General features: G+C 70.2%; 38 protein-coding genes and 1 riboswitch (1 of these 39 only partly in view). Of the genes, 32 read left to right on the top strand and 6 right to left on the bottom strand.

The features are described 5' to 3' along the window. Positions 1–290 precede the first annotated feature (290 nt). The 11 genes from ACZ58V_RS09920 (at position 291) to ACZ58V_RS09870 (ending at position 12,163) form a co-directional block, all read left to right on the top strand. A complete protein-coding gene (locus tag ACZ58V_RS09920; protein WP_471289938.1) occupies positions 291–452 on the top strand; it encodes a DUF6380 family protein in 162 nt (53 codons plus the stop codon). Beyond that, positions 449–1,861, top strand: a complete 1,413-nt coding sequence (gene hpnE, locus ACZ58V_RS09915) for a hydroxysqualene dehydroxylase HpnE (RefSeq protein WP_471289370.1) — start codon at positions 449–451, stop codon at positions 1,859–1,861. The genes ACZ58V_RS09920 and hpnE overlap by 4 nt, the downstream gene beginning before the upstream one ends. 77 nt (positions 1,862–1,938) lie before the next feature. Then, positions 1,939–3,003 (top strand): polyprenyl synthetase family protein, encoded by a 1,065-nt coding sequence (locus ACZ58V_RS09910; protein ID WP_382826629.1) that lies wholly within the window; start codon positions 1,939–1,941, stop codon positions 3,001–3,003. A 122-nt stretch (positions 3,004–3,125) separates the two neighbouring features. Further along, on the top strand, positions 3,126–5,159 hold the full coding sequence (gene shc, locus ACZ58V_RS09905; protein ID WP_471289368.1) for a squalene--hopene cyclase: 2,034 nt from the start codon (positions 3,126–3,128) through the stop codon (positions 5,157–5,159). Continuing rightward, the gene (locus ACZ58V_RS09900) at positions 5,159–5,800 is read left to right on the top strand and encodes a phosphorylase family protein (RefSeq protein WP_471289367.1); all 642 of its coding nucleotides are present in this window, start codon (positions 5,159–5,161) and stop codon (positions 5,798–5,800) included. Before shc ends, ACZ58V_RS09900 begins: the two co-directional genes overlap by 1 nt. Before the next feature lie 5 nt (positions 5,801–5,805). Then, complete coding sequence (hpnH, locus tag ACZ58V_RS09895; RefSeq protein ID WP_471289366.1) at positions 5,806–6,828, top strand: adenosyl-hopene transferase HpnH; 1,023 nt, start codon at positions 5,806–5,808, stop codon at positions 6,826–6,828. Positions 6,829–6,833: 5 nt separating this feature from the next. Next, positions 6,834–7,991 carry a flavodoxin-dependent (E)-4-hydroxy-3-methylbut-2-enyl-diphosphate synthase gene (gene ispG, locus ACZ58V_RS09890; RefSeq protein WP_471289363.1) on the top strand — a complete coding sequence of 386 codons (1,158 nt, stop codon included), beginning with the start codon at positions 6,834–6,836 and terminating at the stop codon, positions 7,989–7,991. Between the two features lie 28 nt (positions 7,992–8,019). Then, positions 8,020–9,915, top strand: a complete 1,896-nt coding sequence (gene dxs, locus ACZ58V_RS09885) for a 1-deoxy-D-xylulose-5-phosphate synthase (RefSeq protein ID WP_468184465.1) — start codon at positions 8,020–8,022, stop codon at positions 9,913–9,915. Then, positions 9,912–11,327, top strand: a complete 1,416-nt coding sequence (locus ACZ58V_RS09880; RefSeq protein WP_471289361.1) for an aspartate aminotransferase family protein — start codon at positions 9,912–9,914, stop codon at positions 11,325–11,327. Before dxs ends, ACZ58V_RS09880 begins: the two co-directional genes overlap by 4 nt. Positions 11,328–11,399: 72 nt before the next feature. Further along, positions 11,400–12,047, top strand: coding sequence for a helix-turn-helix domain-containing protein (locus tag ACZ58V_RS09875; protein ID WP_468184470.1), 648 nt, complete (start codon positions 11,400–11,402; stop codon positions 12,045–12,047). Continuing rightward, a complete protein-coding gene (locus tag ACZ58V_RS09870; protein ID WP_468184472.1) occupies positions 12,044–12,163 on the top strand; it encodes a DUF6126 family protein in 120 nt (39 codons plus the stop codon). The genes ACZ58V_RS09875 and ACZ58V_RS09870 overlap by 4 nt, the downstream gene beginning before the upstream one ends. Positions 12,164–12,182: 19 nt before the next feature. Here the strand turns inward: ACZ58V_RS09870 and ACZ58V_RS09865 are convergent, their stop codons facing one another. Beyond that, a complete protein-coding gene (locus tag ACZ58V_RS09865) occupies positions 12,183–12,980 on the bottom strand; it encodes a tyrosine-protein phosphatase (protein ID WP_468184475.1) in 798 nt (265 codons plus the stop codon). A 179-nt stretch (positions 12,981–13,159) separates the two neighbouring features. Here ACZ58V_RS09865 and ACZ58V_RS09860 point away from each other — a divergent pair, with 179 nt between their 5' ends. The 4 genes from ACZ58V_RS09860 (at position 13,160) to ACZ58V_RS09845 (ending at position 18,472) form a co-directional block, all read left to right on the top strand. After that, positions 13,160–15,235: an alpha-galactosidase gene (locus tag ACZ58V_RS09860; RefSeq protein ID WP_468184478.1), complete on the top strand. Its 2,076-nt coding sequence runs from the start codon at positions 13,160–13,162 to the stop codon at positions 15,233–15,235. Between the two features lie 331 nt (positions 15,236–15,566). Further along, a riboswitch (cyclic di-AMP (ydaO/yuaA leader) is annotated at positions 15,567–15,723 on the top strand. Positions 15,724–15,727: 4 nt separating this feature from the next. Then, complete coding sequence (locus ACZ58V_RS09855; protein ID WP_471289359.1) at positions 15,728–16,651, top strand: M23 family metallopeptidase; 924 nt, start codon at positions 15,728–15,730, stop codon at positions 16,649–16,651. A gap of 173 nt (positions 16,652–16,824) precedes the next feature. Beyond that, a complete protein-coding gene (locus ACZ58V_RS09850; protein ID WP_471289357.1) occupies positions 16,825–17,541 on the top strand; it encodes a DUF6250 domain-containing protein in 717 nt (238 codons plus the stop codon). Positions 17,542–17,686: 145 nt separating this feature from the next. Then, the gene (locus ACZ58V_RS09845; RefSeq protein WP_468186119.1) at positions 17,687–18,472 is read left to right on the top strand and encodes an SGNH/GDSL hydrolase family protein; all 786 of its coding nucleotides are present in this window, start codon (positions 17,687–17,689) and stop codon (positions 18,470–18,472) included. Positions 18,473–18,870: 398 nt separating this feature from the next. Here the strand turns inward: ACZ58V_RS09845 and ACZ58V_RS09840 are convergent, their stop codons facing one another. Continuing rightward, on the bottom strand, positions 18,871–19,473 hold the full coding sequence (locus tag ACZ58V_RS09840; protein WP_468184486.1) for a TetR/AcrR family transcriptional regulator: 603 nt from the start codon (positions 19,471–19,473) through the stop codon (positions 18,871–18,873). An 86-nt stretch (positions 19,474–19,559) separates the two neighbouring features. Beyond that, positions 19,560–20,738 carry a glutamate dehydrogenase gene (locus ACZ58V_RS09835; RefSeq protein WP_468184488.1) on the bottom strand — a complete coding sequence of 393 codons (1,179 nt, stop codon included), beginning with the start codon at positions 20,736–20,738 and terminating at the stop codon, positions 19,560–19,562. A 125-nt stretch (positions 20,739–20,863) separates the two neighbouring features. Here ACZ58V_RS09835 and ACZ58V_RS09830 point away from each other — a divergent pair, with 125 nt between their 5' ends. Next, the gene (locus tag ACZ58V_RS09830) at positions 20,864–22,084 is read left to right on the top strand and encodes an MBL fold metallo-hydrolase (protein WP_468184491.1); all 1,221 of its coding nucleotides are present in this window, start codon (positions 20,864–20,866) and stop codon (positions 22,082–22,084) included. Between the two features lie 45 nt (positions 22,085–22,129). Here the strand turns inward: ACZ58V_RS09830 and ACZ58V_RS09825 are convergent, their stop codons facing one another. Further along, positions 22,130–23,242: an ABC transporter substrate-binding protein gene (locus ACZ58V_RS09825; RefSeq protein ID WP_468184493.1), complete on the bottom strand. Its 1,113-nt coding sequence runs from the start codon at positions 23,240–23,242 to the stop codon at positions 22,130–22,132. Positions 23,243–23,256: 14 nt separating this feature from the next. Continuing rightward, the gene (locus ACZ58V_RS09820) at positions 23,257–24,039 is read right to left on the bottom strand and encodes an MBL fold metallo-hydrolase (RefSeq protein WP_471289354.1); all 783 of its coding nucleotides are present in this window, start codon (positions 24,037–24,039) and stop codon (positions 23,257–23,259) included. A gap of 528 nt (positions 24,040–24,567) precedes the next feature. Here ACZ58V_RS09820 and ACZ58V_RS09815 point away from each other — a divergent pair. The 12 genes from ACZ58V_RS09815 to ACZ58V_RS09760 all read left to right on the top strand — a co-directional run bounded on the left by ACZ58V_RS09815 (position 24,568) and on the right by ACZ58V_RS09760 (position 35,916). Then, entirely contained in the window at positions 24,568–25,560 is a 993-nt protein-coding gene (locus ACZ58V_RS09815; RefSeq protein WP_471289352.1) for a sulfotransferase family protein, read from the top strand. Between the two features lie 69 nt (positions 25,561–25,629). Next, a complete protein-coding gene (locus ACZ58V_RS09810) occupies positions 25,630–26,946 on the top strand; it encodes an ATP-grasp domain-containing protein (protein WP_471289349.1) in 1,317 nt (438 codons plus the stop codon). After that, complete coding sequence (locus ACZ58V_RS09805) at positions 26,943–27,785, top strand: ABC transporter substrate-binding protein (RefSeq protein ID WP_471289347.1); 843 nt, start codon at positions 26,943–26,945, stop codon at positions 27,783–27,785. Before ACZ58V_RS09810 ends, ACZ58V_RS09805 begins: the two co-directional genes overlap by 4 nt. A gap of 7 nt (positions 27,786–27,792) precedes the next feature. Further along, positions 27,793–28,647 carry an amino acid ABC transporter permease gene (locus ACZ58V_RS09800; RefSeq protein WP_468184505.1) on the top strand — a complete coding sequence of 285 codons (855 nt, stop codon included), beginning with the start codon at positions 27,793–27,795 and terminating at the stop codon, positions 28,645–28,647. A gap of 3 nt (positions 28,648–28,650) precedes the next feature. Further along, entirely contained in the window at positions 28,651–29,457 is an 807-nt protein-coding gene (locus ACZ58V_RS09795) for an amino acid ABC transporter ATP-binding protein (RefSeq protein ID WP_468184508.1), read from the top strand. After that, on the top strand, positions 29,444–30,262 hold the full coding sequence (locus tag ACZ58V_RS09790) for a 3'(2'),5'-bisphosphate nucleotidase CysQ (RefSeq protein ID WP_471289342.1): 819 nt from the start codon (positions 29,444–29,446) through the stop codon (positions 30,260–30,262). Before ACZ58V_RS09795 ends, ACZ58V_RS09790 begins: the two co-directional genes overlap by 14 nt. Further along, complete coding sequence (gene cysC / locus ACZ58V_RS09785; protein ID WP_468184513.1) at positions 30,259–30,807, top strand: adenylyl-sulfate kinase; 549 nt, start codon at positions 30,259–30,261, stop codon at positions 30,805–30,807. Before ACZ58V_RS09790 ends, cysC begins: the two co-directional genes overlap by 4 nt. After that, positions 30,804–31,739 (top strand): sulfate adenylyltransferase subunit CysD, encoded by a 936-nt coding sequence (gene cysD, locus ACZ58V_RS09780; RefSeq protein WP_468184515.1) that lies wholly within the window; start codon positions 30,804–30,806, stop codon positions 31,737–31,739. Before cysC ends, cysD begins: the two co-directional genes overlap by 4 nt. Positions 31,740–31,741: 2 nt before the next feature. After that, the gene (locus ACZ58V_RS09775) at positions 31,742–33,064 is read left to right on the top strand and encodes a sulfate adenylyltransferase subunit 1 (RefSeq protein WP_468184518.1); all 1,323 of its coding nucleotides are present in this window, start codon (positions 31,742–31,744) and stop codon (positions 33,062–33,064) included. Positions 33,065–33,144: 80 nt separating this feature from the next. Beyond that, entirely contained in the window at positions 33,145–33,933 is a 789-nt protein-coding gene (locus ACZ58V_RS09770) for an ABC transporter ATP-binding protein (RefSeq protein ID WP_468186121.1), read from the top strand. Next, positions 33,920–34,858 carry an ABC transporter permease gene (locus tag ACZ58V_RS09765; protein WP_468184521.1) on the top strand — a complete coding sequence of 313 codons (939 nt, stop codon included), beginning with the start codon at positions 33,920–33,922 and terminating at the stop codon, positions 34,856–34,858. Before ACZ58V_RS09770 ends, ACZ58V_RS09765 begins: the two co-directional genes overlap by 14 nt. Beyond that, entirely contained in the window at positions 34,855–35,916 is a 1,062-nt protein-coding gene (locus ACZ58V_RS09760; protein ID WP_471289341.1) for a LysR family transcriptional regulator, read from the top strand. The genes ACZ58V_RS09765 and ACZ58V_RS09760 overlap by 4 nt, the downstream gene beginning before the upstream one ends. Here ACZ58V_RS09760 and ddaH read toward each other — a convergent pair. Then, positions 35,879–36,739 carry a dimethylargininase gene (ddaH, locus tag ACZ58V_RS09755; protein WP_471289340.1) on the bottom strand — a complete coding sequence of 287 codons (861 nt, stop codon included), beginning with the start codon at positions 36,737–36,739 and terminating at the stop codon, positions 35,879–35,881. The genes ACZ58V_RS09760 and ddaH overlap by 38 nt on opposite strands. 285 nt (positions 36,740–37,024) lie before the next feature. Between ddaH and ACZ58V_RS09750 the strand changes: the two genes are divergently transcribed. The 4 genes in view from ACZ58V_RS09750 to ACZ58V_RS09735 are tightly spaced (at most 58 nt apart) and all read left to right on the top strand, a layout consistent with a single transcriptional unit that may run on beyond the window. Further along, positions 37,025–37,813 carry a class I SAM-dependent methyltransferase gene (locus tag ACZ58V_RS09750; RefSeq protein WP_471289337.1) on the top strand — a complete coding sequence of 263 codons (789 nt, stop codon included), beginning with the start codon at positions 37,025–37,027 and terminating at the stop codon, positions 37,811–37,813. Position 37,814: 1 nt separating this feature from the next. Beyond that, a complete protein-coding gene (locus ACZ58V_RS09745; protein WP_468186124.1) occupies positions 37,815–39,113 on the top strand; it encodes an MFS transporter in 1,299 nt (432 codons plus the stop codon). An 11-nt stretch (positions 39,114–39,124) separates the two neighbouring features. Beyond that, positions 39,125–40,480 (top strand): lysine N(6)-hydroxylase/L-ornithine N(5)-oxygenase family protein, encoded by a 1,356-nt coding sequence (locus tag ACZ58V_RS09740; RefSeq protein WP_471289336.1) that lies wholly within the window; start codon positions 39,125–39,127, stop codon positions 40,478–40,480. Between the two features lie 58 nt (positions 40,481–40,538). Then, positions 40,539–40,892 carry the 5' portion of a cupin domain-containing protein gene (locus ACZ58V_RS09735; protein WP_471289335.1) on the top strand. The gene runs 15 nt beyond the window's last position, so 354 of the gene's 369 nt are visible here — the first part of the coding sequence; the start codon lies at positions 40,539–40,541; the stop codon falls past the right edge of the window.

The raw sequence follows: 40,892 nt of genomic DNA, 5'->3' as shown, positions 1-40,892 counted from the left end.
GCGTCACGGCGTGCGGCCCGTTTGTCTGCCGGGAGGCCGGCTTCGGGTTGGACAGCATTCGCGTCACGGCGTGCGGCCCGTTTGTCTGCCGGGAGGCCGGCTTCGGGTTGGACAGCATTCGCGTCACGGCGTGCGGCCCGTTTGTCTGCCGGGAGGGCCGCTTCGGGTTGGGCAGCTTCGGCGTCACGGCGCGCGGCCCGCGCGCCTGCCGGGAGGCCCGGCCGGGGTCTTCCCCGCGTCGCCGGGGATGGGTCGCGGCAGTCGGCGACGGGCCGGGCGGCGCCGCCGGTGTGGGCGCCGCGGCCCGGCGTGGCTACAACGGCTCTCTCCGCCACACCGTCGGAGACAAGCGGTGGGCAACCCTCCGTCGCGTCGTCGCGTCCCAGACGGAGACGGCCGGTCCCGCACCGTTCCCGGCGCACGGCCGCCGCGCAGGGGAGGGTGCGCGATGACCCACGGCACACGGTCCCAGGGACCGGTCGCGGACGGGCGGCACACCGTCGTGGTGGGCGGCGGGCTCGCCGGTATCACCACCGCGCTCGCGCTCGCCGACGCCGGAGTGCGCGTCACCCTGCTGGAGGGCAGGCCGAGACTCGGCGGACTGGCCTTCTCCTTCCAGCGCGGCGAGCTGACCGTCGACAACGGACAGCATGTGTACCTGCGCTGCTGCACCGCCTACCGCTGGTTCCTCGACCGCATCGAGGGCGCGGCCCTGGCACCGCTGCAGGACCGGCTCGACGTACCCGTCCTGGACGTCGCGCGGCCCGAGGGACGTCGGCTCGGCAGGCTGCGGCGCGACGCGCTGCCCGTGCCCCTGCATCTGGGACGCAGCCTCGCCACCTACCCGCACCTCTCGCTCGCCGACCGCGCCAAGGTGGGCCGGGCCGCGCTCGCGCTCAAGGGCCTCGACCTCGCCGATCCGGCGCTGGACGCACAGGACTTCGGCAGCTGGCTGGCCGCTCACGGCCAGTCGGCCCGTGCCGTCGAGGCCTTGTGGGACCTGGTCGGGGTCGCCACCCTCAACGCGGTCGCGGGCGACGCCTCCCTGGGGCTCGCCGCGATGGTGTTCAAGACCGGTCTGCTGTCCGACCCGGGCGCGGCCGACATCGGCTGGGCGCACGTCCCGCTCGGCGAGCTGCACGACCGGCTGGCCCGCAAGGCCCTCGACTCCGCGGGCGTCCGCACGGAGGCCCGGACACGAGTCACCTCCGTCGTCGAGAACACGAACGGCGGGTGGAGCGTTCAGGTTCCCGGCGAGACGCTGGAGGCGGACGCGGTGGTGTTCGCCGTACCGCAGCGCGAGGCCTACGACCTGCTGCCCGAGGGGGCCCTGGACGCCCCCGAGCGGCTTCTGGAGATCGGTACCGCGCCGATCCTCAACGTCCATGTGGTGTACGACCGGAAGGTGCTCGCCCGGCCGTTCCTCACCGCCCTCGGTTCCCCGGTGCAGTGGGTCTTCGACCGGACCGAGGCGTCCGGGCTGCGCGAGGGGCAGTATCTCGCCCTGTCCCAGTCGGCGGCCCAGGACGAGATCGACGAGCCCGTGGCCGTGCTGCGCGAGCGGTACCTGCCCGAGCTGGAGCGGCTGCTGCCTCTGACCCGCGGCGCCGAGGTGAAGGACTTCTTCGTCACCCGGGAGCGCACCGCGACCTTCGCTCCCACCCCCGGCGTCGGGCGCCTCAGGCCCGGTGCCCGCACCAAGGCATCCGGCCTCTACCTGGCCGGAGCGTGGACCGCCACCGGGTGGCCCGCGACCATGGAGAGTGCGGTCCGCAGTGGCGTCGGCGCGGCGGACGCCGTGCTGGACGCCCTGGGCCGGCCCCGCCCACGCCACCTCTTCGAGTTCGAGGAGGCGGCGTGATGCTCGATCACCAGCACCACACGGCAGGCGGCCCCCGCACCTCCGGTACCGCGACAAGAGGAGAGACTGTGCCCACTGTGCCCCCGGCCTCGAAGGCCGCTCGAGAGACCGCGGTGGACGTGGCCGCGCTCCTGGAGCGCGGTCGGACCCTGGCCATGCCGGTACTGCGGGCGGCCATCGACCGCCTGGCACCTCCCATGGACACTGTTGCCGCCTACCACTTCGGATGGATCGACGCCCAGGGCAGGCCCACGGCGGGGGACGGCGGCAAGGCCGTACGCCCCGCCCTCGCGGTGCTGTCCGCCGAGGTCATGTCCGCCGCCCCCGAGACCGGCATCCCCGGCGCCGTCGCCGTGGAACTCGTCCACAACTTCTCCCTCCTCCACGACGACCTGATGGACGGCGACGAGCAGCGCCGTCACCGCGACACGGTCTGGAAGGTGCACGGCCCCGCCCAGGCCATCCTGGTCGGCGACGCCCTGTTCGCCCTCGCCAACGAGGTGCTCCTCGAACTCGGCACCGTCGAGGCCGGCCGCGCCACCCGCCGTCTGACCACCGCCACCCGCGCCCTGATCGACGGTCAGGCCCAGGACATCTCCTACGAGCACCGCGACCGCGTCACCGTCGAGGAGTGCCTGGAGATGGAGGGCAACAAGACCGGCGCCCTGCTCGCCTCCGCCAGCTCCATCGGCGCGGTGCTCGGCGGCGCCGACGACCGCACCGCCGACACGCTGGAGAAGTACGGCTACCACCTGGGCCTCGCCTTCCAGGCCGTCGACGACCTCCTCGGCATCTGGGGCGACCCGGTCTCCACCGGCAAGCGGACCTGGAGCGACCTGCGCCAGCGCAAGAAGTCGCTGCCGGTCGTGGCCGCCCTCGCGGCGGGCGGCTCCGCCTCCGAGCGGCTCGGCGAGATCCTCGCCGCCGACGCCAAGAGCAGCGATTTCGAGAACTTCTCCGAGGAGGAGTTCGCGGCCCGCGCCGCCCTCATCGAGGAGGCGGGCGGCCGCGAGTGGACCGCCGACGAGGCCCGCCGTCAGCACACCATCGCCATCGAAGCCCTCGACGCCGTCGACATGCCCGACCGGGTGCGGGACCAGTTCGCGGCGCTCGCCGACTTCGTCGTCGTACGAAAGAGATGATCACTATCGGCCGAATAGCCCTCGCGTAGTCGCCGGCCGGTGCCGCGAGGCACCACGGAGCACCGGCCGACGGCGGACCCACAGCAGCTGCACACCTTGCACCACTGCACGAAGGGGAAGCCATGACAGCGACGACCGACGGAAGCACCGGGGCCCTGCCACCCCGCGCCGCCGCGGCCAGCGAACTCGACACCGACATCCCCGCGGCGGCCGGGGTACCAGAAGCCGCCGCACGCGCCGCCCGGCGTGCCACCGACTTCCTGCTCTCCCGCCAGGACGCCGAGGGCTGGTGGAAGGGCGACCTCGAGACCAACGTCACGATGGACGCCGAGGACCTGCTGCTCCGTCAGTTCCTGGGTATCCGCGACGAGAAGACCACCCAGGCCGCGGCCCTCTTCATCCGCGGGGAGCAGCGCGACGACGGCGCCTGGGCGACTTTCTACGGCGGCCCCGGTGAGCTCTCCGCCAGCACCGAGGCCTACGTAGCCCTCCGCCTGGCCGGTGACGCGCCCGACGCGCCCCACATGGCCAAGGCCTCCGCCTGGATCCGCGAGCGGGGCGGCATCGCCGCCGCCCGGGTCTTCACCCGGATCTGGCTCGCGCTGTTCGGCTGGTGGAAGTGGGAGGACCTGCCCGAACTCCCGCCGGAAATCATCTGGTTCCCGAAGTGGCTGCCGCTCAACATCTACGACTTCGGCTGCTGGGCCCGGCAGACCATCGTGCCGCTGACGATCGTCTCCGCGAAGCGGCCGGTACGCCCCGCGCCCTTCCCGCTCGACGAGCTGCACACCGACCCGGCCACCCCGAACCCCGCCAAGCCTCATGCTCCGATGGCCAGTTGGGACGGCGCCTTCCAGCGGATGGACAAGGGCCTGCACGCCCTGCGGAAGGTAGCCCCGCGCCGGCTGCGCAGAGCCGCCATGAACAGCGCCGCCCGCTGGATCGTCGAACGGCAGGAGAACGACGGCTGCTGGGGCGGTATCCAGCCGCCCGCCGTGTACTCGATCATCGCCCTGCACCTGCTCGGCTACGACCTCCAGCACCCGGTGATGCGGGAGGGGCTGGCGTCCCTGGACCGGTTCGCAGTGTGGCGCGAGGACGGGGCCCGGATGATCGAGGCCTGCCAGTCACCGGTCTGGGACACCTGCCTCGCCGCGATCGCGCTCGCCGACGCCGGACTGCCCGCCGACCACCCCCAGTTGGTGAAGGCCGCGGACTGGATGCTGGGCGAGGAGATCGTCAGACCCGGCGACTGGTCCGTCAAGCGGCCCCAACTTCCGCCCGGCGGCTGGGCGTTCGAGTTCCACAACGACAACTACCCAGACATCGACGACACCGCCGAGGTGATCCTCGCGCTGCGCCGGATCAGCCACCACGACCCGGAACGGCTGGAGAAGGCCATCGGGCGCGGTATGCGCTGGACCCTCGGCATGCAGTCGAGGAACGGCGCGTGGGCCGCCTTCGACGTCGACAACACCAGCCCCTTCCCGAACCGGCTGCCGTTCTGCGACTTCGGCGAGGTCATCGACCCCCCCTCCGCCGACGTCACCGCGCACGTCGTCGAGATGCTCGCGGTGGAAGGACTCGCCCACCACCCGCGCACCCGGCGCGGCATCGAGTGGCTGCTGGCCGAACAGGAGCCGGACGGCTCGTGGTTCGGGCGCTGGGGCGTCAACTACCTCTACGGCACCGGATCCGTCGTACCCGCCCTGGTGGCCGCGGGCCTCCCCGCCGCGCACCCGGCGATCCGGCGGGCCGTGACCTGGCTGGAGTCGGTCCAGAACGACGACGGCGGCTGGGGCGAGGACCTGCGCTCCTACCACGACGTCAAGGAGTGGAGCGGCAAGGGCGCCTCGACCGCCTCCCAGACGGGGTGGGCCCTGATGGCCCTGCTCGCTGCGGGGGAGCGGGACTCCAAGGCCGTCGAACGCGGCGTCGAGTGGCTCGCCGCCACCCAGCGGGAGGACGGCTCCTGGGACGAGCCGTACTTCACGGGGACGGGCTTCCCTTGGGACTTCTCGATCAACTACCACCTCTACCGGCAGGTGTTCCCGCTCACCGCGCTCGGCCGGTACGTCCACGGGGAGCCCTTCGCCCACCGGCACCACGGGAGCGGTGCGGCCGGGAGGCCGCTCACCGAGGCCAAGGGGAGCTGATGAGCACCCAGCCCGCCCCGGTCCCGCTGCTGATCGCCTGCGCGCTCGGCATCGAGCAGCTCGCCCTGCGCGCGGGCGACCGAGGCGGTGCCGACGGGCCGGTCACCGTGCTGCGCACGGGCATGGGTCCGGCGGCGGCCGAGCGGTCCGTCACCCGGATGCTCGTCGAGCCTGCCCTGCGCGACGCCGCCGTCCTGGCCACCGGCTTCTGCGCGGGCCTCGCGCCCGGCATGCACCCCGGTGACCTGGTCGTCGCCGAGGAGACCCGCGACCCGCGGGGCACGACCGCCTGTGTCGGGACCGAGCTGCTGGTCAAGGAGCTGGCCCGGGCCGTACCCGGGCGGACCGTGCACACCGGGCCGCTCACCGGCTCCGACCACGTCGTACGCGGTCCCGAACGGTCCGATCTGCTCGCCACCGGCGCGATCGCGGTCGACATGGAGTCCGCCGTCACGCTCCTGAGCGCCGTGCGCGCGGGCGAGCGCCCGGTTGCGGCCGTCCGGGTGGTCGTGGACGCTCCAGAACATGAACTCGTCCGGATCGGCACGGTGCGCGGTGGAATATCGGCTTTCCGTGTCCTTCGTTCCGTCCTTCCCGCTTTCTTCGAATGGCACCGTTCCTTGCTGCTCCCCAGGAGGTGAGCCAGATGGCCATGCCGCTTCGACAGTCCATCAAGGTCGCTACATATTTGGCTGAACAGAAGCTCCGCCGGCGGGACAAGTTCCCGCTGATCGTCGAGCTGGAGCCGCTGTTCGCCTGCAACCTCAAGTGTGAGGGGTGCGGCAAGATCCAGCACCCGGCCGGGGTGCTCAAGCAGCGGATGCCGGTCGCGCAGGCGGTCGGAGCGGTGCTGGAGTCCGGTGCCCCCATGGTGTCCATCGCCGGTGGCGAGCCGCTGATGCACCCGCAGATCGACGAGATCGTGCGGCAGCTGGTGGCCAGGCGGAAGTACGTCTTCCTGTGCACCAACGCGCTGCTCATGCGCAAGAAGATGGACAAGTTCAAGCCCTCCCCCTACTTCGCCTTCGCGGTGCACATCGACGGGCTGCGCGAGCGACACGACGAGTCGGTGGCGAAGGAGGGCGTCTTCGACGAGGCCGTGGAGGCCATCAAGGAGGCCAAGCGGCGCGGCTTCCGGGTGACCACCAACTCGACCTTCTTCAACACCGACACCCCGCAGACCATCATCGAGGTGCTGAACTTCCTCAACGACGACCTCAAGGTCGACGAGATGATGATCTCGCCCGCCTATGCCTACGAGAAGGCCCCCGACCAGGAGCACTTCCTCGGCGTGGAGCAGACCCGCGAGCTGTTCAAGAAGGCCTTCGCGGGCGGCAACCGGCGGCGCTGGCGGCTCAACCACTCCCCGCTCTTCCTGGACTTCCTGGAGGGCAAGGTCGACTTCCCGTGCACGGCGTGGGCCATCCCGAACTACTCGCTGTTCGGCTGGCAGCGCCCCTGCTATCTGATGAGCGACGGGTACGTGCCGACGTACCGGGAGCTGGTCGAGGACACCGACTGGGACAAGTACGGACGCGGCAAGGACCCGCGCTGCGCCAACTGCATGGCGCACTGCGGCTACGAGCCCACCGCCGTGCTCGCCACCATGGGATCGCTGAAGGAGTCCCTGCGCGCCCTGCGCGAGACGGTCTCCGGGAACCGGGAGTAGATGCCATGACCGCCATTTCGCTGGGTGTCCCCGAGGTGCCGGCCCGGCCGATCGCCGAGCGGCGCGTGTCGCGCCGGATCCAGGTCGGCCCGGTGGCGGTCGGGGGCGGGGCCCCGGTGTCGGTGCAGTCGATGACGACGACCCGTACGTCGGACATCGGCTCCACCCTGCAGCAGATCGCCGAACTCACCGCGTCGGGCTGCCAGATCGTCCGGGTCGCCTGCCCGACCCAGGACGACGCGGACGCGCTCGCCACCATCGCGCGCAAGTCGCAGATCCCGGTGATCGCGGACATCCACTTCCAGCCGAAGTACGTGTTCGCGGCCATCGAGGCGGGCTGCGCGGCCGTCCGCGTCAATCCCGGCAACATCAAGCAGTTCGACGACCGGATCAAGGAGATCGCGCAGGCCGCCAAGGATCACGGCACGCCGATCCGGATCGGCGTCAACGCCGGGTCGCTGGACCGGCGGCTGCTCCAGAAGTACGGCAAGGCGACCCCGGAGGCGCTGGTGGAGAGCGCGCTGTGGGAGGCATCGCTGTTCGAGGAGCACGGCTTCCGGGACATCAAGATCTCCGTCAAGCACAACGACCCGGTCGTGATGATCGAGGCGTACCAGCAGCTCGCCGAGCAGTGCGACTACCCGCTGCACCTGGGGGTGACGGAGGCGGGCCCGGCGTTCCAGGGCACGATCAAGTCCGCGGTGGCGTTCGGCGCACTGCTGTCACGGGGCATCGGCGACACGATCCGGGTGTCGCTGTCGGCCCCGCCGGCCGAGGAGGTCAAGGTCGGCATCCAGATCCTGCAGTCCCTCGGGCTCAAGGAGCGCCGGCTGGAGATCGTGTCGTGCCCCTCCTGCGGACGCGCCCAGGTCGACGTCTACAAGCTGGCCGAGGAGGTCACGGCCGGGCTCGACGGCATGGAGGTGCCGCTGCGGGTCGCCGTCATGGGGTGTGTGGTCAACGGACCCGGCGAGGCGCGGGAGGCCGATCTGGGGGTGGCCTCCGGCAACGGCAAGGGGCAGATCTTCGTGAAGGGCGAGGTCATCAAGACCGTCCCCGAGTCGAAGATCGTCGAGACGCTGATCGAAGAGGCGATGAAGATCGCCGAGCAGATGGAGCAGGACGGCGCGGGGCCGGGGGAGCCCGCCGTCACCGTGAGCTGAACAGCACGGAATTCGAAGGGGGCCCGACGTGACGATTCTGGAGAGCATCCGGGGACCACGCGATCTGAAGGCGCTGTCCGAGGCGGAACTCGGTGAACTGTCCGACGAGATCAGGGAGTTCCTGGTGCACGCGGTGGCCAGGACCGGCGGCCATCTGGGACCCAATCTGGGCGTGGTGGAACTCACCGTGGCCCTGCACCGGGTCTTCGAGTCACCGGTCGACCGCATCCTGTGGGACACCGGCCACCAGAGCTATGTCCACAAGCTTCTGACGGGACGGCAGGACTTCTCCAAACTGCGCGGCAAGGGCGGTCTGTCCGGCTACCCCTCACGTGAGGAGTCCGAGCACGACGTCATCGAGAACAGCCACGCCTCCACGGCGCTCGGCTGGGCCGACGGGCTGGCCAAGGCCCGCCAGGTGCGGGGGGAGAAGGGCCATGTCGTCGCGGTCATCGGCGACGGCGCCCTGACCGGCGGCATGGCCTGGGAGGCCCTGAACAACATCGCGGCCGCCAAGAACCGGCCGCTGATCATCGTCGTCAACGACAACGAACGCTCCTACGCCCCCACCATCGGCGGCCTCGCCAACCACCTCGCGACCCTGCGCACGACCGACAGCTACGAACGGGTCCTGGCCTGGGGCAAGGACGTGCTCCAGGGCACGCCCCTGGTCGGCCACACCCTCTACGAGGCCCTGCACGGAGCGAAGAAGGGCTTCAAGGACGCCTTCGCCCCGCAGGGCCTGTTCGAGGACCTCGGTCTGAAGTACGTCGGCCCGATCGACGGGCACGACATCGGGGCCGTGGAGTCCGCCCTGCGGCGCGCGAAACGCTTCCACGGGCCGGTCCTCGTCCACTGCCTCACCGAGAAGGGCCGCGGCTACGAACCCGCCCTCGCCCACGAGGAGGACCACTTCCACACCGTCGGCGTCATGGACCCGCTGACCTGCGCGCCGCTCTCACCGGCGGGCGGCCCCTCCTGGACCTCCGTCTTCGGCGACGAGATCGTCAGGATCGGCGAGGAGCGGGACGACGTCGTCGCGATCACCGCCGCCATGCTGCATCCGGTCGGCCTCGGCGGCTTCGCCGAGCGGTTCCCTGACCGGGTGTGGGACGTCGGCATCGCCGAGCAGCACGCGGCCGTGTCCGCGGCGGGCCTGGCGACGGGCGGACTGCACCCGGTCGTCGCCGTCTACGCCACCTTCCTCAACCGCGCCTTCGACCAGCTCCTGATGGACGTGGCCCTGCACCGCTGCGGGGTGACCTTCGTCCTGGACCGGGCGGGAGTCACCGGCGTCGACGGGGCCTCCCACAACGGCATGTGGGACATGTCCGTCCTCCAGGTCGTCCCCGGTCTGAGGATCGCCGCACCACGTGACGCCGACCAACTACGGCTCCAGTTGCGCGAGGCGGTGGCCGTCGACGACGCCCCGACCCTGCTGCGCTTCCCGAAGGAGTCCGTCTGCCCGTCGGTCCCGGCTCTCGACCGGGTGGGCGGACTGGACGTGCTGCACCGTACTCCGGAGCCTCAGGTGCTCCTGGTGGCCGTGGGTGTGATGGCGCCCGTCTGCCTCCAGACCGCCGAGCTGCTCGAAGCCCGCGGCATCGGCTGCACCGTCGTCGACCCCCGCTGGGTCAAGCCCGTCGACCCTGCGCTCCCGGGTCTCGCCGCCGAACACCGCCTGGTCGCCGTCGTCGAGGACAACAGCCGCGCGGCCGGGGTCGGCTCGGCCGTGGCGCTGGCCCTCGGCGACGCCGACGTCGACGTACCGGTACGGCGATTCGGCATCCCGGAGCAGTTCCTCGCGCACGCCAAGCGCGGCGAGGTGCTCGCCGACATCGGTCTGACCCCCGTCGAGATCGCCGGACGGATCAGCGCGAGCCTGGCCGTCAAGCAAGAGCTGTCCAAGGAGCCACTGGAATGACAACCGCCGAGTCCGCGTCGGAGTCGTCGCAGGCCGGGGAGTTCGACCTCGGCAAGCTGCTGGCCGAGCGCGCGGCCGAGCGTTACGAGCTGCACAGCAGGTACCTCAACCACCAGCTCCCGCGCATGCTGCACACCATCGGCTTCGACAAGGTCTACGAGCGCGCCGAGGGCGCCTACTTCTACGACGCGGACGGCAACGACTACCTCGACATGCTCGCCGGGTTCGGGGTGATGGGCATCGGCCGCCACCACCCCGTCGTCCGCAGGGCCCTGCACGACGTCCTGGACGCCCGGCTCGCCGACCTCACCCGGTTCGACTGCCAGCCGCTGCCCGGCCTGCTGGCCGAGAAGCTGCTCGTGCACAGCCCGCACCTGGACCGGGTGTTCTTCGGCAACAGCGGCACGGAGGCGGTCGAGGGAGCGCTGAAGTTCGCCCGGTTCGTCACCGGCAGACCCAGGATCCTGTACTGCGCACACGCCTTCCACGGCCTGACGACCGGCTCCCTCTCCGTGAACGGCGAGTCCGGCTTCCGCGACGGCTTCGCCCCGCTGCTGCCCGACACGGCCGTACCGCTCGGCGACCTCGACGCGCTGGCACGGGAGCTGAAGAAGGGCGATGTCGCCGCCCTGATCGTCGAGCCGATCCAGGGCAAGGGCGTGCTGGCGGCCCCGCCCGGATATCTGCTCGCCGCGCAGGAGTTGCTGCACCGGCACAAGGCGCTGCTCATCGCCGACGAGGTGCAGACCGGCCTCGGCCGGACCGGCGACTTCTACGGCTACCAGCACGAGGACGGCGTGGAACCCGACCTCGTGTGCGTGGCCAAGGCCCTCTCCGGAGGCTATGTACCGGTCGGTGCCACGCTCGGCAAGGACTGGATCTTCAAGAAGGTCTACTCGTCCATGGACCGGGTCCTGGTCCACTCGGCGAGCTTCGGGTCCAACGCGCAGGCCATGGCGGCGGGCCTGGCGGTGCTGTCGGTGATGGAGAACGAGCAGGTCGTCGCGAATGTCCGGGCCACGGGCGAGCGGCTCAGGTCCCGGCTCGCGGCGCTGACGGACCGGTACGAGATGCTCGCCGACGTCCGCGGCCGGGGACTGATGATCGGCATCGAGTTCGGCCGGCCGAAGTCGCTGAAGCTGCGCAGCCGCTGGGCCATGCTCCAGGCCGCGCGCAAGGGGCTGTTCGCGCAGATGGTCGTCGTACCGCTGCTCCAGCGGCACCGGATCCTCACCCAGGTCTCCGGCGACCACATGGAGGTGATCAAGCTGATCCCGCCGCTGATCATCGGCGAGCGGGAGGTGGACCGCTTCGTCGACGCCTTCACCGCCGTGATGGACGACGCCCACAACGGCGGTCTGGTGTGGGACTTCGGGAAGACCCTGGTCAAGCAGGCGGTGGCCAACCGGTAGGCGCGGGGTCCCGGGTGTTGCCTCTGAGGCAAGAAAGTTGCCGCTGGGGCAAGCCTCCGGCTGAATGGAGGCATGAGTTCCTCCGAGACCGAGCGGTCCGGGTCCTCCGGGTCCGACTCGCCGGCCGAACAGTCCGGCGCGCTGCCCGCCGTCGCCCCGCAGCTGCGCGCGCTGCGGCGCCAGGCCTCCCTGACGCTGGAGGCCGCGGCCCGTGCCGCCGGGCTGTCGCCCGCCCACCTCTCCCGTCTGGAGACCGGACAGCGCCAGCCCTCGCTGCCGATGTTGCTCGCGCTCGCCCGCGTCTACGGTACGACCGTCTCCGAACTGCTCGGTGAGACGGTCGCCGGCCGGGACGCCGTCGTCCGCGCGGCCGACATGGAACCGACCACGGCGGGCGGCTGGACGTACTGGCAGGCCGGCGCCTCCGGGCGCGGGATGCAGGCCCTGCGGGTCCATGTGCCGTACGGCTCCCAGGGCGACATCGTGCGCGTCCACCCGGGCGAGGAGTGGCTCCATGTGCTGCGGGGCCGGCTGCGGCTGCGCCTCGGGGACGCCACCCACCGGCTGGCGCCCGGCGACAGCGCCCACTTCGACTCGCTCACCCCGCACCGGATCGCCGCCGAGGACCAGGACGGCGTCGAGCTGCTGTTCGTCCACACCCTGATGCAGAGCCCGACGGCCACCCTGTGCCTGGGCCCCACCCCTGGAGAGACGCCATGAGCGACATGGAGGACAAGTTCCCGCGCGCCTTGTGGGTGCGGCTGTTCATCTACCTCGTGATGGGGCATGTCTTCGCCGCGTTCGTCTATTTCCTCTTCGAGGCGGGGGCCCGCTAGTCCCGTTCAGTCCCGTTCCTCAGCCGAGGAGCCGGTCGCGCAGGCGCTCGCGGGTCTCCGGAGCGAGGTCGAGTCCCTCCTCCAGGTAGGTGTCGACGCCGCCCCAGGTCTCCTCGATGGTGTCGAAGGCGGCCGTCAGGTACTCGGCGCGCGCGTCGAACAGGGGGCTGAGCAGCTCCATGACCTCGGGGGAGTAGGCCGAGTCGGCGGAGCCGCTGCGCCGCACCTTGTAGCGGCGGTGCTTGGCGTTCGACTTCAGGTAGTCCTCGACGATCGCCTCGCGCTCGACGCCCACCGCGAGCAGCGTCACCGCGACCGACAGGCCCGCGCGGTCCTTGCCCGCCGCGCAGTGCATCAGCGCGGGGACGCTGTCCTCGGCGAGCGCGTGCAGCACCTTCGAGTGCTCGGCGGTGCGGTGCTTGATGATCGTGCGGTAAGAGGCGATCATCCGGCCCGCTCCCTTGCCGTCCGAGAGGATCGCCCGCAACTGCTCCAGGTCGCCGTCCCGGACCAGCTTCCAGAACTCGGCGCCGTCGGCGGGGTCGCTCAGCGGCAGGTTCACATTGAGCACGCCCGGCAGCTCGACGTCCGGCCCCTCGAGCTTCTGGTCGGCCTCGTTGCGGAAGTCGAAGATCGTGTGCAGGCCCAGGCCGGTCAGGAAGGCGGCGTCCTCAGCGGTCGCGTGCGCGAGGTGGCCGCTGCGGAACAGTACTCCCTGCCGCACCCGCCGTCCGTCCACGGTCGGCAGTCCGCCCACATCACGGAAATTGCGCACTGCGGCCAGCTCGGGTTCGGTCGAGGGGACCTGCTGCGTCACGGGGGCTCCTCCCACTCGGTGCCGTCGGCGCGGCTCGTCGACGGGCACCACTCGACGATACGACATGCCTGCCAGGGGCAATGAGTTGTCCACAGGCGTTGCCGGGAGCCCCCGAAGCCCTTGATGATGTTCGTGCCTGGTCGCACCTGGTCGGGCTTGTTCGAATCTGTGAGGGCTTGATGCTGGAGATCTCCGAAGACGGTCGTACATGGGTGCTCTCGGGGCCGGCCAGCAGTTACGCCGTCCATGTCACCGACCGGGACGAACTGCTGCACCTGCACTGGGGCGCCCGGATCGGCCTCGCCGACGCCGAGGCCCTGGCCGTCCGGCCGCTGCCGGACTACTGGGCCTTCGAGTCCCCGCTCGACGGACGCGAGGAGTACCCGGTCGAGGGCGGCCCCCGCTTCGCCCGCCCCGCCCTGTCCGTGCGCACCGCCGAGCGGCGCGGCACCGAGTGGACCTACGAGGGCCATGACACCGATGACGGTGAGCTGCGGCTCCGCTTCCGCGACGGCGATCTGGCCGTCACGCTGCACTACCGGATGCGCTCCTCGGCCGATGTCGTCGAGCGCTGGGTGACCCTGGAGAACCACGGACCGGCCGTCGAGGTGCTGCGCGCCGACTCCGCCACCTGGACCCTGCCCGACCGCGACACCTGGCGGCTGTCCCAGCTGCACGGCCGCTGGGGCGCCGAGTCCCGGCTGACGCGCTCCGCCCTCACCTACGGCGAGAAGATCATCGGCAGCCGTCGCGGCCACACCTCCCACCAGCATCTGCCGTGGGTCGCGCTGGACACCGACGCGACCGAGGAGCGCGGGGAGGTCTACGGCTGCGCCCTGGGCTGGTCCGGGTCCTGGCGGGTGTCGGTGGCCCAACTCCCGGACGCGCGTGTGCAGATCACCGGCGGGGCCGGGTACGACGACTCGGGCCTGCTGATGCTGGCCACGGGCGAGTCGTACACGACCCCCGTCTTCGCCGGGCTCTGGAGCGACGGCGGCTTCGGCGGGGCGAGCCGCGCCTGGCACGCCTACCAGCGGACCCACGTCGTCCCGGACGCGGACCGGGACCGCCCGGTGCTGTTCAACTCCTGGGAGGCCACCGAGTTCGACATCTCCGAGGAGCAGCAGCGGGCGCTCGCCGAGCGGGCCGCCGGCATGGGCGTGGAGCTGTTCGTGGTCGACGACGGCTGGTTCGGGTCCCGGACCAGCGACCGGGCCGGGCTCGGTGACTGGACGCCCAACCCCGACCGCTTCCCGGGCGGGCTGAAGCCGCTCGCCGACCATGTGCACGGCCTCGGCATGCGGTTCGGGATCTGGGTCGAGCCGGAGATGGTCAACGCGGACAGCGACCTCTACCGCGCGCACCCCGACTGGGTGCAGTACCAACCGGGACGAAAGCGGACGGAATTCCGCAATCAGCTCGTGCTGAACCTCGCCCGCGAGGACGTCCAGGAGTATCTGTGGGAGCAGCTCGACGGGCTGCTCTCCAGCGCGCCGATCGACTACGTCAAGTGGGACTTCAACCGCTGCTTCACCGACGCCGGCTGGCCGGACGACCCCTACCCGCAGCGGCTCTGGGTCGACCACGTCCGCGCCCTGTACGCCCTGCTGGACCGGCTGCGGGCGGCCCACCCCGGGGTGGCCTTCGAGTCCTGCTCGGGCGGTGGCGGCCGGATCGACCTCGGGGTGCTGGGCCGCACGGACCAGGTGTGGACCTCCGACAACACCGACCCGCTCGACCGGCTCGCCATCCAGCACGGCTTCAGCCAGATCCATCCGGCCCGGGTCATGGCCGCCTGGGTCACCGACAGCCCGAACGCCATGCTCAACCAGCGGGCCAGCTCCCTGCGGTTCCGGTTCGTCAGTGCCATGGCCGGGGTGCTCGGAGTGGGCGGCGACCTCACGCGGTGGACGGCGGAGGAGCTCGCCGAGGCACGGGAGTGGGTGGGGCTCTACAAGGAGATCCGGCCCGTGGTGCAACGCGGCGACCTGTACCGGCTGCGGCCCCCGGAGGGCGGCCTGAGCGCGGTGCAGTACGTCCTCGGCGACGAGACCGTCGTCCTGGCCTGGCTCCAGGCGCAGCGCTACGGCGAGCCCGTTCCGGCGCTCCGGCTGCGGGGCCTCGACCCGGCAGCAGCGTACGAATGCCTCGAAACGGGCGAAGTTCACCGAGGGGCCGTACTGACGCATCACGGGCTGCGGGTCGGCCTGCGTGGGGACCTGGATGCCGCGGTCGTCCGCCTTAAGCGCAAGTAGCCGTTCTGTCCGAATAGGGCGAATGAGTCGAATAAGGTACTTCAGGTGTTTCGGTATAACGTGCCCCGATCGTAAAGGAGATGAGGTCGGGGTGCGTGACCATCGTCATATTCGTGACGATGTGTTGTCGTCATGTTCACGTAATTCTTGCGCTATTCAGGGGCATTGAGGAAAAACAGAGATCGGAAATCCACGCTCGGTGACGGGAAATGTGCTGATGCGTCAAGAAAAACGCCCTCACAGGCAACCGCAAGCTTGTCCCATTGCGTCTCGGTCGCTTACGTTCCACACCAATCCGGACGGACGCCTAATCCTGCCGCCGCCCGGAGCCCGCACACACTCACCCGTGTATGGCAGGAGCGGGGGACCCACAGGTAAGACGCCTGTTCCGGTTCCCGGAACGGCTTGGGGTTCAGCCGCACTTCGGCGCGGCCGGGCATCTCCAGCCCGCACCCGACAGCTCACCTCGCAGGCGCCGGAGAGGAATCCGCCATGCCCGCGAAGGGTAAGCACCGTCGCCCGAAGTCCCAGCGTTTCACCCGCTCCATCGCCGTCGCCGGAACCGGCGGGGCCGCCCTCGCCCTTCCGCTCATGGGCGCAGCCGGCGCCCATGCCGCCACCCCGCAGTCGGCTCCGGAAAAGGCCGTCCAGTCCGCTCCGGCCGCCGAGAAGAAGGCCGCCGAAAAGGCCACGGGCGCCCACACGTACACCGTGAAGGCCGGCGACTATCTCGCGAAGATCGCCGACGACCAGAACGTCAGCGGCGGCTGGAAGAAGCTCTACGCCGACAACCGTGACGCCGTCGGCTCCGACCCGTCGCTGATCCACCCGGGCCTGAAGCTCTCGGTCGGCAAGAAGGCGGCGAGCGCGCCCAAGACGCAGTCGTCCGCGCCCAAGGCGGCCGAGAAGCCGAAGGCGTCGGCTGAGAAGTCGTCCGCCTCCGAGTCGTCCTCGAAGGCCGACACCGCCGCGAAGGCGGCCGCCGCCAAGCCGGCCGCCGAGGCCTCCGGCTTCAGCCTCCCGGTGGACGGCGCCGCCGTCGGCACTCCGTACCACATGTCCGGCAGCATGTGGTCCAGCGGTTACCACACCGGTGTCGACTTCGTCGTCCCGACCGGCACCTCGCTCAAGGCCGTCGGCGCGGGCACGGTCGTCTCCGCCGGCTGGGGCGGCGCGTACGGCAACCAGGTCGTCATCCAGCTCGAGGACGGCAAGTACGCGCAGTACGCCCACCTGTCCCAGCTCTCCGTCTCGGCCAGCCAGACCGTGACGGCGGGGCAGCAGATCGGTCTGTCCGGTGCGACCGGCAACGTGACCGGACCGCACCTGCACTTCGAGATCCGCACCACGCCGGACTACGGCTCGGACGTGGACCCGGTCGCCTACCTGCGCTCGCACGGCGTCTCCGTGGGCTGACCGATCGCACGACCACCTGCCTGACACGCGGCCGAAGGCCGGACCCCGATCCCCGGGTCCGGCCTTCGGTGTGTCCGCGGCCGCCGATCGTCTCAAGGGATCGACAGGACGCGGCAGTTGGGACACAGTGATCCCGTCGTGAGTGCAAGCGCTTTCCGAAGGAGCTGTGTCCCGTGCCGACCACCCGGAGAACGTTCGGAGCCCTGGCTGCCGGAGCCGCCCTGGCCGCCCTCGCCCCGACGGCGACCGCGAACGCCGCGCCCCGTCACCGCCGCCTGATCGCCCACGACGACTTCTGTCACGGCCTCGCCCAGTGGGCGACCGAACTCCAGGACGGCGGCACCGTCACCGCCTCCCGCGGCGTCCTGGACATCGACGTACCGAGCGGAGCGACCGTCTGGTTCCGGCGGCGCCTCGAAGGGCCGTACGTCCTCGAATACACCGCCACGCCCGTCTCCGAGGGCGGGGCCAACGACCGGGTCTCGGACCTCAACAACTTCTGGAACGCGACCGACGTCCGCTCCCCGGACGACCTCTTCGCGACGCCGCGTGGCGGGGCGCTGGAGGAATGCGACCACCTGACGACGTACTACGCCGGATACGGCGCCAACTACAACACCACGACCAGGATGCGGCGTTACGTCGGCCAGGCCGGTGTGCGTCCCCTGGTCTACGACTACACCCAGCCGCTGCTGGTCCCGGGCGAGCCGAACCGGGTCCGGATCGTCTCCGACGGGTCGACGGTGCGCTGGTGGAACAACGGGCGGCTCGTCTTCGACCACACCGACCCGCAGCCGTACACGAGCGGGCACTTCGCCTTCCGGACCGTGTGGAGCCACTTCCGGATCACGGGCTTCCGGGTCTGGCGACTCACCCCGCAACATCCCTGAGGGACGGGCTATTCCGGAGTTGGCGAACACTTTAGGAGTGGCTTATCTCACCGCCCGTCAACCCCTTCCTACGGTCGCGTAGGTCACATTCGAGGGTGAATTATGAGCTGCTGTGGCAGACGATTGGAAGAGTGACAGCAGAGCAGTGATCGGGTCGTACGTGGCGGTGGGGGACAGCTTCACCGAGGGCGTCGGTGATCCCGGCCCCGACGGGGCGTTCGTCGGCTGGGCCGACCGGTTCGCCGTGCTGCTCGCCGACCGCAGGCCCGAAGGCGACTTCCGGTACACCAACCTCGCCGTACGCGGAAAGCTCCTCGACCAGATCGTGGCGAACCAGCTTCCGAGGGCCGTCGAGATGGCCCCGGACCTCGTCTCCTTCTGCGCCGGGGGCAACGACATCATCCGGCCCGGCACCGACCCGGACGAGGTGGCCGAGCGGTTCGAGCGGGCCATCGCCCAGCTGACCGCGGTGGCCGGCACGGTGATGGTGACGACCGGGTTCGACACCCGTGGCGTGCCCGTGCTCAAGCATCTGCGCGGCAAGATCGCCACGTACAACGGGCATGTGAGGGCCATCGCCGACCGGTACGGCTGCCCGGTGCTCGACCTGTGGTCCCTGCGCAGTGTCCAGGACCGCCGGGCCTGGGACGCCGACCGGCTGCACCTGTCGCCCGACGGGCACACCCGCGTGGCGCTCCGCGCGGGGCAGGTGCTCGGCCTCGAGGTGCCGGCCGACCCCGAGCAGGAGTGGCCTCCGCAGCCGCCTCGCGGCACCCTCGACGTCCGGCGGGACAATGTCCACTGGGCGCGGGAGTTCCTGGTGCCGTGGATCGGGCGCCGGTTGCGCGGGGAGTCCTCGGGAGACCATGTGACGGCCAAGGGGGCGCTGTCGCCGGAGGACATCAGGATGCGGATCGGGTCGGTGGCGTGAGGGTGGGGCTTCGGTGGGGGTGCGCGTAGCTCCTATCGCCGGGTGGTGGGTCGGGGCCGCGTCGGGGGGTGTCCGTCCTCGGAACGGCGCGATGGGGTCGGGGACCAATTAGCTGTTCGTTGACGCGCCAACCGCTGCGGGCGGACACCCCCCGACGCGTCCCCTTCCGTGAGCCGGCGGGTGCGGGCGCGTCGTGGCCTGCGCCATCCGCCATAGCTGCGGGCAATCGTGCCTCCCCCAGTGCCTCAAGGGCCTGGGAGGTACCCCGAGGGCGGCACGGGTGGGCGGTGGGGGTCTCCCCGCTCGAGCGGAGCCGGTAGTGGGGGAGGCACCCCTGTTCCGCCGGGTTGCGGACCCGCTCCGGCCCCAGCACCAACGCCGGGTGGCTCACGGCCGGGTCAAGGCCGCTGATGCAGACCCAGTTCGCGGGACAGGGCCTCCTCCACCCACTCCTGTGCCCGCGCCCGCGGCACCGCGCCCTCGTAGGACGTCAGCTGGACGGCGAGCCCGTCGAGCAGGGCGGTGAGGCGCAGGGCCGTGCCGTGCGGGTCGGGGCAGTGGAACTCGCCGGCCGCCACGCCCTCCGCGATGACCTCGGCGATGGCCGCCTTCCACTGCCGGTCGAGCTCCTGGGCGACCTCCCGCAGCGCGGGCTCGCGCGGTGCCGCCGCCCAGCCCTCGATCCACAGCCGCCAGCCCTTGGCCTGGCCCGTCGGGGCGTACCACCGTACGGCCGACCGCAGCCGGCGCAGCGCCGACGTACGGCGGCCCAGCAGCTTGCGCAGATGCGCGAGGTCCCCCTCCGCCGCGTGCCGGAACGCGGCGGCCACCAACTGTTCCTTCGTCGAGAAGTGATAGAGGACCAGCGCGTTGCTCACACCGAGCACCGAGGCGATGTCGGAGATTCGGACCGCCGTCACACCCCGGGCCTCGATCTGCTCGACGGCGGCCCGCAGCAGATCACCGCGCCGTTCCGCCACGCTCAACCGGACTCTCGTCACGCCGTCACCCTACACACGCGCGTGCACCCTCTTGACGTGTGGATTCGGCCGGTCCGGCAGGGGTCGCGCGGCCGGTTCGCCGTCCGTCACCGGTACCAGCCGAAGCGCTCCGCGATCACCGGCAGCCGGTCCGCCGCGATCGCGTGCGCGGCGGCTCGCGGCGTCGTCCCGTCGGCCTGTGCCCGGGCCAGCATCCGCTCGACCAGGGCCCGCATCGAGCCGCGGGTGTGGGCGAACGCCTCCTCCGCGTCGGCGCCGATGTCCCCGAAGAGCGTCCACCACCACCAGGCGTTCGTCCCGGAGTTGACCACCACGTCCGGCAGCACGGTCACCCCGCGCGCGGCCAGCAGCAGTTCCGCCTCCGGTCGTACGGGCATGTTGGCCGCCTCGACGACCCAGCGGGCGGTGATCCGCTCCTGGTTCCCGGAGTCGATCGCGTACGAGACGGCCGCGGGGACCAGGACGTCCGTGTCGGCCGACAGCCACGCGTCGCCGGGCAGGTCGCGGTCGCCGGGCCGCAGCGCGGAGCGGTCCACGGTGCCGTGGGCGTCCCGCGCGGCGAGCAGCGCCTCGACGTCCAGGCCCGCCGGGTTGGCGATCGTGCCCTTGAGATCGGCGACGGCCACGACCGTGAGCCCCGCGCGCGTGAGGAAGCGGGCGGTCGCCCCGCCCATGGTGCCCAGCCCCTGGAGGGCGACCCGCGTCCCCGCGTACGGCACGCCGGCCTGGTCCAGGGCCGTGAGGGCCGCCTCGGCCACACCGCAGCCGCCGACCAGCTCGTCGAGACCGAGGCCGTCCACCTCGATGGCGAACGCGTCCCCGAGCCGCCGCCGCGCCTCGGCCTCGTCGTCCAGCAGCGGATACACGGCCTGTATGGAGGAGACCAGCCCCGCCTCGGCGGCGGCCCGGTCCACCAGGTCCTGGGTGAGCCCGAGGTCCTCGCCCGTCGTCCAGCAGCTCTCGATGTACGGCCGCATCGCGCGCAGATAGCGCACGAGCAGGGCGTACGCCTCCGGGTCCCGGGGGTCGCAGTCGATGCCGCCCTTCGCGCCGCCGAGCGGGACGTAGCGGCTCTCGGGGTCGTAGTGCAGGGCCTCCTTCATGGTCATCCCGCGGGCCAGGCCGGTGACCTCCTCCATGGTGCAGCCCGCGCGCATCCGCAGACCGCCGCTGGCGACACCGCGCACCAGCCGGTCGACGACCAGAAAGCCCTGGTGACCGGTGAGGTGGTCGGTCCAGGTGAGGGACAGCAGGGGGCTGACCATGCGGGCTCCTTCGCCGGGTTACTGAATCCTCGGTCAGTATCACCCTCGGAGGGACCCCTGTGCCCCGGTGTTGTCGGAGGGGCCGACCATAATGGAAAGCCTGACCGACTCCACCTGGAGGTACCGTGGCCGGTTTCCGTTCCCTGAGCACCGGGCTCCGTGCGCTGCGGCCCGGGGCGTTCGGCGCGGATCCGCGCGGTGAGCGCATGGCGCGCATCCGCAGATCACCCCATTTCGAGGACGGGGTCTTCCAGAACCCCGGCGGCCCCGCGCGGACCCGGCCCTCGGGCTCCACCCTGGACTTCGCGAAGGTCTTCTTCGACAAGGAGACCCGGCCCCGCCGCAGCCCCAAAGGCACGGTGCCGGTGCACTCCACCACCCTCGCCGACATCGCCCGGCCCCCGGCCACCGGGCTGCGGCTGACCTGGATGGGGCACTCCAGCGTGCTCGCGGAGATCGACGGCCGGCGGGTCCTGTTCGACCCGGTGTGGGGCGAGCGCTGCTCCCCGTTCCCCTTCGCCGGGCCCAAGCGGCTGCACCCGGTGCCCCTGCCGCTGGCCGGGCTCGGCCCGGTCGACGTGGTGGTCATCTCGCACGACCACTACGACCACCTGGACATGCCCACCATCAAGGCCCTGGCCGGCACGGACACCCTGTTCGCCGTGCCGCTCGGCGTCGGCGCGCACCTGGAGCACTGGGGCGTGTCCGCCGACCGGCTGCGCGAACTGGACTGGCACGAGACCACCAAGATCGGCGGCCTCGCCCTGACCGCCACCCCGGCCCGGCACTTCTGCGGCCGGGGCCTGCGCAACACCCAGCACACCCTGTGGGCCTCCTGGGTCGTCGCCGGGGAGGAGCACCGGATCTACCACAGTGGCGACACCGGCTACTTCGAGGGCTTCAAGGAGATCGGCGCCGAGCACGGGCCGTTCGACGCCACGATGATCCAGCTCGGCGCCTACTCCGACTTCTGGCCCGACATCCACATGACGCCCCCGGAGGGGCTCCAGGCTCACTTCGACCTGCAGGGAGGCAAGCCGCACGGCGTGCTGCTGCCGATCCACTGGGGCACGTTCAACCTCGCCACCCATGCCTGGGCGGAGCCGGGGGAGTGGACGAAGGACCTGGCCGGGGAGGCGGGACAGGACGTGGCGTTCCCCCGGCCGGGCGAGCCCTTCGAACCGGCTGGGAAGCTTCCCGGGCAGCCTTGGTGGCAGGCGGTGTCCGCACCCATCGCCCGTCCGTGGCGCGACACCACGAGGGGGGCCACCGCGCCGGTCACTCCGCCCGGAGTGACGCCCGTGCCGACGGCTCCGGACGGTCTCGACCTCGCGGGTGAGAAGTGATCCGGCGGCGCGGCGCCTCAGGAGTGGGGAGGTCCGCCGCCGGGGTCACGGCGCATCATCCGGGACCGGCAAGAGCCCCGCGGACCGCAAGGCCCTCTTGAGCGGGCCAAGATCGTAGATCCCCGTCAGGTCAGCCGATTCGAGCAGGTGCAACCGGACGGCGTGCCGGGCCTGGGCGCGCAGGGTCGGGGCCAGCGGGTCGTTCGTGAACGTGATGCCCTGCCAGGCGGCGTCGAGCACGGCGGCGGGAAGTGCCTGCCCCGTCAAGCGCTTGAGGTGGGCGCCGGCCGTGGTCCTGGCTTCCTCGGGGTGGTCGGCGATCCAGGCGTTGGCGGCGACGGAAGCCCGTACGACAGCGTCGACCACGTCCCGGTGTTTCGCCAGGAACCTGGGCGAGACGATGACGTTCGTCGTGACGAACCGGCGATCGGGCCACAGGTCCGCCTCGTCCAGCAGCACGCGTGCGCCCTCCGCGACCAGGATCGAGGCAGTCGGCTCGGGAACCCAGGCGCCGTCCAGCGAGCCGGAGCGGAAGGCGTTCACCGTCACCCGGTTGTCGGTGCGGACGAGGGAGACGTCGCCCCTGCCGGTCGTCGGGTCGATTTTCCACCCACGGCTCGCCGCCCAGTGCAGGAAAGCCACGTCCTGGGTGTTGCCCAGTTGCGGCGTGGCGATCCGTTTGCCCTTCACCTCGTTCAGGGAGCGAATGCGGTCGGGGTTCACCACGAGCCGCACACCGCCGGAGGCCGCGCCCGCCACGATCCGCAGCGCGTCCCCGCCCGACCGCAGATATCCGTTGATCGCGGGCGACGGTCCGGTCCACGCGATGTCCACGGAACCGGCGTTGAGGGCCTCGATCACGGCCGGGCCGGCGTTGAAGCTGCGGGGAGCGAGCGCGGTGCCCTTCAGCTCCCGGGCGAAAAAGCCCCGCTCGAGGCCCACGAGCGCGGTGGCATGGGTGAGATTGGGCAGGTAGCCGATGCGCACGGTGTCGACGGAGAGCTTGGGGCCCCGGGCGGGTGACCCCGCCGCGTCCGCCGCGGTCGGCCGGTTCTTTCCGTATCCGCATCCCGCCAGCAGGCTCAGTGCGATGGTGAGCGCCACCACTGCCGCGACCAGCCGGGTCAGGGGCACTGACGGTAACGGGGCAAGGCGCATGCGGGTCCTCGAGGTCAGGTGTGGAAACCGGCGGAAGGAGGCGAGGCGGCCGCGGGGACATGGGCCACGAGACCGGGGCGCGCCACGTCGATCGGCCCGGTGAAGGCGCGGGCGGCCGCGCTCACGGCTGGTGCCTGACCGGTACCCGGCCACAGATGCGTGAGCAGTAGCCGTGCCGCCCCGGCCGCCTCAGCGTACTCACCCGCCAGACGTGCGCTCAAGAGGAACTCCTCGTCAGTACGCGGGACTTGATCGACATACGTGGCTTCGGACAGCAGCACGTCGGCGTCCCGCGCCAAGGCGGTCACCTCGGGACTGGGCCCGGTGTCCCCGGTGTAGGCCAGGGACATGCCACCCGCGGTCAGGCGTACGCCCGCGTTCGGGACGAAGTGCGGCAGCAGGCGCGTGTCGATACGGAAGGGGCCGACCTCGAAGCTGTCGCCGCCCTGGAACTCGCGCAGTTCGAAGGAGCCCCTCAGCATCCCGGGACGGTCCAGGGAGAGCACGGCGTCCAGCGCTGAGGGCAGCGTGTACACGGGCAGGGCAGCCGCCGGCTCCTCGGTGAGGGCGCGGGCACGCAGCAGGGGGTTGAGGTCGGCGCAGTGGTCCGGGTGCCCGTGCGTGACCAGGACGGCGTCGACCTGCTCGGCCGTCACATGCTCCTGGAGCGCGGGAAACGTCGCGTAACCGGGGTCGACGAACAGGCGGAAACCCTCGCTCTCCATCAGATATCCGCTGCACGGCTGGTCCTTGACCGGCCATGCTCCGCAGCCGCCCAGGACGGTGAGGTGCATCATGCGGTGTTCCTGTTCAGACGTACGGCCTGGCGAGTTGACGGGAATTCCGATCTTACGCCCCATCCGTGAGTGCTGAACTCGGTGCGGTCAAGGGCGAGTCGGGGATTCTGAGCGAATCGGCCGGTCGATGTGCGTTCACGGAGGCTTCTCGGACAATCGGATGGCCGACGCAAGCAGCAATGTGCACTGTTCCCCGCCGCCCGGAATGCCCCCTTCCCTTTCTTTGCGGCGGCTAAGCGAAAGTAAACGTTATGAGCGGTGTGAGTCCACGGGGGTGACCTGGTGCCACAGGGTGAGGTGATTGTTCTGTTCGCCCCTTTTGGCCATAAGGGGCGCTTATCAGTGCCGCGAAGGTGGGGAGGGTGCCGAAGGTGAAACATTCTTGGCTGAAAGGCGCTCTGGACGGATGGGGCAGAAGTTTCTTTGGTTGACATTGATGTCAAGGGCTTGCAACGATTTAATCAACATTAGAGTCAGAGTTGTCCGTTGAATACCAAAAGTCATCGGCGGGCAAGTGAGGGGATGACTGTGCAGCAACAGGTTCCGGATGTCAGCGGTATTCGGGCGGAAAGAGTCGTTGTTGTCTCGCTGATGAAATCCGGCACCCATCTCGTGCAGGAACTGATGCTGGCTCTGGGGTACAAGATCTACGGCCAGTCCAGGATTCCACAGGAAATCCGGCCGGTTCTGGGTGATGAGACGCGCGATCGAGTCGTGCGCATGGTGCACGGCGACCAGGCGGCCGACGCCCTCAAGGGGCAGGGGGAAGAGGCCTACCGGGCGGGCGCGGACCAGGCCTGGGAGGCGCTCGGCTGGGCCTGGCAACAGCGGCTCGGAATGCCTCTGGTCAACCGCTACGGCGCTCAGCTCACTCATACCGAAGCCGTCGACAACGCCCTGCGGCGCACCTCCGACACACCTTTCTCCTGGACGCCGGAGAACACCTGCTGGATCGTTCCGGAACTCGACATCAAGAAGGTCGACGGGAAATTCATCGAGGAATGGTCCCGGACCGGTGAGCCGCGAATCCTCTTCATGTACCGCGATCCCCGGGACATGGTTCTCTCGATGGTGAACTTTCTGCTCGGGAGGACCGCTCAGGGATTCGGTAACTTCAGCGAGTTCCAGGTCTTCAACAACATTCTGGCCGCCAAGGGATCCTTGGAGGAGCGCCTTCTCTACGCGCTGTCGGATCCGGCCTTCCCGGCCAGCGGTGACCATGAGCGGATGCTCTGGCTCCTGAACCACCCCAAGGTCTGCAACATATCGTTCGAGGAAATGGTGGGGCAGCAGGGCGGTGGCTCTGCCGAGGCCCAGCTCGACGTGGTACGGCGTGTGATCGAGTTCGTCGGTGCCGACGCGGACCCCGAGAAGACCGCCGACGGGATCTTCCGCAGGGACTCCTTCTCCTTCTTCAAGGGCCAGATCGGCAGCTGGCGGGAGGCGTTCACCCCACGGGTCGAACAGCTCGCGCACGAGCGCCTGGCCAAGGCCCTGGAGCTGTACGGCTACCCGGCCTGAACCCCGCCCTGGGCCGTCGCCCGCGGACTCTGTTCCCTCGTACGCCGAACCAAGGAGCTCCGAAGCCGCATGACAAAGGCCACCGACCGGACACGCACCCTCGTCCTCGTGATGAGACGCGGGCTGAGCACGTCTCCGGACCACGTTCAGACCCTGCTCGACCTGGACATACGGACCCACCTCCTCACCGTTGACACGGAGCCCTGGGCGAACGACCCCCGTTTCGCCTCCGTACGCCGGCTCCCGCACGACTCCGACCAGCGTGACTTCGTGAAGGCCGCCGTCGAGACCGCCCGGGAACGCGGCGCCTCCGCTGTCGTCACCTTCATCGAGCCGGACATCGAGATCGTCGAGGACGCCAACGCGGAGCTCGGCCTCGACTGGGCGATCCCCGAGGCCGCCCGCATCTGCCGGGACAAGCTGCGCCAGCGGACGTTCCTGGCCGAGCACGACATCCCCTCGGTCTGGTTCCACCCGGTCACCGACATCGAGTCGGCCGTCCAGGCCGCCACCGCCCGAGGACTGCCGCTCATGGTGAAGCCGACCCGGGCCGCCGCCAGCGACTGCGTCGAACTCGTCAGCGACGTGGACCGGTTGAGGGCCTCCCTCAAGGTGATCCAGGGCTACATCGAAAGCGGACGCAACTTCTACTTCTCCGGCGCCCCGGAGTCCTGGGCGGTCCTCGAGGAGTACCTGCCGGGCGAGGAGATCACCCTCGACGGCGTCGTACTCGACGGGCAGTTCGTCCTCGGCGGCGTCCACAACAAGAAGCACTCGGCCGGCCCGCACTTCGAAGAGGACCTGTACACGCTGCCGTTCAAGACCCCGGAGCACGAGGACGAGGTCGCCGGCATCGCCGCGAGCATCACCCGTGCACTCGGCGTGAAGCACGGCCTGTTCAACGCCGAGATGCGGCAGGACGCCGAAGGGCGCTATCGGGTCGTCGAGTTCTCGATCCGCGTCTCCGGCGGCCACGTCTACCGGCACATCAAGGACGTCTACGCCATCGACTTCGTGCGCATGTTCCTGCGCGCGGCGTGTGGCGAGAGCGTCGAGGACATCCTCGCCCAGGAGAACCAGAAGCAGCCGCCGCGGATGACCGTGTGCGCCAAGGTCGTGTACCGCAACGGGCGGGTCGTGCGCAACAGCGTGGGCGAGGCCATGCACTCGCCGTACTTCCGCACGTACTTCCCGGTGGCCAAGCCCGGTACGGACGTCGTCTCCGGTGAGAAGGGCTTCGACTTCACCGGTCTGCTGTCCGTGTGGCATCCCTGGCAGCCCGGCCAGGACCCGGCCGTCGTCCACGACGTGGCCCGCGCCCTCGCGGAGAAGCTCGACGTGGAAGTCGTCGATGCCGGCGAGACGCAAGGGCAGAAGACTCCGTGACGGCGTCGCCTCACCACAGACGCCGCTGGGCCATCGGCGGCGCGATGCTGTCGGTGGCTCTCCTCACCGCGTCCTGTGGTGGCACTGCCACCGAGAAGGCCGCGTCACCGCTGGTCAAGAATGTCACGCTGGTCAAGGCCGGGAAGATCGTGGTCTGCACCAACGTGCCCTACGAGCCCTTCTCCTTCACGCGGAACGGCAAGGTCGTCGGCTTCGACATCTCGCTGATGGACAAGGTGGCCGAGCGGCTCGGGGTGAAGCAGGAGATCGTCGACATCGACTTCGACCCGATCCGGAGCGGCGCGGCGCTCAACTCCGGCAGGTGCGACGTCGCGGCGGCCGGCATCACGATCACGGAGGAGCGCAGAAGGAACGTCGCCTTCTCGGACTCGTACTTCGACGAGGCGCTCAGCCTGATGAGTCCCGAGGGCAAGCCGGTGGCCACGCTCGACGAGGCCAAAGCCGGCAAACTGCGCGTCGGCGTGCTGACCGGCACCACGAGCATGAAGGCCGCGGTGGACAAGGGCATCGAGCCTCAGGAGTACAAGGACTCCGGCAAGCAGCTCACCGCCCTGCGCTCGGGGAGCGTCGACGTCATCGTGCAGGACCTCCCCGTGGTCACCAGCTGGCTCAAGAAGCCGGAACTGGCCGGGAAGTTCACGGCCGGACAGCCCATCAGCACCGGAGCGCACTATGGCTTCGTGGTGAAGAAGAAGGGCAGTGAGCACCTGCTCAAGGTGCTCAACGAGGTGATCGCTGAAGCGAAGCGGGACGGCAGCTACGCCCAGCTCCACCAGAAGTGGCTCGGCGTCCCACCCGAGCAGAGCGCGACTTCCTGAGGGAGCCATGGCCAAGACGTCCGCAGCTCCCCTGAACCTCGACCCCGCTCCCTCACCCTCCGCGACAGCCGGTTCCAGCCCGCGCCGCCGCAGACGCCTCAGCCTGACCGTGCAGTACGCGGTGTTCGTGATCGTTGTCGCCGCGCTGGCACTGCAGGTCGACTGGGCCGCCGTCCAGGAGCACTTCCTCGACCTGGGCGTCGCCCGCGAGACCTTCCCCGACCTGCTCACGGTGGCGCTGCGCAACACCATTCTGTACACACTCTCCGGCTACGTCCTCGGCTTCCTGCTCGGGCTCGTGCTGGCCCTGATGCGCCTGTCCTCCGTACCGCTGCACCGCTGGACCGCGCTGCTCTACATAGAGATCTTCCGGGGACTGCCGGCGCTGGTGATCTTCCTGATCATCGGCTTCGGGATCCCGGTCGCCTTTCCAGGATTCACGCTGCCCGGGGACATCTACGGTCAGGTGGCGCTGGCACTGGGCCTGGTCTCGGCGGCGTACATGGCCGAGACCTTCCGGGCCGGAATCCAGGCCGTGCCCAAGGGCCAGATGGAGAGCGCCCGTTGCCTGGGCATGTCGCACACCCGGGCCATGGTCTCGATCGTGATGCCGCAGGCCCTGCGTATCGTCGTGCCGCCACTGACCAACGAACTCGTCCTGCTCTTCAAGGACTCTTCGCTGGCGTTCGTCCTGGGGGTCACGGCGGCCACCACCGAACTCGCCAAGTTCGGCTCCGACGTGGCGGCCGACCAGGCCGATTCCACCCCGCTCGTGGTGGCCGGCCTCGGCTACCTCCTCATCACCGTCCCGCTCGGGATCCTGGTGCGCCGGCTGGAGAGCCGCCGCGCCGAAAGGGGCTGACGCATGGCCACGGCTCAACCAGCCGTCGAAGTGGTCGGACTGCACAAGTCGTACGGAGGGCTCGACGTCATCAAGGGAGTCGACCTGCGCATCGCGCCCGGCGAGGTCGTGTGCGTCATCGGCCCCTCCGGGTCCGGCAAGTCCACGCTGCTGCGCTGCGTGAACATGCTCGAGGAGCCCACCTCGGGCGTCGTCCGGGTCGACGGTGTCCGTATGAACCACCCCGACACCGACCTGGACGCGGCCCGGCGGCGCATGGGAATGGTCTTCCAGATGTTCCATCTGTTCCCGCACCTGACGGTGCTGGGAAACGTGACCATCGCCCAGCGGCGCGTCCTGAAGAGGGACCGGGCCGAGGCGGAGCGCGTCGGGCGTGACTGCCTGGCCCGCGTAGGCGTCGCGGACAAGGCCGACGCCTACCCCGCGCAGCTGTCGGGCGGGCAGCAGCAACGCGTCGCCATCGCCCGCGCGCTGGCGATGAACCCCAGCGTGATGCTCTTCGACGAGCCGACCTCCGCCCTCGACCCCGAGCTCGTCGGTGAGGTACTCACCGTCATGCGCGACCTGGGGCTGGACGGCATGACGATGCTTGTGGTCACGCACGAGATGGCTTTCGCCCGGGACGTGGCCGACCGCGTCGTCTTCATGGACGACGGAGTGATCGTCGAGGAGGGCCTGCCGTCGCAGGTCATCGACGATCCCCGCCACGAACGCACCCGCACCTTCCTCCGACGAGTTCTCGGACCGCAGGGCTCTGCGGGGCCGGGGCCGGGCAAGACCAGCACGGGGAGAACACATGAGTACCACTGACACACACGACACGGGTGAGGCGCACCAGGACGACCACGCCTTCGCGCGTGCCTGCGCCGAGGAGGCGGGCGCCCGGCTCATGGAGATCAGGGCAGTGGCGGCGCCGGACACCGACCCGCGCGAGCTGAGGGCGGCCGGGGACCGTGGTGCCCAGTCCGTCCTGGCCGACCTGCTCAAGCGGCATCGGCCGTACGACGCGGTCCTGTCGGAGGAGGCGGCCGACGACCGCGGCCGTCTGCGTGCGCGCCGGGTCTGGATCATCGATCCGCTCGACGGCACCCGGGAGTTCGCCGAGCCTCCGCGCGAGGACTGGGCCGTGCACGTGGCGCTGTGGGAGGAAGGCGAGGTGAGAGCGGGGGCCGTCGCCCTGCCCGCACGCGGCACCGTCCTGTGCACCGACGACCCGGTGCCGCTCCGGGCGGCCGTCCGGCGGCGTCCCCGGATGCTGGTCAGCCGCACCCGGCCGCCCGAGTTCGTCACACGTCTGGCCGAGGAACTGGGCGCAGACCTCGTACCCCAGGGCTCGGCCGGGGCCAAGACGGCCTCCGTCGTGCTCGGCGAGGCGGATCTGTACGTGCACGCCGGCGGCCAGTACGAGTGGGACTCGGCGGCGCCCGCGGCGGTCGCCGCCCACTACGGCTGCACCGTTCTCAGGCTCGACGGCAGCGTGCCGCGCTACAACCGGGCGGATCCGATGCTGCCCGACCTGGCCGTCTGCGCGCCGGAGCTGCACGAGCGGTTCCGGGCGGCGTTCGCCCGGGTCTGCCCCGACTGGCCGGTCGCCGAGGAGGGCGCGGGGGTATGACGGCTGTCTTGCACCAGGGTTGTACCGTCTGGCTGACCGGACTGCCGAGCTCCGGCAAGACCACCATCGCCACCGCGCTCGCCGAACGGCTACGCGGCGACGGACATCGCGTCGAGGTGCTCGACGGTGACGTGATCCGCTCGTTCCTCTCGGCCGGCCTCGGCTTCAGCCGCGAGGACCGCTACACGAACGTACAGCGCATCGGGCTGGTCGCCGAGATCCTCGCCCGGAACCGGATCATCGCACTCGTCCCGGTGATCGCCCCGTACCGGGACAGCCGCGAGGCGGTGCGCAAGCGCCATGAACAGAGCGGGACCCCCTTTCTGGAGGTGCACGTCGCCACGCCCGTGGAGGTGTGTGCCGAACGCGATGTGAAAGGGCTGTACGCCCGGCAGGCCGCGGGCGAACTGACCGGCCTGACAGGGGTGGACGACCCCTACGAGGTGCCCGAGTCCCCTGACCTGCGCATCGAGACGCAGAACCAGACGGTGCAGGAGTCCGCCGTGTCGCTCCACGCTTTGCTGATCGTGAGGGGGTTGTCGTGACGCGGGCGACCGCAGCTCACTCGCACACGCCGGTGTCGCGGGGCTGGAGCCATCTGGACTCGCTGGAGTCGGAGGCGGTGCACATCATCCGTGAGGTGGCGGGCGAGCTGGAGAACCCCGTGCTGCTGTTCTCCGGCGGCAAGGACTCCATCGTCATGCTGCACCTGGCGCTGAAGGCCTTCGCCCCGGCACCGGTCCCGTTCCCGCTGCTGCACGTGGACACCGGGCACAACTTCCCGGAGGTGGTCGCCTACCGGGACCGCACGGTGGCCCGGTACGGGCTGCGGCTGCTCGTGGCCGACGTGCAGGACTACATCGACCGCGGAGTCCTGCGCGAACGCCCCGACGGCACCCGCAACCCGCTCCAGACCCTCCCGCTGACCGAGGCCATCCGGCAGCACCGCTTCGACGCGGTCTTCGGCGGCGCACGCCGGGACGAGGAGAAGGCACGGGCCAAGGAACGGGTGTTCTCCCTGAGGGACGAGTTCTCGCAGTGGGATCCGCGCCGCCAGCGTCCCGAGCTGTGGCAGCTCTACAACGGCCGCCACGCCCCGGGCGAGCACGTGCGGATCTTCCCGTTGTCCAACTGGACGGAGCTGGATGTGTGGCAGTACGTCCAGCGCGAGCGGATCGAGCTGCCGGAGATCTACTTCGCCCACGAACGGGAGGTGTTCCGGCGCTCCGCGATGTGGCTGACAGCGGGGGAGTGGGGCGGGCCCACCGCCTCGGAAACGGGAGAGAAGCGACTGGTCCGCTACCGGACGGTCGGGGACATGTCCTGCACCGGAGCGGTGGACTCGGAGGCCAGGACCGTCGAGCAGGTCATCACGGAGATCGTCGCCACCCGGCTGACCGAGCGGGGCGCCACGCGCGCCGACGACAAGCTCTCCGAGGCGGCGATGGAAGACCGCAAGCGCGAAGGGTACTTCTAGACATGGGGACGACCACCGAGCAGACCGCCGAGGGGCCGGCGGGCACCACCACCCTGCTGCGCTTCGCCACCGCGGGCTCCGTCGACGACGGCAAGTCCACGCTGGTCGGACGGCTTCTGTACGACTCCAAGAGTGTGCTGGCCGACCAGTTGGAGGCCGTTGAGCAGGCCTCCCGCAACCGAGGCCGGGACACCCCGGACCTCGCTCTGCTGACCGACGGTCTGCGCGCCGAACGCGAGCAGGGCATCACCATCGACGTGGCGTACCGCTACTTCGCCACCCCGCGGCGCCGGTTCATCCTGGCCGACTCCCCGGGCCACGAGCAGTACACCAGGAACATGGTCACCGGCACCTCCACCGCCGACCTGGCCGTCGTCCTCGTCGACGCCCGCAAGGGGGTGGTGGAGCAGACCCGCCGCCATGTCGCCATCGCGGCTCTGCTGCGGGTCCCGCACGTGGTGCTCGCGGTGAACAAGATGGACCTCGCCGGATACGAGGAGTCGGTGTTCGCGCGGATCGCGGTGCAACTGACCGCGTACGCGACCGAACTGGGCGTTCCCGACATCACCGCGATCCCGATCTCCGCGCTGGCGGGGGACAACGTCGTGGAGCCGTCCGCGACCATGGACTGGTACGGCGGCCCCACCGTCCTCGAACACCTGGAAACCGTCCCGGTGAGCCGTGACCTGTCCGGGCACCAGGCACGCTTCCCGGTGCAGTACGTGATCCGGCCGCAGACCGCCGAGCACCCCGACTACCGCGGATACGCGGGCCAGATCGCCGCCGGCAGCTTCCACGTCGGAGAGTCCGTCACCCTGCTGCCCTCCGGCCAGGTGACGACCATCGCGGGGATCGACGCCCTGGGCGTCCCCGTCCCGCGTGCCTCGGCTCCCGAGTCCGTGACCGTCCTGCTCGCCGACGCCCTGGACGTCGCGCGCGGTGACCTGGTCGTGCCGACCGGGGCCGCACCCGAACTCACCCAGCGCATCGAGGCGACGGTGTGCCACCTGCATGAGCGTCCCCTGGCCGTGGGGGATCACGTACTGCTCAAGCACACCACGCGCACGGTCAGGGCGGTCGTCAAGGACCTCCCCTACCGGATCGACACGGCACACGGCCTGGCGCGCCGCCCCCGGCCGGAGTCCCTGACGGCCAACGACATCGCGACGGTCGTGCTGCACACCTCCGAGCCGCTCGCCATGGACGGCTACGCGCACTCGCGCCGCACCGGATCCTTCCTGCTGATCGACCCGGCCGACGGTGCCACGCTGGCCGCGGGCATGGCGGGCGCCGCCTTCACGGACGGCTACGGGGGAGGCCTGTGAACCGGCCGGTGTACGACAGCCCGCGCACGGCCGAGTCCCTCGCGGTGGCCGGTGTGCCGCCGGCCCCGGTTGCGGCCCCGGTGCGTGCCGTCGCCGTCCCGCCCGCGCTGGAACTTCGGGGGGTGACCAAGTTCTTCGGCCGCCCCGGCCGCGATCAGCTCGTGCTCGACGACATCGGTCTGGCCGTCGCTCCCGGCGAGTTCGTGTGTCTCCTGGGTGCCTCCGGCTGCGGCAAGTCCACCCTGCTCGCCCTGGCGGCGGGGATCGACGAGCCCAGCGCGGGGGAGGTCTCGGCGGTGGGCCCGCGCCCGGCGCTGATGTTCCAGGAGCATGCCCTGTTTCCGTGGCTGACCGCCGGGAAGAACGTCGAACTGGCGCTCAGGCTCAGGGGAGTTCCCCGGCGTGAGCGCCGCCCCGAGGCGGAACGTCTGCTGGGACTCGTCCGCCTGGGCGGCGCGTACGGCAAACGGGTGCACGAGCTGTCCGGCGGCATGCGCCAGCGCGTCGCCCTGGCCCGCGCCCTGGCCCAGGCATCACAAGTCCTGTTGATGGACGAGCCGTTCGCGGCGCTGGACGCGATCACCCGCGACCTGTTGCACGAGGAACTGATCAGGGTCTGGCAGGAGTGGAACCAGCCCGCCGCCGACACCCGCAGTCTGTCCGTGCTCTTCGTGACCCACAACGTCCGGGAGGCGGTGCGGCTCGGCGGCAGGGTGGTGCTGATGGCATCCCGGCCGGGCCGGATCGCCCGCGAGTGGCGCATCGACCTGACGTACCCCAGGCGTCTGGAGGACGAGGCAGTGGCGGAGAAGTCGAAGGAAATCACCGAAGAGTTGCGCAAGGAAATAAGCCGTCATGCCAGGAGCTGACACCAGACGGTCCCGGAACGCGGCCGAAGCCCGAGCCGTCCCGCCGGACACCCCGCGGGACAGCACCGACCTGCACGGGCTGAGCACCGGGCTGGACGCTCTGCAGAGCACCCAGCACAAGGGCGGCGCCAGACTGGGCAGGGTGCTGCTGGCGCGCGTGGCGCCCCCCGTGGTGGCCTGTGCCCTGTTCCTGGCGGTCTGGGAGCTGGTCCACCTTTCGGGGGTCAAGCCGGACTACGTCCTGCCCGGCCCGCGTGCGGTGTGGGACGCCCTGGTGGAGCAGTGGTACCTGGGCACCACGCTGGGCGTGATCGGGCAGAGCGTCTCGCGTGGAGCCCTCGGCTTCCTGGCGGCGATCGCCATCGGCACGCCGCTCGGGCTGTTCGTGTGGCGTGTGCGCCCCGTCAGGACCGCGGTCGGGCCGATCCTGACCGGGTTGCAGTCCCTGCCCTCGGTGGCCTGGGTCCCGGCCGCGGTCATCTGGTTCGGCCTGACGGACACGGCCATCTACGCGGTTGTGCTGCTGGGCGCCGTACCGTCCATCGCCAACGGGCTGGTGGCGGGCATGGACCAGGTGCCGCCGCTGTTCGTGCGCGCCGGGCGGTCGCTGGGCGCACGCGGCCTGCGAGGAGTGCGTCACATCCTGCTGCCCGCCGCCCTGCCCGGCTACCTCGCAGGGCTGAAACAGGGCTGGGCGTTCTCGTGGCGGTCCCTGATGGCCGCCGAACTCATCGCGGGATCCCCGGAGATGGGGTACGGACTGGGCCAGATGCTGGAGAACGGGCGCGTGGCGCAGGACATGCCTCTGGTCCTCGCGACGATCCTGCTGATCCTGTGCGTCGGCATCTGTGTCGAACTCCTTCTCTTCGCACCATTGGAGCGGTACGTGCTGCGTACCCGTGGGCTGCTGGAGCGTGCGACGTGAACGGTCAGAACGCCTTCGATAGCGAGGGCATCACCACCGGAGACCTGCGCGGCCTGCGCTACTTCCTCGCCGTCGCCGACGAGTTGAGCTTCGGCCGGGCAGCGGTGCGACTGCACATGACGCAGCCGGGACTCTCCCAGGGCATCAAGGCGCTGGAGCGCCGGCTCGGCATGCCGCTGTTCGAGCGCGACCGGCAGGGCGTCGCCCTGACGGCCGCGGGCCGGGTACTGGAGCCGAAGGCCCGGCAACTGCTGGCCCACGCGGAGGAGTTCGACCGCTTCGCAAGTGTGCTGGCAGGCCGTCACAACGGGAAGCTCACACTCTCCTACTCCCGCTCGGGCGGCATCGGGCTGGCATCCGAACTGACCAGCCGATTCCGGGAGCAGTATCCCCACATGACGGTCGAGACCGCGACGGGCCACACGCACTCGAACGTCGAGAGGATCCGGATGCGCACGCTCGACGCCGGCTTCATCCGGCCGCCGATCGACGGCGACGACCTCCAGTGCTCCGTCATCGCCTACGACCGGGTGGTCGTCGCCGTCCCGACCGGCCACCCGCTCGCGGACCGGCCGGGCGTCTCGCCGGCGGACCTCCCCGGCGAGCCGCTGGTGTTCTTCCCGCGTGAGCGCAGCGGTCTGTGGGAGTCCATCCTCGGCGCGGTGTACGGACAGGGTGCCGCGCCGGAGATCAGCCGGCTGGAACCCGACGAGGCCCACATGCTGGCGGCCGTGGCACAGGGCGCCGGCATCACGCTGGTCACCGAGCCGTCGGCGGCGCTGCTGGCCGTTCCGGGCGTGGTGTTCAAGCCCTTCACCGTGCCGGTCGCGGTGCCGATGGCGCTGGCCTGGCGGAAGGACAATGCCAATGCCGCCCTGCACACCTTCGTGTCGTTCGTGAACGGCGCCGTCAAACCGGCCGTGCCACCCTCGTCCGCGCCGGACGCCGTCGCCCCCGGGCGGGCCCGACGCGGACGGCCGCCGGACGGTGCGGCGGCCTCCCGGATCCCGCGCACCCTGGCTACGCGGGAACTGCGGCCGTCCGGTGCTGGGCGGTGAGCGGTGTGCGGATCTCCTGCGTGCAGCACTTGACGCCGCCGCCGGCCTTCAGCAGCTCGGACAGGTCCATGCCGATGGGGTGGAAGCCGTGCGCGCGCAACTGCTCGATCAGCCCGGTCGCGGCCTGTGCCAGGACCACGTTGTATCCGTCACTGACCGCGTTGAGGCCGAAGACCGCCGCATCGGCGTCGGAGGCGATCAGCGCGTCGGGGAACAGGTCGCGCAGCACCGCGAGGCTGCCGGGGGAGAACGCGGCGGGGTTGTACATGATCTGGTCGTCGTCGAGCACGGCGAGAGCGGTGTCGAGGTGGTAGTAGCGCGGATCGGTCAGGGTGAGGCTCACCACCGGGCGCTGGAAGAACTCCTGCGCCTTGAGGTGGCCCGCCGGGTCGGAGCGGAAGCCGCAGCCGGCCAGCAGCCAGCGACCGGTGACGAGGTAGTCGCCCTCGCCCTCGTTCACATGGTCGGACTCGCGCACCTCGGGGAAGCCGTGGGTGCGGAACCACTCGGCGTAGGCGGGCCCTTCGGCGGCGCGCTCCGAGTTGCGGAAGCGGGCGCCCAGCACCCGGCCGTCCACGACGGTGGCCCCGTTCGCGGCGAAGACCATGTCCGGCAGGCCCGGCAGGGGATCGATCAACTCGACGGTGTGTCCCAGCGCGACGTACAGGTCACGCAGCTCCTCCCACTGCGTGACGGCCAGCCGTTGGTCGACCGGTTTGCTCAGGTCCATCCACGGATTGATCGAGTAGGTGACGTCGAAATGGGTCGGCGGACACATGAGGTATCGCCGCCTGCGGACCACACGCGAGTGCTCATCGAGCATCAGGGCTGCCTCCGGCGAGTTTTCGGAATTCCGGTACGGAGCGATGTGCACGCTTCGCATTCGGGAGCGCACTCAACCATTGGCACACGAAAGGCGAGGGCCTGTCCAATCCCTTCTCCTAATCAGCTCATAACGCGGTTCTATAGCGCGACCAGGCGGCCTGAGATGTTTTCAGGAACCGCTTGACAGGGCGCTCGACCCGCTGCGAAGGTCACAGGAAATGGTCATATAGCATTGGAAGGATGGGGTGTGGGAAAAGCGCAAGCCCTGACGAACGGTGAAGTCGTGTCAGTTTCCGATGCGCGCATCGAGGCGGCTCTGGATGCCGGGGAGCCGGATATCGGAACGCTGTGGGAACTGTGCATGCTCTTCGAGTTCGACCGTGAGGAGACCGCCGACGGAATAGCCAAGTGGCTGGGTGATGCGGAGGGCCTCCGCATTCTCGACTGTGCCTGCGGAAGCGGATTTCCCGCCCTGGAACTGATCCGCCGCGGCTATGACGTCACCTGCACCGACGGCAGCGAACTGATGCTGACGCACTTCCGGCGCAACGCCCGCGTCGAGGGCCTCGACGCCCAGCCCGAACTCGTGCTGTGGGAGGACCTCCCGCGCCGGCACGCCGAGGGCTTCGACGTGGTGATGAACCGCGGTGGGGGCAACTACATCTACGCCGGCGCCTGGGACGACGAAGGGCTGGCCGACCAGGCCGAGATGGCCGAGGCCATCGGGCAGTGGGTGGCCTGCGTGCGTCCTGGCGGGCGCTTCTACGTCGACATCACGCGTGCGGCTGACCTGGAGCGGCGCGAGGATCAGTCGGTCGTCCACCCCACCCTGCGCATCGGGCAGCACACCGTCGACATCGCCGAGACCATCTCGATCGACCGGTCCACGGGTATCCGCACCTGGTCGAGCACCCTGACGGTGAACGGCAGCCGCCACGAGTTCCAGCGACGGTCCCGCTATCTGCGCCACGACCAGCTCGTCGAGATCCTCAAGGGCTGCGGCCTCGCCGACGTGCACAAGACACCCGTCGCCGGCGAGTACTACGACATCTACACCGGAGTGCGTGCCTGACATGAAATTCCGGTCTCTGCACCCCAACCTCCGCATTCGCATCGTCGTGGGATCCGTGCAGCGCTTCCTCCACGTCATGGTCATGCCCCTGATGACCGTGTTCCTGGCCCAGCGGTTCGGTGTTGCGGTGGCGGGTGCGATGGTCCTGGTCATCGCGGTGTGCGAGGTGTCGGGATCGCTGATCGGTGGCTACCTGGCCGACATCCACGGCCGCCGTCCGCTGCTGCTGGCGGGCGAGACGGGTGTCGTCGTCGCGTACGTGACGATGGCAGCCGCCGCGATGCCCTGGTGGGAGAACGCCGGCGTCATCTACGCCGGCTTCCTCGCCGCGAGCCTCGCCTCCAACCTCGCGGTGCCGGCGAACGACGCGATGATCGTCGACGTCAGCACCCCCGAGTCACGGCAGTTCGTCTACACGATCAACTACTGGTCCATCAACCTGGCCCTCGCCTGCGGCGTTCTCATCGGCGGCTTCCTGTACGCGGACTACTTCCCCCAGATGCTGACGGCCGTCGCCGTCGGGTCGCTCGCCGTGCTCCTGATCACGTTCTTCAAGATCAGCGAGACGGCCCCGGCCGGTGCGGCCTCGGAGAAGGCCGAGTCGGCGCGCGCCTACGTCCGCAGCTTCGCCTCCGGATACCGCGCGGTCCTCGCCGACCGGCTCTTCTCGGCGCTCCTCATCGCGGCCACCCTGCGGATGGCCATCGAAGTACAGATCAACTACTACATCAACGTACGGGTCAGCGAGACCTTCGAGGAACAGCGGCTGTTCAGCTTCGGTTCCTGGGACGCCACGGTCAACGGAGTGGAGATCCTCGGCATCCTGCGCGCCGAGAACACGCTCCTGGTGGTCCTGCTCGCCCTGGTCGTCCACCGGGTGCTGCGCCGGATGAGCGACGCGCCGCGGCTGTACGCCGGCGTGATCCTGTTCACCGCCGGCTACATGGTGATGGCCGTGTCGGGCAACGGCTGGGTACTGCTCGTGGCCATGCTGGTCCTCACCGTCGGCGAGTTGCTCAACGTGCCCGTGCAGCAGACCATGCTGGCCGACCTGGTCCCCGAGCAGTCGCGCACCAAGTACATGGCGGTCTTCAACCTCAACGTCCGCCTCGCCCTGCTCATCGCCTCCCTGTGCATGACCCTCGGAGCGGTCGTCTCGAGCTGGGGTGTCGCGGCGCTCTACGGCCTCTTCGGAATCGTGATCCTCCTCAAGTACCGCACCGTCCTGGTCGCGCGCGCCCGGGAACGGGCCGTGCTCGACGGGGAGGGCTCCGAACTCGTGGGGCCGGCACAAGACTGAAAGGGAAACACATGGATTCGTCGCGGACGGACAGCCCTGTCGTCGACGTGCTGGGCGTGGGGTTCGGCCCGGCCAACCTGGCACTCGCGATCGCCGTCACCGAACACAACGAGACCGGCGGCGGAGTCCCGCTCACCGCCGAGTTCCTCGAACGCAAACCGGCGTTCGACTGGCACGGCGGCATGCTCATCGAGGGCGCCACCATGCAGGTGGCCTTCCTCAAGGACCTGGCGACGATGCGCAATCCGGTCAGCCGCTTCGGCTTCGTTCCCTATCTGCACGCCCGGGACCGGCTCGTCGACTTCATCAACCACAAGGTCCTGTATCCGTCCCGGGTGGAGTTCCACGACTACCTCTCGTGGTGCGCCGGCCAGCTGGACCATCTGGTGCGCTACGGCCACGAGATGGTCTCCGCCCGGCCCGTCGCCGAGGACGGGGTCGTCACCCACTTCGAGGTCATCGCCCGGGACGAGAACACGGGCGAACTGGTCGTCAGGAGGGCCCGCAACCTGGTGCTCGCCCCGGGCCTCGTCCCTCGTATGCCCAGCGGGCTCGAGGTCTCCGCGCACGTGCGGCACAGCTCGACCACGCTGCACGACCTCGCACGCCTGGACGCGTCGACGCGCCCCCCGCGCCGATTCGTCGTCCTGGGGGCGGGACAGAGCGCCGCCGAGGTCGCCGACCACCTGCACCGCGCCTACCCGGCCGCCGAAGTGCACGCGGTCTTCTCCCGGTTCGGTTACAGCCAGGCCGACGACAGCCCCTTCGCCAACAGGATCTTCGATCCCTCGGCCGTCGACGACTTCCACGGTGCGCCGCCGCAGGTGAAGGGCTCGCTCTTCGGCTACCACGCCAACACCAACTACTCCGTCGTGGACGTCGACCTCATCGAGGAGATGTACCGCCGGATCTACCAGGACAAGATCGTCGGGGTGGAGCGCCTGCGCCTGCACAACGTCTCGGTGATGCGTGACGTCCAGGAGTCCGACGAATCCGTGAAGCTGACCATCCATCATCTGCCGACCGGCCGCACCACCGATCTGGAGGCCGATCTGCTGGTGTGCGCCACCGGCTACCGGGCGGCCGACCCGCTGGACCTGCTCGGCCCCGCCGGAGACCTGCTGCGCCGGGACGCGGAGGGCAAGCTGCTCGTCGAGCGCGAGTACCGGGTCGCCACCACGTCCGAGACCGACGCGGGCGTGTACCTCTGCGGAGCCACCGAGCACTCCCACGGCATCACCTCCTCACTGCTGTCCAACGCCGCCGTACGCGCCGGCGAGATCCTCGACTCCGTGCTGGAACGCGCCGGACGCGCGGTGAACCCGGACGTCGTACGGCAGGACGCCGCCCCGGTCAAGGCGTACTGACAGCCGGGCCAGGACCGATGGACGCCCCACAAGCGCGTGCTGAGAGAACGAGAGGCACATGATCACGACGTTCCGTATCCACGAAGACAACGCGGCACCGGAGTTCGGCATGGCCTGCCAGCGTCTGGTGCCCTGGCCCGGGCCGGGCGAGGAGCCGCCCTTCGGCGCCATGGCCTGCTTCCTTTCCGCAGGAGAGAGATCCGCGCCCGACTGCCACGACCAGGACGAGGTGATGATCACCTTAGGCGGCCGGGGCACGGTCGACGTCGGCGACGACAGCGCCGCCATCGACGCCGGCACGGTGCTGGTCATACCCCGCAACCAGGCCCACGTCGTGCACAACTCCGGTGACACCGGCCTCAGCTGGGTCTCCTTCTACTGGCCCCTGCACGAGCCGGAGAACCCGAAGAAC

The organism is Streptomyces sp. NPDC040589 (assembly GCF_055594445.1).
Note: the sequence above shows the minus strand (reverse complement) of the source record. Positions and strands in the feature narration are given on the sequence as shown.

What these genes read in the sequence shown, in the direction of transcription:
- hpnE (WP_471289370.1), top strand. Translation starts at nt 449, where the DNA reads ATGACCCACGGCACACGGTCCCAGGGACCGGTCGCGGACGGGCGGCAC.
- shc (WP_471289368.1), top strand. Translation starts at nt 3,126, where the DNA reads ATGACAGCGACGACCGACGGAAGCACCGGGGCCCTGCCACCCCGCGCC.
- ACZ58V_RS09900 (WP_471289367.1), top strand. Translation starts at nt 5,159, where the DNA reads ATGAGCACCCAGCCCGCCCCGGTCCCGCTGCTGATCGCCTGCGCGCTC.
- hpnH (WP_471289366.1), top strand. Translation starts at nt 5,806, where the DNA reads ATGGCCATGCCGCTTCGACAGTCCATCAAGGTCGCTACATATTTGGCT.
- ispG (WP_471289363.1), top strand. Translation starts at nt 6,834, where the DNA reads ATGACCGCCATTTCGCTGGGTGTCCCCGAGGTGCCGGCCCGGCCGATC.
- ACZ58V_RS09880 (WP_471289361.1), top strand. Translation starts at nt 9,912, where the DNA reads ATGACAACCGCCGAGTCCGCGTCGGAGTCGTCGCAGGCCGGGGAGTTC.
- ACZ58V_RS09875 (WP_468184470.1), top strand. Translation starts at nt 11,400, where the DNA reads ATGAGTTCCTCCGAGACCGAGCGGTCCGGGTCCTCCGGGTCCGACTCG.
- ACZ58V_RS09870 (WP_468184472.1), top strand. Translation starts at nt 12,044, where the DNA reads ATGAGCGACATGGAGGACAAGTTCCCGCGCGCCTTGTGGGTGCGGCTG.
- ACZ58V_RS09860 (WP_468184478.1), top strand. Translation starts at nt 13,160, where the DNA reads ATGCTGGAGATCTCCGAAGACGGTCGTACATGGGTGCTCTCGGGGCCG.
- ACZ58V_RS09855 (WP_471289359.1), top strand. Translation starts at nt 15,728, where the DNA reads ATGCCCGCGAAGGGTAAGCACCGTCGCCCGAAGTCCCAGCGTTTCACC.
- ACZ58V_RS09835 (WP_468184488.1), bottom strand. Translation starts at nt 20,738, where the DNA reads ATGGTCAGCCCCCTGCTGTCCCTCACCTGGACCGACCACCTCACCGGT.
- ACZ58V_RS09825 (WP_468184493.1), bottom strand. Translation starts at nt 23,242, where the DNA reads ATGCGCCTTGCCCCGTTACCGTCAGTGCCCCTGACCCGGCTGGTCGCG.
- ACZ58V_RS09820 (WP_471289354.1), bottom strand. Translation starts at nt 24,039, where the DNA reads ATGATGCACCTCACCGTCCTGGGCGGCTGCGGAGCATGGCCGGTCAAG.
- ACZ58V_RS09810 (WP_471289349.1), top strand. Translation starts at nt 25,630, where the DNA reads ATGACAAAGGCCACCGACCGGACACGCACCCTCGTCCTCGTGATGAGA.
- ACZ58V_RS09800 (WP_468184505.1), top strand. Translation starts at nt 27,793, where the DNA reads ATGGCCAAGACGTCCGCAGCTCCCCTGAACCTCGACCCCGCTCCCTCA.
- ACZ58V_RS09795 (WP_468184508.1), top strand. Translation starts at nt 28,651, where the DNA reads ATGGCCACGGCTCAACCAGCCGTCGAAGTGGTCGGACTGCACAAGTCG.
- ACZ58V_RS09790 (WP_471289342.1), top strand. Translation starts at nt 29,444, where the DNA reads ATGAGTACCACTGACACACACGACACGGGTGAGGCGCACCAGGACGAC.
- cysC (WP_468184513.1), top strand. Translation starts at nt 30,259, where the DNA reads ATGACGGCTGTCTTGCACCAGGGTTGTACCGTCTGGCTGACCGGACTG.
- ACZ58V_RS09775 (WP_468184518.1), top strand. Translation starts at nt 31,742, where the DNA reads ATGGGGACGACCACCGAGCAGACCGCCGAGGGGCCGGCGGGCACCACC.
- ACZ58V_RS09765 (WP_468184521.1), top strand. Translation starts at nt 33,920, where the DNA reads ATGCCAGGAGCTGACACCAGACGGTCCCGGAACGCGGCCGAAGCCCGA.
- ddaH (WP_471289340.1), bottom strand. Translation starts at nt 36,739, where the DNA reads ATGCTCGATGAGCACTCGCGTGTGGTCCGCAGGCGGCGATACCTCATG.
- ACZ58V_RS09745 (WP_468186124.1), top strand. Translation starts at nt 37,815, where the DNA reads ATGAAATTCCGGTCTCTGCACCCCAACCTCCGCATTCGCATCGTCGTG.
- ACZ58V_RS09740 (WP_471289336.1), top strand. Translation starts at nt 39,125, where the DNA reads ATGGATTCGTCGCGGACGGACAGCCCTGTCGTCGACGTGCTGGGCGTG.